52 protein-coding genes (2 of these 52 running past the window's edge) are annotated in these 56,350 nt (G+C 71.2%); 22 read left to right on the top strand and 30 right to left on the bottom strand.

The genetic code is table 11. The features are described from left to right. A protein-coding gene (locus ACZ6IM_RS34655) for a hypothetical protein (RefSeq protein WP_469562227.1) crosses the window boundary here: on the bottom strand, nt 1-759 show its 5' portion. The gene continues 114 nt to the left of window position 1, outside the view; only the first 759 of its 873 coding nucleotides appear in the window; it begins with the start codon at nt 757-759; its stop codon lies off the left edge, out of view. A gap of 282 nt (nt 760-1,041) precedes the next feature. Between ACZ6IM_RS34655 and ACZ6IM_RS34650 the strand changes: the two genes are divergently transcribed. Next, nucleotides 1,042-1,236, top strand: a complete 195-nt coding sequence (locus ACZ6IM_RS34650; protein WP_469562225.1) for a hypothetical protein — start codon at nt 1,042-1,044, stop codon at nt 1,234-1,236. Nucleotides 1,237-1,257: 21 nt separating this feature from the next. On the opposite strand, the gene ACZ6IM_RS34645 is transcribed toward ACZ6IM_RS34650, so the two are convergent. Together ACZ6IM_RS34645 and ACZ6IM_RS34640 are read right to left on the bottom strand one after the other, a co-directional pair. Next, nucleotides 1,258-1,755: an FBP domain-containing protein gene (locus ACZ6IM_RS34645; protein WP_052838531.1), complete on the bottom strand. Its 498-nt coding sequence runs from the start codon at nt 1,753-1,755 to the stop codon at nt 1,258-1,260. 96 nt (nt 1,756-1,851) lie between these two features. Continuing rightward, nucleotides 1,852-3,444, bottom strand: coding sequence for an MFS transporter (locus ACZ6IM_RS34640; protein ID WP_469562223.1), 1,593 nt, complete (start codon nt 3,442-3,444; stop codon nt 1,852-1,854). Nucleotides 3,445-4,254: 810 nt separating this feature from the next. Here ACZ6IM_RS34640 and ACZ6IM_RS34635 point away from each other — a divergent pair. Both ACZ6IM_RS34635 and ACZ6IM_RS34630 read left to right on the top strand, forming a co-directional pair. Beyond that, the gene (locus ACZ6IM_RS34635) at nt 4,255-4,698 is read left to right on the top strand and encodes a VOC family protein (protein WP_052838533.1); all 444 of its coding nucleotides are present in this window, start codon (nt 4,255-4,257) and stop codon (nt 4,696-4,698) included. Between the two features lie 9 nt (nt 4,699-4,707). After that, nucleotides 4,708-5,046, top strand: a complete 339-nt coding sequence (locus ACZ6IM_RS34630; RefSeq protein WP_469562220.1) for a YciI family protein — start codon at nt 4,708-4,710, stop codon at nt 5,044-5,046. A gap of 76 nt (nt 5,047-5,122) precedes the next feature. Here ACZ6IM_RS34630 and ACZ6IM_RS34625 read toward each other — a convergent pair whose 3' ends face one another. Together ACZ6IM_RS34625 and ACZ6IM_RS34620 are read right to left on the bottom strand one after the other, a co-directional pair. Beyond that, a complete protein-coding gene (locus ACZ6IM_RS34625) occupies nt 5,123-5,848 on the bottom strand; it encodes a glycoside hydrolase family 11 protein (protein WP_052838535.1) in 726 nt (241 codons plus the stop codon). 406 nt (nt 5,849-6,254) lie between these two features. Next, a complete protein-coding gene (locus ACZ6IM_RS34620; protein ID WP_469562216.1) occupies nt 6,255-7,073 on the bottom strand; it encodes a DoxX family protein in 819 nt (272 codons plus the stop codon). 267 nt (nt 7,074-7,340) lie between these two features. On the opposite strand from ACZ6IM_RS34620, the gene ACZ6IM_RS34615 reads away from it, so the two are divergent. Next, complete coding sequence (locus ACZ6IM_RS34615; protein WP_469562213.1) at nt 7,341-8,870, top strand: glycoside hydrolase family 43 protein; 1,530 nt, start codon at nt 7,341-7,343, stop codon at nt 8,868-8,870. Nucleotides 8,871-9,011: 141 nt separating this feature from the next. On the opposite strand, the gene ACZ6IM_RS34610 is transcribed toward ACZ6IM_RS34615, so the two are convergent. Both ACZ6IM_RS34610 and ACZ6IM_RS34605 read right to left on the bottom strand, forming a co-directional pair. After that, complete coding sequence (locus ACZ6IM_RS34610; RefSeq protein WP_052838536.1) at nt 9,012-10,370, bottom strand: MFS transporter; 1,359 nt, start codon at nt 10,368-10,370, stop codon at nt 9,012-9,014. Between the two features lie 156 nt (nt 10,371-10,526). Then, nucleotides 10,527-11,192, bottom strand: coding sequence for a TetR/AcrR family transcriptional regulator (locus tag ACZ6IM_RS34605; RefSeq protein ID WP_469562208.1), 666 nt, complete (start codon nt 11,190-11,192; stop codon nt 10,527-10,529). A 174-nt stretch (nt 11,193-11,366) separates the two neighbouring features. Here ACZ6IM_RS34605 and ACZ6IM_RS34600 point away from each other — a divergent pair, with 174 nt between their 5' ends. Both ACZ6IM_RS34600 and ACZ6IM_RS34595 read left to right on the top strand, forming a co-directional pair. Next, entirely contained in the window at nt 11,367-12,245 is an 879-nt protein-coding gene (locus ACZ6IM_RS34600; RefSeq protein WP_469562205.1) for a shikimate dehydrogenase, read from the top strand. Nucleotides 12,246-12,259: 14 nt separating this feature from the next. Further along, nucleotides 12,260-14,074, top strand: a complete 1,815-nt coding sequence (locus tag ACZ6IM_RS34595) for a bifunctional sugar phosphate isomerase/epimerase/4-hydroxyphenylpyruvate dioxygenase family protein (RefSeq protein ID WP_469562203.1) — start codon at nt 12,260-12,262, stop codon at nt 14,072-14,074. Between the two features lie 52 nt (nt 14,075-14,126). On the opposite strand, the gene ACZ6IM_RS34590 is transcribed toward ACZ6IM_RS34595, so the two are convergent. Beyond that, complete coding sequence (locus tag ACZ6IM_RS34590; RefSeq protein WP_469562201.1) at nt 14,127-14,612, bottom strand: hypothetical protein; 486 nt, start codon at nt 14,610-14,612, stop codon at nt 14,127-14,129. A 73-nt stretch (nt 14,613-14,685) separates the two neighbouring features. Next, entirely contained in the window at nt 14,686-15,033 is a 348-nt protein-coding gene (locus ACZ6IM_RS34585) for a hypothetical protein (RefSeq protein WP_052838540.1), read from the bottom strand. A gap of 699 nt (nt 15,034-15,732) precedes the next feature. Between ACZ6IM_RS34585 and ACZ6IM_RS34580 the strand changes: the two genes are divergently transcribed. Next, entirely contained in the window at nt 15,733-16,599 is an 867-nt protein-coding gene (locus tag ACZ6IM_RS34580; RefSeq protein ID WP_469562199.1) for an ANTAR domain-containing protein, read from the top strand. Between the two features lie 58 nt (nt 16,600-16,657). Here the strand turns inward: ACZ6IM_RS34580 and ACZ6IM_RS34575 are convergent, their stop codons facing one another. Next, nucleotides 16,658-17,509 carry a MerR family transcriptional regulator gene (locus ACZ6IM_RS34575; protein ID WP_469562196.1) on the bottom strand — a complete coding sequence of 284 codons (852 nt, stop codon included), beginning with the start codon at nt 17,507-17,509 and terminating at the stop codon, nt 16,658-16,660. Nucleotides 17,510-17,803: 294 nt separating this feature from the next. Here ACZ6IM_RS34575 and ACZ6IM_RS34570 point away from each other — a divergent pair, with 294 nt between their 5' ends. Continuing rightward, complete coding sequence (locus tag ACZ6IM_RS34570) at nt 17,804-18,835, top strand: LLM class flavin-dependent oxidoreductase (protein WP_052838543.1); 1,032 nt, start codon at nt 17,804-17,806, stop codon at nt 18,833-18,835. A gap of 57 nt (nt 18,836-18,892) precedes the next feature. On the opposite strand, the gene ACZ6IM_RS34565 is transcribed toward ACZ6IM_RS34570, so the two are convergent. Both ACZ6IM_RS34565 and ACZ6IM_RS34560 read right to left on the bottom strand, forming a co-directional pair. Further along, nucleotides 18,893-19,798 carry an arginase family protein gene (locus tag ACZ6IM_RS34565; RefSeq protein WP_052838544.1) on the bottom strand — a complete coding sequence of 302 codons (906 nt, stop codon included), beginning with the start codon at nt 19,796-19,798 and terminating at the stop codon, nt 18,893-18,895. Nucleotides 19,799-19,858: 60 nt separating this feature from the next. Continuing rightward, nucleotides 19,859-20,644 (bottom strand): SOS response-associated peptidase, encoded by a 786-nt coding sequence (locus tag ACZ6IM_RS34560; RefSeq protein ID WP_469562192.1) that lies wholly within the window; start codon nt 20,642-20,644, stop codon nt 19,859-19,861. 373 nt (nt 20,645-21,017) lie between these two features. Between ACZ6IM_RS34560 and ACZ6IM_RS34555 the strand changes: the two genes are divergently transcribed. Together ACZ6IM_RS34555 and ACZ6IM_RS34550 are read left to right on the top strand one after the other, a co-directional pair. Further along, nucleotides 21,018-22,190 carry a serine hydrolase domain-containing protein gene (locus ACZ6IM_RS34555; protein ID WP_052838753.1) on the top strand — a complete coding sequence of 391 codons (1,173 nt, stop codon included), beginning with the start codon at nt 21,018-21,020 and terminating at the stop codon, nt 22,188-22,190. Between the two features lie 99 nt (nt 22,191-22,289). Beyond that, on the top strand, nt 22,290-23,300 hold the full coding sequence (locus ACZ6IM_RS34550) for an aldo/keto reductase (protein WP_469562190.1): 1,011 nt from the start codon (nt 22,290-22,292) through the stop codon (nt 23,298-23,300). Nucleotides 23,301-23,304: 4 nt separating this feature from the next. Here the strand turns inward: ACZ6IM_RS34550 and ACZ6IM_RS34545 are convergent, their stop codons facing one another. The 5 genes from ACZ6IM_RS34545 to ACZ6IM_RS34525 form a co-directional block, all read right to left on the bottom strand. Continuing rightward, on the bottom strand, nt 23,305-24,921 hold the full coding sequence (locus ACZ6IM_RS34545) for a dipeptide ABC transporter ATP-binding protein (RefSeq protein ID WP_052838547.1): 1,617 nt from the start codon (nt 24,919-24,921) through the stop codon (nt 23,305-23,307). After that, nucleotides 24,918-25,916 carry an ABC transporter permease gene (locus ACZ6IM_RS34540; protein ID WP_052838754.1) on the bottom strand — a complete coding sequence of 333 codons (999 nt, stop codon included), beginning with the start codon at nt 25,914-25,916 and terminating at the stop codon, nt 24,918-24,920. Before ACZ6IM_RS34540 ends, ACZ6IM_RS34545 begins: the two co-directional genes overlap by 4 nt. 5 nt (nt 25,917-25,921) lie before the next feature. Then, complete coding sequence (locus ACZ6IM_RS34535) at nt 25,922-26,920, bottom strand: ABC transporter permease (protein ID WP_052838548.1); 999 nt, start codon at nt 26,918-26,920, stop codon at nt 25,922-25,924. A gap of 19 nt (nt 26,921-26,939) precedes the next feature. Continuing rightward, entirely contained in the window at nt 26,940-28,664 is a 1,725-nt protein-coding gene (locus tag ACZ6IM_RS34530) for an ABC transporter substrate-binding protein (RefSeq protein ID WP_469562185.1), read from the bottom strand. Between the two features lie 193 nt (nt 28,665-28,857). Further along, nucleotides 28,858-28,950 (bottom strand): Ms4533A family Cys-rich leader peptide, encoded by a 93-nt coding sequence (locus ACZ6IM_RS34525; protein WP_342450755.1) that lies wholly within the window; start codon nt 28,948-28,950, stop codon nt 28,858-28,860. A gap of 363 nt (nt 28,951-29,313) precedes the next feature. Between ACZ6IM_RS34525 and ACZ6IM_RS34520 the strand changes: the two genes are divergently transcribed. Then, complete coding sequence (locus tag ACZ6IM_RS34520; protein WP_052838550.1) at nt 29,314-30,567, top strand: sulfite oxidase; 1,254 nt, start codon at nt 29,314-29,316, stop codon at nt 30,565-30,567. A gap of 130 nt (nt 30,568-30,697) precedes the next feature. Here the strand turns inward: ACZ6IM_RS34520 and ACZ6IM_RS34515 are convergent, their stop codons facing one another. Next, nucleotides 30,698-31,924, bottom strand: coding sequence for a phospholipase D-like domain-containing protein (locus ACZ6IM_RS34515; protein WP_469562182.1), 1,227 nt, complete (start codon nt 31,922-31,924; stop codon nt 30,698-30,700). Between the two features lie 226 nt (nt 31,925-32,150). Between ACZ6IM_RS34515 and ACZ6IM_RS34510 the strand changes: the two genes are divergently transcribed. Further along, entirely contained in the window at nt 32,151-33,482 is a 1,332-nt protein-coding gene (locus ACZ6IM_RS34510) for a right-handed parallel beta-helix repeat-containing protein (RefSeq protein ID WP_469562179.1), read from the top strand. Nucleotides 33,483-33,939: 457 nt separating this feature from the next. Here the strand turns inward: ACZ6IM_RS34510 and tpg are convergent, their stop codons facing one another. Beyond that, on the bottom strand, nt 33,940-34,497 hold the full coding sequence (gene tpg, locus ACZ6IM_RS34505) for a telomere-protecting terminal protein Tpg (RefSeq protein WP_469562176.1): 558 nt from the start codon (nt 34,495-34,497) through the stop codon (nt 33,940-33,942). A gap of 15 nt (nt 34,498-34,512) precedes the next feature. Continuing rightward, the gene (gene tap, locus ACZ6IM_RS34500; RefSeq protein ID WP_469562173.1) at nt 34,513-36,750 is read right to left on the bottom strand and encodes a telomere-associated protein Tap; all 2,238 of its coding nucleotides are present in this window, start codon (nt 36,748-36,750) and stop codon (nt 34,513-34,515) included. A 264-nt stretch (nt 36,751-37,014) separates the two neighbouring features. On the opposite strand from tap, the gene ACZ6IM_RS34495 reads away from it, so the two are divergent. Then, entirely contained in the window at nt 37,015-38,544 is a 1,530-nt protein-coding gene (locus tag ACZ6IM_RS34495) for a WD40 repeat domain-containing protein (protein ID WP_469562169.1), read from the top strand. Between the two features lie 27 nt (nt 38,545-38,571). Here the strand turns inward: ACZ6IM_RS34495 and ACZ6IM_RS34490 are convergent, their stop codons facing one another. Together ACZ6IM_RS34490 and ACZ6IM_RS34485 are read right to left on the bottom strand one after the other, a co-directional pair. Next, nucleotides 38,572-38,994: a VOC family protein gene (locus ACZ6IM_RS34490; RefSeq protein WP_469562166.1), complete on the bottom strand. Its 423-nt coding sequence runs from the start codon at nt 38,992-38,994 to the stop codon at nt 38,572-38,574. Nucleotides 38,995-39,278: 284 nt separating this feature from the next. After that, entirely contained in the window at nt 39,279-40,169 is an 891-nt protein-coding gene (locus tag ACZ6IM_RS34485; protein WP_052838555.1) for an aldo/keto reductase family oxidoreductase, read from the bottom strand. A 132-nt stretch (nt 40,170-40,301) separates the two neighbouring features. On the opposite strand from ACZ6IM_RS34485, the gene ACZ6IM_RS34480 reads away from it, so the two are divergent. The 3 genes from ACZ6IM_RS34480 to ACZ6IM_RS34470 all read left to right on the top strand — a co-directional run bounded on the left by ACZ6IM_RS34480 (nt 40,302) and on the right by ACZ6IM_RS34470 (nt 43,347). Beyond that, nucleotides 40,302-40,730 (top strand): winged helix-turn-helix transcriptional regulator, encoded by a 429-nt coding sequence (locus ACZ6IM_RS34480; RefSeq protein WP_469562161.1) that lies wholly within the window; start codon nt 40,302-40,304, stop codon nt 40,728-40,730. Nucleotides 40,731-40,981: 251 nt separating this feature from the next. Continuing rightward, nucleotides 40,982-41,893, top strand: a complete 912-nt coding sequence (locus tag ACZ6IM_RS34475; protein WP_469562158.1) for an SDR family oxidoreductase — start codon at nt 40,982-40,984, stop codon at nt 41,891-41,893. 323 nt (nt 41,894-42,216) lie between these two features. Next, the gene (locus ACZ6IM_RS34470; RefSeq protein ID WP_469562155.1) at nt 42,217-43,347 is read left to right on the top strand and encodes a methyltransferase; all 1,131 of its coding nucleotides are present in this window, start codon (nt 42,217-42,219) and stop codon (nt 43,345-43,347) included. Between the two features lie 86 nt (nt 43,348-43,433). On the opposite strand, the gene ACZ6IM_RS34465 is transcribed toward ACZ6IM_RS34470, so the two are convergent. Beyond that, the gene (locus ACZ6IM_RS34465) at nt 43,434-43,811 is read right to left on the bottom strand and encodes a hypothetical protein (RefSeq protein ID WP_052838559.1); all 378 of its coding nucleotides are present in this window, start codon (nt 43,809-43,811) and stop codon (nt 43,434-43,436) included. 273 nt (nt 43,812-44,084) lie between these two features. Further along, nucleotides 44,085-44,954, bottom strand: a complete 870-nt coding sequence (locus tag ACZ6IM_RS34460) for a helix-turn-helix domain-containing protein (protein WP_052838560.1) — start codon at nt 44,952-44,954, stop codon at nt 44,085-44,087. A 189-nt stretch (nt 44,955-45,143) separates the two neighbouring features. Here ACZ6IM_RS34460 and ACZ6IM_RS34455 point away from each other — a divergent pair, with 189 nt between their 5' ends. After that, a complete protein-coding gene (locus tag ACZ6IM_RS34455) occupies nt 45,144-45,905 on the top strand; it encodes an SDR family oxidoreductase (RefSeq protein ID WP_469562151.1) in 762 nt (253 codons plus the stop codon). 78 nt (nt 45,906-45,983) lie between these two features. Here the strand turns inward: ACZ6IM_RS34455 and ACZ6IM_RS34450 are convergent, their stop codons facing one another. Beyond that, nucleotides 45,984-46,610 carry a TetR/AcrR family transcriptional regulator gene (locus ACZ6IM_RS34450; protein WP_469562243.1) on the bottom strand — a complete coding sequence of 209 codons (627 nt, stop codon included), beginning with the start codon at nt 46,608-46,610 and terminating at the stop codon, nt 45,984-45,986. A 164-nt stretch (nt 46,611-46,774) separates the two neighbouring features. Here ACZ6IM_RS34450 and ACZ6IM_RS34445 point away from each other — a divergent pair, with 164 nt between their 5' ends. Next, nucleotides 46,775-47,737 carry an alpha/beta fold hydrolase gene (locus tag ACZ6IM_RS34445; RefSeq protein WP_469562148.1) on the top strand — a complete coding sequence of 321 codons (963 nt, stop codon included), beginning with the start codon at nt 46,775-46,777 and terminating at the stop codon, nt 47,735-47,737. A 127-nt stretch (nt 47,738-47,864) separates the two neighbouring features. Here ACZ6IM_RS34445 and ACZ6IM_RS34440 read toward each other — a convergent pair whose 3' ends face one another. From ACZ6IM_RS34440 to ACZ6IM_RS34430, 3 genes are all read right to left on the bottom strand, one after another. Then, entirely contained in the window at nt 47,865-48,788 is a 924-nt protein-coding gene (locus tag ACZ6IM_RS34440) for an LLM class F420-dependent oxidoreductase (protein ID WP_469562145.1), read from the bottom strand. 466 nt (nt 48,789-49,254) lie between these two features. Further along, nucleotides 49,255-50,565 carry a phytase gene (locus ACZ6IM_RS34435; RefSeq protein ID WP_469562142.1) on the bottom strand — a complete coding sequence of 437 codons (1,311 nt, stop codon included), beginning with the start codon at nt 50,563-50,565 and terminating at the stop codon, nt 49,255-49,257. A 352-nt stretch (nt 50,566-50,917) separates the two neighbouring features. Continuing rightward, nucleotides 50,918-51,814 carry a LysR family transcriptional regulator gene (locus tag ACZ6IM_RS34430; protein WP_469562139.1) on the bottom strand — a complete coding sequence of 299 codons (897 nt, stop codon included), beginning with the start codon at nt 51,812-51,814 and terminating at the stop codon, nt 50,918-50,920. Between the two features lie 135 nt (nt 51,815-51,949). Here ACZ6IM_RS34430 and ACZ6IM_RS34425 point away from each other — a divergent pair, with 135 nt between their 5' ends. Beyond that, nucleotides 51,950-52,786, top strand: a complete 837-nt coding sequence (locus tag ACZ6IM_RS34425; protein WP_469562136.1) for an inositol monophosphatase family protein — start codon at nt 51,950-51,952, stop codon at nt 52,784-52,786. 41 nt (nt 52,787-52,827) lie between these two features. Continuing rightward, complete coding sequence (locus ACZ6IM_RS34420) at nt 52,828-53,424, top strand: NADPH-dependent F420 reductase (RefSeq protein WP_469562133.1); 597 nt, start codon at nt 52,828-52,830, stop codon at nt 53,422-53,424. An 81-nt stretch (nt 53,425-53,505) separates the two neighbouring features. Here the strand turns inward: ACZ6IM_RS34420 and ACZ6IM_RS34415 are convergent, their stop codons facing one another. Continuing rightward, on the bottom strand, nt 53,506-53,817 hold the full coding sequence (locus ACZ6IM_RS34415) for a DUF7134 domain-containing protein (RefSeq protein ID WP_469562131.1): 312 nt from the start codon (nt 53,815-53,817) through the stop codon (nt 53,506-53,508). 204 nt (nt 53,818-54,021) lie between these two features. After that, entirely contained in the window at nt 54,022-55,044 is a 1,023-nt protein-coding gene (locus ACZ6IM_RS34410; protein ID WP_052838573.1) for a GlxA family transcriptional regulator, read from the bottom strand. Nucleotides 55,045-55,169: 125 nt separating this feature from the next. Between ACZ6IM_RS34410 and ACZ6IM_RS34405 the strand changes: the two genes are divergently transcribed. Both ACZ6IM_RS34405 and ACZ6IM_RS34400 read left to right on the top strand, forming a co-directional pair. Further along, nucleotides 55,170-56,135, top strand: coding sequence for an NADP-dependent oxidoreductase (locus ACZ6IM_RS34405; protein ID WP_469562127.1), 966 nt, complete (start codon nt 55,170-55,172; stop codon nt 56,133-56,135). A 52-nt stretch (nt 56,136-56,187) separates the two neighbouring features. Beyond that, nucleotides 56,188-56,350, top strand: the beginning of a protein-coding gene (locus ACZ6IM_RS34400; RefSeq protein WP_469562125.1) for a hypothetical protein. The gene runs 566 nt beyond the window's last position; the window shows 163 of its 729 coding nt (coding positions 1-163); its start codon is at nt 56,188-56,190; the stop codon falls past the right edge of the window.

Below are 56,350 nucleotides of genomic sequence, written 5' to 3'. Positions count from 1 at the left end.
GGCGAGAACGGGAACCTCGGCGTTCGCGTTGTTGATCATGTCGAGGGCAGCCATCACCCACGCCAGGGCGGTGGCGAGGATCGGCGGCAGCACCTCGTGGATGTCGGCGGTACGGAACACGTGATTGAGGCTGAGCGCGATCCCGTACAGGGCGAATCCCAGCGACCACGTGCACAGGGCGATGAGGACGACCATGCCGGGAACCCCGATGGCGTCGCGGAAGCCGGTGGTCGCCGGGTCGGGCGCGACGGCGAGGGGGAACGTTGCCATGGAGCCCATCAGGGCCACCACCGCACCGAAGGGCTTCAGGGACCGTCGCAGGTACAGCCGGCGCAGCGCACCCTGCGCGGCGAACGCGAACAGGGCGATCACGAACGGGAAAGCGCACACGAGGAAGAGTGTGCTGATCCAGCTCTGGTCGAACTTGTCGCTCGCGGCGGCGTTGGCACCCTTGGCGGTGTCGACCGGCTTGTACGACATGACCAGTACGAGCCAGGCGGCGGCGCCGAGCCCGGTCCGCCACATCTGGATCTTGCGCACCGTCAGGTCCTCGACCGCGTCCGGGCGCGAGGGGCGGAAGGCCCGCTGGGCGGCGTAGAACGGGTTGTAGAAGCACTTGAGGATCCGCTGCCCGCGCGACAGCGGCGGACGGGGCGGTCGCGGGAACGGCGGCTGCGGGCCACCGCCGTGCGGTTGTGGTGGGTACGGGCCCCAGCCCTGCGGCGGTACGGGGGCGGGCTGTGGCGGGTAGGGCCCCACGCCGGGGTACGGATGGGGCCCGCCCCCGGGGTAAGGCTGGGGACCGGGACGTGCGCCCGGCTGTCTACCGGGGCCGTATCCGGGTCCACCCGTCGGACCCCACTGACCATTGCCGTGCGTACTCATCCCTGCGCCCCCGATTTCTCGCCTGTGCCGTGCGCGGCGTGGCTGGAACCGTCCGCTCGGCGTGCGGCGTGATCCTACCCATCACGGAGGCCGCGAGGCTCACACTTCCGGGGCCGGGCCGGGCCGGGCCGGGCCGGACGGTCCGGCCCCATAGCCGTGCAGGAAAGCGTCGACCGCACGGGGGTCGCAAGGCCGGGCTACTTCGCCTTCGTCAGTCCCGGCCGGGCGAAGCCCGAGGCCCTCGGCCGATTGGTCGATCAGGGAGGACTGCGACCGGTGATCGGCGCCGTGCTGCCCCTGGCCGTCATCGCGGAGGAGCAGACACTGCTGGAAGGCGGGCCGCCCCGATGAGGCGGTCCGCCAAGGGTGGGCTCAGCTCCAGAGCCGGTCCAGGAATGCCGCGAGGTTGGCGCGGGTGCGGTCGATCTGCTGCTCGACGGTGAGGGACTCCTCCATGCGTCCGCCGGGTGCCGGCTTCTTCTTGCCGCGCACGTAGAGCGAACAGTCGAGGTCGGTACAGATGTAGAGGCCGACCGAGTTTCCGTTGCGTCCGGCCGGTCCTGCCTTGCGGGCGCTCATCAGGGCGACGCCGCTGCCGGGGTGGGTCGTGAGGCAGAGCGAGCACATGCTGCGGCGCAGGAAGCCGCGCGTGGTGGTCGACGAGGAGAGGGTCACGCCGACCAGTCCGCCGTCGCGCTCGGTGACGAGGTAGCTGCGGGCGGGCGCGGACAGATCGCACCAGCCCAAGAAGTCCAGGTCGCCCCAGTGGTCGATGTCCGCCAGGTCCTTGGGCAGGGGGAGGCGTTTGGCCTCCCCCTTGGAGCAATTGACGAAGGAGGTGCGGATGTCGTGCTCGGTCAAGGGCTTCATGATGTGGATCCCTTCGGTGTGCGGGATGAGTCGAGGGGTTGCGCAGAGGGGGTTGGAGACAGCGGACGAGAGGTGCGGCACGGGTGATGAGCCGGGCTAGGGCGTCCGCTCGCGCTCAGCGCGCTTCGGTGCCTTGGCGGTGACCGCGCACGCAGCCACCAGCGCTGCGAGCAGCAGGACGCCCGCCGACCACCAGCTCGCCACGGTGAAGCCGTGCACCATGCCTTCGGCGGAGACCAGATCCTTCTGGGCCGGGCTGTGCGGTTGCTCGGTGACGTAGCGGGTTGCGGCGCTCGCGGCGACGGTGTTCAGGAGCACCGTGCCGAGGGAACCGCCCACCTGCTGGAAGGTGGTGACGGTCGCGGACGTGACGCCGGAATCCTTCGGCGCCACTCCGGCGGTCGCCGTCGCGTAGACCGGCATGAACGTCAGGCCCATGCCCAGGCCGAGCACCAACAGCGCGGGCATGACGTGGGTGGTGTACCCGGAGTGCACGGTCAAGCGGGTCAGCACCACCATGCCCGCTGCCGCCAGCACCATGCCCGGCGCCATCAGGGCGCGCGGCGCCGTGCGCGGCAGCAGCCGGGCCGCGATCTGCGTCGCGCCGACGACGATCGCCGCCGACATCGGCAGGAACGCCAGGCCCGTTCGCACGGGCGAGTAGCCGAGGACGACCTGCAAGTAGTAGGTCAGGAAGAGGAACACACCGAACATGCCGACGGTAGCCAGGCCCATTGTCGCGAAGGCCCCCATCCGGTTGCGGTCCTTGAGGATCCGCAGGGGCAGCAGCGGACTCTCCGCGCGGCTCTGCCACACCACGAAACCGACGAGCAGGACGACGCCGCCCGCGAACAGCGCGAGGACCAACGGGCTCGACCATCCTCGGGGTTCGGCCTCGCTGAAGCCGTACACGACCGCGACGAGTCCGCCGCAGCCCAGCAGGGCGCCGAGTACGTCCAGGCGCACCCCCGGAAGGCCCGGACGGTGATCCAGGAAGGCGAGGGCACCGAAGAACGCGACCAGGGCGATCGGCACGTTGACGTACAGGGACCAGCGCCAGTTCAGGTACTCGGTCAGCAGACCACCCACCACGAGGCCGAACGCGCTGCCGCCGCCGGCCAGCGCGCCGTAGATTCCGAACGCCTTGCCGCGTTCCTCGGGATCGGTGAACGTCGTCGTCAGCAGCGACAGCGCCGAGGGTGCCAGGACGGCACCGAACACGCCCTGCAGGGCACGCGCCGCGAACAGCACGCCGGGATCGACCGCCGCGCCGCCCAGCGCCGAGGCCGCTGCGAAGCCGACCAGGCCGATGAGGAAGGTGCGCTTGCGGCCCACCAGGTCGGCGACTCGGCCGCCGAGCAGCAGCAGCCCGCCGAAGGCCAGCGTGTAGGCGGTGATCACCCACTGCCGGCTGGAGTCCGAGATGCCCAGGTCCCGCTGAGCGGAGGGCAGCGCGATGTTCACGATGGTCCCGTCCAGGATCACCATCAGCTGCGCGAGCGAGATGACGACGAGTGCCCACCATCGCTTGGGGTCGGGGGCCGCCGGAGCGGGGGCGTCGGAGGTACGGGCTGCCGCCGGTGGCCGGCTGGGATCCGTGGGCCTGTCGGGGGTGGGAGAGGCGGATGACTCGCTGTCGACAGGTGTCCTGTCTTCGGCGGATGTCCCGTGGTGACGCTGATTGCTCATGGTGATCACATTTCGAGCCGGGGTGCTGTCGAGGCAGCCGGGCAGGGGTCGTTGCGGGGGTCGGGTGGCGGAGCGTCGGACCTGGCCGGCGGGTCGACAGACCAGCACCGGGCCAAGGACGATGACGCGTGCCGAAGGCGTCGATGCCCGTCGGAGCATGCCTACGCGTGTCGTCGCACTTCGGCGGTGAGCTGGTCGCGGTACGCCGACCAGGTGCCTGCCGCTGGGCAGGGGCAGCACTCGGACATGCCGGGGCGACGGGCCGGCCCGTGAGTGGGCTGCTCCCGTGCTGGTCGGTAGTGCTGCTGTTTCACTGGCCGATGAAGAACCTGACGCGTGACCGGCGTCCCCGTGCCGGTGAGGCGACTTCGGAGCAGGCCGACATCACGGCGACCAGTAAGAGGGCCCGTTCACGGGCGCGCGGCCTGTGCCCCGCAAGGCGGAGGGACGCACAGGCGAAGGCAGCTCATGGAGATGCCGGTGGGAAGGGCTTGAGACTTACCGCGCGCCGCAGAGGAACGAAGGCACACGGCCGGGGGCAACTATGGCCGCAACAGCTTCAGAACGGTCCATGTCTCTCGCCTCCTTCCGGTCGGGGCGTGCGGTGCGCGTCGACGGCGGGGAGTCCGCCGCAAGTGATCCCAGGCAGCATACACCGCCCGACAGGGCGAGCGAATAGCATTGCTCCAGCACCCAAGGCCGTCCTGTTCTGGCGGTCGATCATGGGATGGGTCCCCCCGAACGTGCTCGCCAGAAGCGGCGCGCCCCGGCCCGCACATCACGCAGGATCAGGACCCTCGAAAGGATCCGATGACATTCATCAGGCGCTTCGACCACGTCGGCATCACCGTCGCCGACCTCGACGCCGCGACGGCGTTCTTCGTCAGCCTCGGCCTGGAGGCCGACGGGAAGATGGCTGTCGAAGGCGACTTCCTGGACACGGTGATCGGCATGACCGACGCCCGCACCGAGATCGTCATGCTGCGACCGCCCGGCGGAGGGACGACGCTGGAGCTCTCGAGCTTCACGCGACCGGACCACCTCCCGGGTTCGCCTGCCGCGCCGGCCAACGAGCTGGGCCTGCGCAACGTCGCGTTCGAGGTGCACGACCTCCAAGCCGCGGTCGACCATGCCGCGGTCAACGGCTACGGCCTGGTCGGAGGCATCGGCGAATACGAGGGCGTATGGCGGATGGCCTACGTCCGCGGGCCCGAAGGCATCATCGTCTCGTTGGCCGAGCGCATCCAGAAGTAGGGAGACATCATGAGCACGACCGTGACTGACGAACAGATCCGGGCTCTGGCCACGACCGCGAAGCCCTACAGCCTGGCGCTCCTTCAATGGGGCCCGGAGCGGACCATGGACGGCGCGGACGCTGTCGAACTCGAACACCAGCGACGCATGGTGTCGCTGCGCGCGGACGGGGTGATCGCGGTCCTGTGCCCGGCCGCCTCCGACACCGTGGCCGGCGTCGCGATCATGACCGTGCCCGCCGAGGAAGCCGCGGAGATCATGGCCCAGGACCCCTGCGTGCGAGCCGGGATGATGCGCTGCGAGGTTCACCCGTGCCACGGCTTCCCCGGAGACGCTCTCCCCGCGTGAACGATCCCGCGAGTGACCATGGTTGCGGGCTCCGCCACGAAGGCAGGGCCCGCAGCCGTCGTCCACCGGACAGAGGTCAACCGCTGACCGTGATGTTCGAGCTTCCACTGCTCTGATAGCCCTCGGTGGCCATGATCATGTAGTACTTGAACTGGCCCATGTTCATGCCCGCGCGCGCCCAGGCGTCGAAGTGGTTGCCGGTGGTGATGGTGCCGGAGCCGCTGGTCACCTTCGACTGCCGGACACTCCAGTACTGCTGGAAGGTCTTGGTGCCTTCCACGGAGGGGGCGTTGTACCGGGTCGTCTGGTAGATGTCATAGGTGCCGCCGTCGCTGGAGACGGTGCCCTTGTACGTACCGGTGGGCCGGTAGCTGCCCCAGTTGTCGACGATGTAGTACTCCACCAGCGGGTTCGAGGTCCAGCCGTAGAGGCAGCCGTAGCCGTTGCCCGACGGGTTGAAGTAGCCGTTGTAACGGACCGTCCTGCGTCCGCCGGTGCTCCAGCCCTTGCCGGCCACGAAGTTGCCGCAGTTGGTCCACTGGGTGCTGTAGCTGCCGCCGCCGTTGAGCGTCATGGAGACGGAGCCGCCGCCGTCGGTCCAGAACGAGTAGTACATGCCGTCGGTGCCGGTCTGGTTGGTGGTGATGGTGGTGGCGGCGTGGGCGGTGCCGGGCAGCAGCAGCCCGGACGCGGTGGCGAGCGCGAGGGTGCCGGCGCCACCGAGGAAGCCTCGTCGGCTCACTCCGTTGAGGGGGTCGGGGTTCTGCTTGATCCGGTCCTGCTGTGTGCCGTTCTGATGCATGCGTTCTCCCGATGAAGGCTGGTGGGGGGCGAGCGGCATCGGCCACCCGCGGCCTTGCCCGAACCACGGCGGGGGCCGTCCGGTCGGCACGCCGTGACGACCGACCGCCGTACCCGGCCACCTGACGCGGCCGGACCGACGGCCTCCTGCCGTTCAGTGGCCACAGTTTTCGTAGAACGCCATGAGCCTGTCAACAGTTTCGACAGTCTTTCGGAAACCTTCTCTTCACAAGAAGAGGTCTCGATGAACACTAACTCCCAGTTCATCACCCCTTTCAGATGAACCTTCACGCGAGCCGAGAGGAGATGCGGGAAGAGAAGTACGCAATCATGGGATCGCCATTCGAAAGTTTCGAATGAGGCCATCGGCCCTCAGCGGAGCCCGGTTCCGGGCGTCCCTGACGGCATCAGTGCCGAAGCTCGGCATGTGCTGTTGGGGCGTGCTTGCGCTGATGCATCAGCAGCCCGAGGAACCCGGCCAGGAAGCCGCTGATCAGCCCCGACACCGCGTGGTTGGCGGCGTTGGCCCCGGCGCCGGACGGGACACCCACGATCAGGTAGTTGGCCAACGCGCTCATCGCCGCACCGACAGCCCCTCCGATCGCGCCGCTGACGAGCGAGGCACGAGCTGCGGACGGCCGTGTGGCCGCAACTGCGGACGGCCGTGCGGCCGCGGGCAACTGACGGACTTCCGGCGGGGTTTCGATGCCGAGCACGCGGTCCAGCGCGAGTGGCCCCGGCCCGGTCAGCAGTACGACGAGGAACGCGGCCACCATCATCACAGGGAACTCCGCCCCCGCTCCGCCGGCCGATCCCTGCTGCGGCGTCATGAACCCGGTGTCCGCGTTGACCAGCGCAGTCGCCACACACAGATGGGCGGTCAGCAGCAGCGCCGTCAGCCGCGACAGCAGCCCGACGACGAGCAGCAGCCCGCCGAGGGTCTCCCCGATCGCCACAGCCCATCCCGTGGCCGTCGGCGCGGGCACGTTCATACTGCCCAGGAACGCTCCGAACGCCGCCGGGCCGTCGGCCAATTTGTCGATGCCGTGGGCGGACATGACCGCGCCCGCTGCGACGCGTACGACACTCGGCGCGGCAGCCTCAAAACGGCGGGCCGGCGTGACGCCGACGGCCCGCCTCAGTGAGACCGAACGGGGACTGGGCATGGCGGGGCCCTTCTCACAGGTGACGGTGTGCGCGTCGCCGGCCGGCCGGGTGCCGGGCACCGAAGGCACGACGGTGCCCTGACGGACACGACTGGGTGCCATCACGACTCACTGGCCGATGACGTATGCGCCACTGTGCGGTCGACAGGGCCCCGGCGGAATCCCCTGAATCATCGCGAGTGCTGATGCCGCTGATCCATGACACGGATACCAAAGGGTTCCGAGCGCCACACTCCTCACGGAGCAGCGATCGTCATGTTCCTGTGAGTGGGTCGGGTGAACTCGTTACACTCTCGGCACCCGGCGGCTCGAAGGGAAGACGCTTCCGTGCACATATACGACAATCCGGTCATCAGTGGGTTCCATCCCGATCCGAGCGTGTGCCGGGTCGGTGACGACTACTACCTGGTGTGCTCCAGCTTCGAGTACTTCCCCGGGCTGCCGCTCTTCCACAGCAAGGACCTCGTGCACTGGGAGCAGATCGGCAACGTGCTCGACCGGCCCGGCCAACTGCCGCTGCCCCTCCCCGGCGCCAAGGCGTCCGGAGGCCTCTACGCCCCGACCATCCGTCACCACGACGGCCGCTACTGGGTCATCAACACCAACATCGACGGTGGCGGCAACTTCGTCGTCTCGGCCGAGCGGCCCGAAGGGCCCTGGAGCGACCCCGTGTGGATCGACGTGCCCGGGATCGACCCCGACCTGGCATGGGAGGAGGACGGCACCTGCTGGTGTGCCTTCTCCGGCCCCGAAGGGGGCATCAACATGGCCAGGATCGACCCGGTCAAGGGCGAGGTGCTGGAGAAGCCCTTCGCCACGTGGTCGGGCAGCGGGCTCAAGTTCCCCGAGGCGCCGCACCTCTACCGCATCGGCGACTGGTGGTACCTGCTGATCGCGGAAGGCGGCACCGAACGCGGTCACAGCGTGTCCGTGGCCCGCAGCCGCTCGCCGCGCGGCCCCTGGGAAGGCGCACCCGCCAACCCCTTGCTGTCCCACAGCGGCACCGCCCGCTCCATCCAGAACACGGGCCACGCCGACCTGGTGGAGGCGCCCGACGGCACCTGGTGGATGGTGCTGCTCGGTGTCCGCCCCCGCGGCTTCACGCCCGACGTGCACGTGCTCGGCCGCGAGACGTTCCTGACCCCCGTGGAGTGGGACGCGGACGGCTGGCCCGTCGTCGCGCCCGTTCCCGCGAGCCACGCGGCCCCGGGTGGTGCCTGGCACCCCGTACCGGCCCCGCCCGCCCGGGACGACTTCGACGCGCCCGCTCTCGCACCGCACTGGATCTCGCCGTTCGCCCGCCCGGACGGCTCCTGGTCGCTCACCGAGCGCCCCGGCCGGCTGGTCCTCGGCGCCACCGGCCCGTCCCTCGACCGCCCCGGGTACACCTTCGTCGGGCGGCGCCAGCAGCACCACGACTGCCGCGTCACCGCCCTGATCGACCCGGGTACGGGACGCGGCGGTCTCTGCGTGCGCCTCGACGAGGCCCACCACTACGAGGTGGAGGCCGGGGACGGGGAGGTCCGTGTCGTGGCCCGGATCGGGCCGCTGCGCCAGACCGTGGCCCGTCGGCCGGTTCCGGCCGGGCCGCTGCACCTCACCGTGACGATGCGTACGTCAGGCCTCGTTCCCGCGTCGCCCGAACTCACCGACGGCGGGACCACGGGGCCCGACACCATCGCCTTCGGGCTCGGCGGTCCCGACGCCCCGGACACCCGGCCGCTCGCCGAACTGGACGGGCGCTACCTGTCCACCGAGGTCGCCGGCGGCTTCACCGGCCGGGTGATCGGCATGTACGCCACCGAGGGCTCGGTCGCCTTCGACTGGTTCGAGTACGCCCCGGCACCGTCCGTGTGACGCCCATGAACGGCCGTCAGTCTGTGCCGGCTTCGGCGGACCGACGGCGTGGTCGGGCGCGCACGGGCTCCTGTGCCGTACGCCCGGCCACGCCAGACCATCACCACCGTCGAGCGGTACGGCAACCTGGCCGGCCCGGCCTCAAGCCGTCACCGACTCCGGCCGTGCGGCCTCCCGGCGGGCCTGCCCGCCCAGCTCCTCCGTCGGGACCTCGTGGGTCTCGCGGGCCGAGAGCGCGGCGATCACCGGCGGGACGCACAGCGCCGCCGTGAACAGCGCCACCGCGAACCAGTCGTCCCCGTCCGGGCCGGCGATCTGCGCGGCGAAGGTGACCGCGAAGCCGGCCACGGCGAAGCCGATCTGCGTGCCGATCGCCACGCCCGACAGCCGGACCCGGGTGGAGAACATCTCGCCGTAGAAGGCCGGCCACACACCGTTGGCCGCGCTGTAGACGACTCCGAAGGCGACGATGCCCGTCAGGAACGTCAGCGGGTAGGAGCCGGTGGAGATCGCCCACAGGTACAGGAACATCGTCACCGCGCTGCCGACCGCGCCGATCAGGTACACCGGGCGCCGGCCGATCCGGTCGGACAGTGTCGCCCAGAGCGGGATCGCGGCGAGCGCGGCGACGTTGGCCAGGGCACCGACCCACAGCATGGCGGTACGGGACATGCCGACCGAGTCGCTGGTGGCGTAGGCCAGAGCCCACACCGTGAAGATGGTGCTGACCGAGGCGATGAGCGCGCCCGCGACCACTCGCAGGACGTCCGCCCAGTGGTCGCGCGCCAGCACGGCCAGCGGCATCTTCGCGACGCCCTCCGTCGCGGCCTGCTGGGCGAAGGCGGGAGTCTCGTCGAGCTTGCGGCGGATGACGTAACCGACGACGGCGACCACCACGCTCAGCCAGAACGGCACGCGCCACCCCCAGGACAGGAGCTGGTCCTCGGGGAGCGCGGCGACGGGCAGGAAGACCAGGGTGGCGAGCAGTTGGCCGCCCTGGGTGCCGCTGAGGGTGAAGCTGGTGAAGAAGCCGCGTTTGTGCGCCGGCGCGTGTTCCAGGGTCATGGAGTTGGCGCTGGCCTGCTCGCCGGCCGCCGATATGCCCTGAAGGACACGGCACAGCACCAGCAGGGCCGGGGCGAGGGTGCCGACCTGGTCGCGGGTGGGCAGACAGCCGATGAGGAAGGTCGACACACCCATCAGGACCAGGGTGAACACCATGATCTTCTTGCGGCCCACGCGGTCGCCGATGTGGCCGAGGAAGAGGGCGCCGACGGGACGGGCGGCGTACGCGACTCCGAACGTGGCCAGTGACAGCAGCGTCGCCGTGGCCGGGTCGGACTCGTCGAAGAAGACCTCGGGGAAGATCAGCGCGGCCGCGCTGCCGTAGATGAAGAAGTCGTAGTACTCCAGCGCGCTGCCGATCCAGGCGGCGGTGGCGGCCTTCCTCGGCTGGCCGGGTGGGGCGGCGGCCTGGGACGTGGGGGCGGGGACGGACACGGCGTGCTCCTTCGGGGGACTCCACCGTAGGCGGAGAGAGCGGAGGGGTTGCCGCACGCTAATTAACCCACTGGGTAGTTAGTCGCGGTTGGGAAGGGATGTTGCGCGTAGGTTTCCCATGTGTCAAGAGGTCCCGCCGCCCTGCGGCCGTGCCGCTCAGCCCGCCGTACGCTCCGCCGTCAGGTACGCGATCACCATGTCGCCCAGCATGGCCCGGTAGTGCTCCCGCTGCTCCGGGGCGACCAGGTCGCGGCCGAACAGGGCACTGAAGGTGTGCCGGTTGGCGACGCGGAAGAAGCAGAAGGAGCTGATCATGGCGTGCAGGTCGACGGCGTCGACGGCGGCCGTGAACAGGCCGGTGCGCTGCCCCTCGTCCAGGATGCGTCGGATCACGTCGAGCGCCGGGGAGCCGATGCTGGCCAGCATCTCCGAGGATGCGATGTGTTCGGCGTCGTGGATGTTCTCGATGCTGACCAGGCGGATGAAGTCGGGGTGCCGCTCGTGGTGGTCGAAGGTCAGCTCGGCGAGGCGCCGGATCGCGGCCACCGGGTCCAGGTGGTCGACGTCGAGTTCCTGCTCGGCCTCCCGGATCACGCCGTACGCCCGCTCCAGCACGGCCGTGAAGAGCTGTTCCTTGCCGCCGAAGTAGTAGTAGATCATCCGCTTCGTGGTGCGGGTCTGTGCGGCGATCTCGTCGACGCGGGCGCCGTCGTAGCCGGCCCGGGCGAACTCCCGTGTGGCGACGTCGAGGATCTCGGCCCGGGTGCGGGCGGCGTCGCGGGTGCGCACGCCGGATCGTGCCGGTTCGTCGACGCTGGTCATCAGGTTCCTTCGGCTGCGGCGGAGCTTGTGGCGGGGCGTGTCGGTGATTGTAGAAGGCTCCTGTTCTCCACCTGACTTCTTCCCGTCGGGCCCGACCTCCTGCTATGACTAACGTACTGGTTCGTACATTAATCCCTCGGGCGCCGGCCCGAGCAGCTCAGGAGGTCGTCCCCGTTGGCCAAGGACTCGTATCTCGTCGGACTGATCGGTTCCGGCATCGGCCCGTCGCTCAGCCCGGCACTGCACGAGCGGGAAGCCGACCGGCAAGGTCTGCGCTACCTGTACCGGCTGATCGACATCGACACCCTCGGCGTCCCGCCCGAGGCCGTGGGCGACCTGCTGCGTGCCGCCCGGGACCTGGGCTTCGACGGGCTGAACATCACCCACCCCTGCAAGCAGCACGTCATCGGACACCTGGACGCCCTCGCTCCGCAGGCCGAGGCGCTGGGCGCCGTCAACACCGTCGTGTTCGACGACGACGGCCGCGCCATCGGCCACAACACCGACATCACCGGCTTCGCCGCGTCCTTCGCCCGCGGACTGCCCGACGCTCCCCTGCAGCGGATCGTGCAGCTCGGCGCGGGCGGCGCGGGCGCGGCCGTGGCCCACGCCACCCTCAACCTCGGCGCCGGCCGAGTCACCGTCGTCGATGCCATGCCTGACCGTGCCGCCGATCTCGCCGCCTCGCTGAACCGGCGCTTCGGGGACGGCCGTGCCACCCACGCCGCCGCCGACCGGCTGCCCGGGCTATTGGCCGCCGCCGACGGCGTCGTCCATGCCACGCCGACCGGCATGGCCGCACACCCGGGGCTGCCGCTGCCCGCCGGACTGCTCCGCTCCGGGCTGTGGGTCGCCGAGGTCGTCTACCGCCCGCTGGAGACCGAACTGCTGCGCGTCGCACGCGCCCTGGGCTGCACGACGCTCGACGGCGGCGGCATGGCCGTCTTCCAGGCCGCGGACGCGTTCCAGCTGTTCACCGGGCGAGAACCGGATGCGGCTCGGATGCTCGCCGACATCACCGACCTGGCCGGCGCCGTGAGCGCCCCGAAGTAGGAAGAGGTACCGACGTGCGCACGTCCATCGCCACCGTCTCCCTGAGCGGCTCCCTCACCGAAAAGCTCACGGCCGCCTCCCGGGCCGGCTTCGACGGCGTGGAGATCTTCGAGAACGACCTGCTGGCCTCCTCCCTGGCACCCGAGGAGATCCGCGCCCGCTGCGCCGACCTCGGGCTCACCATCGACCTCTACCAGCCCATGCGGGACGTCGAGGCGCTGCCCGAGGAGGAGTTCGCCCGCGCCCTGCGCCGCGCGCGGCACAAGTTCGAGCTGATGGGCAGGCTCGGCGCGGAGACCGTCCTGGTGTGCTCCAGCATCTCCCCGGAGGCCCTGGACGACGACGCCCTCGCCGCCGAGCAGCTCGGCCGGCTGGCCGGCCTGGCCCAGGACCACGGCATCCGTGTCGCCTACGAGGCGCTGGCGTGGGGCCGGCACATCAGCACCTACGACCACGCCTGGCGCGTCGTCGAAGCCGCCGGGCACCCGGCACTCGGCACCTGCCTGGACAGCTTCCACATCCTCTCCCGGTACGGCGACCCGAAGGACCTCGAAGGGATCGAGGACATCCCCGGCGACAAGATCTTCTTCCTCCAGCTCGCCGACGCCCCGCTGCTCGCGATGGACGTCCTCCAGTGGAGCCGCCACTACCGCTGCTTCCCCGGACAGGGCGGCTTCGACCTCGCCGGGCTGCTGCGGCACGTCCTGCGCGCCGGATACACCGGTCCCCTTTCCCTGGAAGTCTTCAACGACGTCTTCCGGCAGTCCGACGCCGGACCCACCGCCGTGGACGCCCGGCGCTCCCTGCTGGTCCTCCAGGAACAGGTTGGCACCGCCGCACTGCCCGCGCTCACCGCGCCCACCGGCGTCGCCTTCGCCGAACTGGTCACGCCCGACGCCGCCCCCGTCTCGGCCGTGCTCGGCGCACTGGGCTTCGCCCGGACCGCACGCCACCGGGGCAAGCCCGTCGACCTGTGGCAGCGCGGCGAGGCCCGCATCCTGGTCAACACCGGACCGGCCGAGCGCCGCGAAGGCACCCGGCTGGCCGCCGTCGGCCTGGAGTCACCCGACCCCGCCGCCGCTGCCCATCGCGCCGAGGCCCTGCTGGCACCGGTACTGCCACGCCACCGGACACCCGGGGACGCCCCGCTGGAAGCGGTCGCCGCACCCGACGGCACGGAGCTGTTCTTCTGCGCCACCGGACACCCCCGACTGCCCGACTTGCGGGCGGACTTCGACGACGTCGAAGGTGCCGGGTCCGCTGCCGGCGACGACACCGGCTGGCGCGTCGACCACCTCTCCCTCACCCAGCCCTGGCACCAGTTCGACGAGGCGGCGCTCTTCCACCGCGCCGTCCTCGGGCTGCGGCCGCAGGAGAGCGTGGACGTCGCCGACCCCTACGGCCTGCTGCGCAGCCGCGCCGTCACCACCGACGACGGCGCTGTCCGCATCGTGCTGACCGTCGGCGCGGCACCCGTCGACGACACCGCGCACGCCCAGCACATCGCCCTGGCCACCGACGACGTGGTCGCCGCGGCCCGCGCCCACCGGGCGGCCGGGGGCGAGCTGCTGCCGATCCCCGACAACTACTACGCCGACCTCGCGGCCCGCTTCGAGTTCCCCGACGGCGAGCTGGAGACGTACCGGGAGCTGGGCATCCTCTACGACCGCGACGAGAACGGCACCTTCCGGCACTGCTACACGCACACCGTCGGCCGGGTCTTCTTCGAACTCGTCCAGCGCGACGGCGCCTACCGCGGCTACGGCGCCCCGAACGCACCGGTCCGCCTGGCGGCGCAGCACGCGGCACGCGGATTCACCGGCGGCTGATGGCGCGCTCACCGGGCGGTGGGCACATCCACCGCGCGCTCCGTACGCCCCGTCAGGTGTGGGCCTGCGGCCCGGCCGTCAGATCGGCGAAGTCCGCGAACATCCGGGCAGTGTGCGGGGGCAGACCGGTGACCAGCCGGAAGGCGCGGGCCGACTGGTTCACCAGGAGGGCGCCATCGTGCATCATCCGGCAGCCGCGGGCGCTGCCCTCCCGCAGGAGCGCGGTGCCGATGGGGCGGTGACAGCGATCGAGGATCCAGAGATCCGGGTGCAGGTCCTCGACGAGTGTCGCTGTCAGGTCCCGCCCGTTCGCGGTGGGGCCAAGGGCGTTGACGAGACCGTCCGCTCCCAGTTGCAGGACACGGCCGAGCGGTCTGTCCGGCAGTCCTCTGGCGAAGGCGGCGGCGCAGCTGTCGACGTCCGTGCTGTGTCCGGCCGTCCGGCCGTCCTCGGTGAACAGGACGAGATCGCTGCTCCGTTCCGGCAGCTCGCCGCGGAGCAGGTCGACGACATGTCCGAAGCTGCGGCCCGCAAGCAACGCAGCCCTCTGTCAGGCCGGCGCGGACGGCACAGGCCCACTCACTCCGGACGCACGCGGGCCCAGCAGGCCCTCAGATGCGAAGAGACAGGTAGTAGTCGCCGACCTTGGACAGGTAGCCGGGGTCGGCCGTCTCGCTGTCCGTGGCGAAACGGGGAGCGGCTTTGATCTCCTCCCGCGTCGGTGCGACCTGCACCTTCTGCGCCTCGGCGTCGATGCCGGTGACGGCGCCGGCCGGGATCAGGACGCTTCTGCCGAACTTCCACACTCCGGTATCGACGACCAGGTGCTGCATGCCGGGCTCGTCCTGCTGGCGGTCCACGTGCCCGATGACGCCGTCTGCGGCCTCCACGGTGAACCCCGCCATCGGCTGCCCCGCCCCATATCCGATCTCCGGCGCGTACATCCACACACTTCCCACCAGTCCTTCTCCTTACCTCGGCCGCCCCCAGTGCGGCGCCCTGCTCGGCTTCTGCGTTCCCCCTTTCCCCGGTAACTGCCGGACAACCAAGGAGAAGAACAGCACAGGCCCGGCCGACGGTCATCGGGGCTCCTCTCGTCCGATCGGCTTTTGAGTGAACGCGCCGTGAGGACAACGACACTGGGCTGCTGCGGAGTTGTCCGAACGGAGGAGATCACTGTGCGAGCCACGCACCGGCACGTCATGCATCCGGCTCTCGTGGCCGTGTCGACCGGATTGGCGGGCTGTTCCGACGGTGCGTCCGGAACGGACGCGGACGCCGGTGCCCCGGGTGCGGCCTCCGGCGCCCAGCCTCCGGCTGCCGCGAAGGCCTAAGCGTTCGACCCTCCGACGAAGTTCGGCGAACAGATCACACTGCCCGTGGACGAGGACATCAAGGACTGGGGTTCGCCCTGCACGGACCCAGGCTGTACCACCGGACCTCCGAGGCCCTGGACGCCTACGACACCCACTCCGCTCGCAAGCTCTGCTATGACTACCCGATGACTCGCATTTGGGGACCGGTTGGGTTGCGCCGGGGAAGCCGGCTCTGGTTAGGGTCGGCTGCGGTGCTTGGGAAGCAGGTGCTGCCCGCAACCGACGTGAAGGAGGCGGTTGCGGTCCTTGGTGTTGCCTGCCGTACCGCATTGGAGCTTTCTCATGGGCCCGCTTCCCCCCTACCCGAGTGGCCAAGCCACCCCGGCGCTGTCGCCCTCCGGCGCCGGGCTCGGCGAGAAGGCGCGCTGGGCACAGGAGCAGTTGGACCGGCGCAACCGGCGACTGGGGCACGCCGGCGTCGCCCGCGCCCAGCACATCCTGGCCGGACGGTACGGCCTCGACTGCACCGGCAAGGCGTTCGAACTGCTCAAGACCACATCGCAGCAGTCCAACATCAAGCTCCACACACTCGCAGACGCAGTGGTCCGCACCCCGGCGCCGGACCAGGACGTGCCGGCGTGGTTTCCCGGCCGGGCCCGTTTCAGCCCGCCCCGGCTGCCCGGACTCCTCCTGGAAGCGGGCTCACGCGCCAACCAGGGAGCCGTACTCAAGGCGGCCCTGCACCGCGTGCTGACGATCACACAGACGCCCATGGGCAATGTTCAGCTGGCGGAGAGCGGCCGGCTCCATCTGGCCCGGCACACCGGCCTGAACAAGTACTTCACCGACTTCTTCGCCTTCGTGGACGCCCCCACCACCTCGTGCGCGCAGGCCGCCGCCGCCCGCCGGCAGATCACTGTGCGGGACGTGGCAACCGCGGCCGTCTTCGACGAGGCGTCCCGCCACGCCGTGCTGCAGGCGGGCAGCAGGGCCGCCCACAGCATCCCCCTGACCAACGCCGAAGGTGCCGTGCTGGGGATGATCTCGTCCCACCACGAACGCCCGCTGGCCGGTTTCACCAGGGCTCAGCTCACCGCGCTCCAGCAGGCGGCGACCGACGTGAGCCGTTGGCTGTCCTGGCACTGGCGCACCGTCGTCCTGGACGCACTGGAACTCCTTCACGCGCAAGCCATCAGCGCCTGTCGCTGACAGCGGAGAGCTCCCGCTCCGAGGGCGTGGCCGGCGGCGTCGGCGGCCACGGTCCTGCTCACTCACCGAGCGCGGCGGCGGCCATGAGCTGGGCCGTGAGTTCCATGCAGCGCGTCCGGGCGGCGGAGAAGCCGTAGGGCATCTTGGACACCGCTTCGACGGCACTCATCCGGGCGTCCTCCTCGCCGATCGCCTCGCCGATCGCCTCGGCGTCGTAGGTCTCGAAGAGCTTTTCCTCGGCCACGTCCAGTCCGGCCGCTTCGATCGCCTGGAGCAGGGCCTTGTGGTGGGCGCAGTGCCGCCTGGCGAGTTCCTCGACCCGCGGGTCGTGGGGATCGACGGTGTCGTCGAGGGCGGCGTCGGCCGCGTCGAGGCGGTCTGCCTCGGCCCTCAGGCCGGGATGGGTGGCCAGGATGATGAACACGCTGGCCTGCACGGCGGCTCCCAGCGGCCCGAAGATCCGTTCCGTGACCAGCAGGGCGTCCAGGTCGGAGGGACGCAGCGCACCGGGAGGCAGGTGGGCGAGCCGGTCCGCGACCAACGGGGAGAGCAGGCCCAGTGGGCTGCCCGCGGCCCGCAGGCGCTGGACTGCCGCCCGCTGACGCTTGATGGCGGCCTCCTGGGCGGCGAGGGTCTCCTCCAGCCGGTCCAGGACGTCCTCCACGTCGCCGGCTCGGTCGAAGGCGGTCCGCATGTCGTCCAGGCTGATGCCGGCCTCGGACATCTTGCGGATCCACAGCAGGCGGATCATGTCGTCGTAGCCGTAGCGGCGGCGTCCGTCTCCGCCTCGCCCGGGTTCCGGCAGCAGACCGATCTGGTGGTAGTGACGAATGGCGCGGGGGGTGGTTCCGGCGAAGGCGGCGGCATCGCCGATCTTGACCTCACGGGGAGGCGTGACGGAGGGATACATCGCAGACAGGCCCTTTCGTGCTGTGGTGCCCTCGACGACACCACATGCCGCCACGGCATGTGCAACTACACATCACCGGGTCCTACGGACTGTCGGCGGTCCCTCCGTTGTCGCGCCCGGCCGGGGCCGGCCCTCCTGGTGGGTCTCCTCGGGACCCGGCCGTCCGGTGTTGCGTTCTCGTGAACAGTCGGGCGCTGTACGGCCCGCAGGGGTCGCCCTGCGGTGACGAGGGGGCATGATCCGTCTGTCGAGAGGTGGCAGGTCCGTGTGGGCGCGGGTGGGCGGGAGTGGTGAATGAGCGGCAGGCGGCTGAAGAGGCTGGGGTTCCTCACGATCGGGCTGTTCGACGAGGCGGAGCCGGGCCGAGGGCACGAGGACACGCTGCGCATGCTGGAGCTGGGGGAAAGACTCGGCTTCGACAGCGCCTGGGTACGTCACCGTCACCTCCAGTACGGGATCGCCTCACCGGTCGCGGTACTCGCGGCGGCCACCCAGCGCACCAGCCGCATCGAGCTGGGCACCGCCGTCACGCCGTTGGGGTGGGAGAACCCGCTGCGCCTCGCCGAGGACTGGGCGACCGTGGACATCCTGTCCGGCGGCCGCTTCAACCCCGGCTTCAGCACCGGACCGCCGATGCACTACGAGCGGGTGAAGGACGCGCTGTACCCGGACACGGCCGAAACCGAGGATCTCGGCTACGCGCGGGTGCGGCGCCTGCTCGCCCACGTCGCGGGTGAGCCGGTCACGGACTTCCGCGGCACGGAGGGCATCGAGAGCTACTCCGACCGCGTACAGCCCCACTCCCCCGGCCTGAGACGACGGATGTGGTACGGGGCCGGCAGCCTGCGCTCGGCCCGCTGGGCCGGAGAGAGCGCGTTGAACCTCCTCACCAGCAGTGTGGTCAAGGCCGAGCAGCCGGACGAAGGCGCCGGTTCCGAGGACTTCGCCGCGATCCAGCTTTCCCACATCCGAGCCTTCCGCGCGGCGCACCCCGACGGGGAGGCCGCGCGGGTCTCCCAGGGGCTCGTGGTGGTTCCCACCGACTCCGCCGACGCCGCTCAGCGCGCCAGGTACGAGGAGTACGCCGCGCAGCGCCTCCCCCGCACCCGGCGCCCGCAGGGGCCCGCCCGTCTGCTGTTCGCCCCGGACCTCGTGGGTCCCTCCGAGTGGATCGCCGAGCGCCTGCGGGCCCACGCGGCGTACCGGGAGGTGGAGGAGGTGGCCTTCGCCCTGCCGTTCACCTTCGCGCCGGAGGACTACGTGCAGATCCTGACCGACATCGCCGGCCGGCTCGGTCCCGCGCTGGGCTGGCGGCCGGCTGCCTGACGGCCACCGCGCCGTGCGGGCGGCGGAGCCGTTCCCGTCATGTCCCGACCGCGCGTCTCAGTCGGTGGCGAAGGCGGCCACCACCAGGTCGGTCAGGAGGGCGCCCGCGGTGCCGTCGGGGTCCAGGTCGGGGTCGTAGATGGTGATGTTGAGCCCCGCGCAGCGCGGGGACCGTACGAGCGGGCGCAGCAGGGCGGTGAGTTCGCCGGGCAGCAGGCCGTCCGGGTCCGGGCTGTCGACCGCGGGCATCACCGAGGGGTCGAGGACGTCGGCGTCCAGGTGGATCCAGAAGCCGTCGAGGGCCGCTGTTTCCAGGTCTTCGGCGGTCGCTGCGCCCAGGTTTGCGGGGTCGGTGCGGCGCAGGTCGGAGACGGTGGTGACGGGGACCTTCAGCCCGCGCAGCTCGGCGACATCCTCGTCGTCCACGAACGCGTCCCGGGTGCCGAAGAGCCGCACATCCTCGTCCCGGAGGTAGGGCCGCAGCCCTTCCAAGTCGGTCAGGTCCTTCTGCCCGCGCCCGGTCGCGAGGGCCAGTTCCTCGCCGCCGGCGGCGCCGATCCGGTCGGAGGTGCCCGGATGACGGAAGTCGGGAGAGGCGTCGACCGACACCAGGCCGTAGCGGCCGAGGCGGCGCAGGGCCAGCGCGGCTCCGAGCTGGATGGAGCAGTCCCCGCCGAGGACCAGGGCGAAGTGGCCGGCGGTCACGTGCGCCTGGATGCGGTCGGCGAGGGTGCGCGTGTAGGCGGCGATGGCGCGTGCGTTGAAGACGCCGCCACCCTCCTGCCAGTCGCCCCGGTCGTAGCGGGGCGGCACGACGACGCCCCCTTCGAGGGCTCCGAGCCTGCGTACGATCCCGTTGTCCCGCAGCGCCCCGGCCAGCTTGTAGCAGCCGGGGACGGTGCCGGGGGCCGGCGGACGCAGGCCCAGGTTGGAGGGGGCGTCCATGACCATGATGCTTCGCATGGCGTCATCCTTGCCATCAGGCCGGTGACGTTCAACCGGTCTCTCGCGAGGCGGCGGTGTTCACCGGCCGAGGGCTCGACCGGGCGGAGTGTCTCCGGGCGCCGGGCCGGTGACCGCCTCGACCAGTTGGGGGCCGTTGTTGCGGACGTTGTTGACCGCCGTGGACACGGGGCGGGCGTCGAGCCGGCCGCCGGCGGGCTGTTCGAGGAGATCGCGCAGCGCGCCGGTGTCCTGGTGGGAGGGGTCGAGCCAGGCGTCGTAGTGGTCTTCGGCGACGGTCAGCGGCATGCGGGGGTGGACGCGTCCGGCGGCGTCCGTGGCCTCGGTGGTGATGACGGTGCAGGTCGTCAGCCGGGCCGACGGGTCCTCGTCGTGCCCGGCGTCCGGGTCACGCCAGTACTCGTACAGGCCCGCCAGGGCCATCACCCGGTCGTCCGCGGCGTGGATGAAGTAGGGCTGCTTCCGGGCCTTTCCGGTCTCCGGGTCCTCGATGCGCTGCCACTCGTAGAAGCCGTCGGCAGGCAGGAGGCAGCGGCGCCGGGCGAACGCGGTGCGGAAGGCCGGCTTCTCGTGGACCGTCTCCACCCGGGCGTTGATCAGCCGGGCGCCGATCTTCGTGTCTCCGGCCCAGGACGGCACCAGGCCCCAGCGCAGCGTCCGCAGGTGCCGTACCGCCGGAGCGTCTGCTGGTGCCTGGCGTGGGGCGCGTTCGAGGACGGCCCACACCTCGTCGGTCGGCGCGACGTTCCAGCTCGGCGCCAGGGGATCGCCGAGGTCCGGGTCGGCGATCCGGAACTGCCGGGCGAGGTCTTCGGGACTGCGGGTGGAAACGTACCGGCCACACATGGATCAACTGTCGCGCATCACCGGTGCTCGCCGCGACCGCACGGATCACCGTGTCGCACGCCGGGGGCGTCTGCGGCCCTTCGCGCACGCCGCTTGGGTGGGGGGGCGCCGCCGCTGCGCCGGTCGGGCGAAGCCGGCCGGGGGTGCTGGTGTGGCGGGGCGCGGCGCGCGTCACCGGCACCGCGGCCGTGGCGGTCCGTCCCGCAACGCGCCCGCCATGGTCGAAGACGCCCCGACAGGGGGGGAACCCGACCGACGACCCGGATGGCTGCCCCATCGCGTCGGCACTTCCTCGACGGGGACCATCGAGGCACAGCGAGGCAGGAGTTGAGCCCTCGCCGCAGCCATGACTTCGACGGTCGAGGGAGTACACGTGATCAAGCATCCGCGTGCGCTGGTGAGCGCACTCGCACTGGTCGTGGCGGTCGGTGCCGCACAGGCGGCACTCCCGGCGAGCGCCGCGACCACCGCCGCAGAGTCCGCCACCTCCGTCGACCACGCCCGTCTGCACGCACTCCTGCACCGGCTGACCACCGTCGACGGCGCGCCCGGAGCCCTCGCCGAGGTGCGGGACCGGCGCGGGAACACCGTGCTGACCAGCGGGGTCGGCAACGTGCGGAGCCAGACACCGGTACACCGCGACAGCAGGTTCCGGATCGGCAGCATGACCAAGATGTTCACGGCCACGGCCCTGCTCCAGCTTGTCGGAGAGCATCGTGTCGGCCTCGACGCCCCGGTCGAGCGCTACCTGCCCGGCGTCGTGCGCGGACACGGCAACGACGGACGCGTGATCACCGTCCGCCAACTGCTCCAGCACACCAGCGGCCTGCCGGATTTCCTCGACTACCTGAAGCCGCAGGACATCGTCAAGGACCCGCTGGCCCAGCACGACCCCCAGGACCTCCTGGACATGGCGCTCCAGCACCCGCCGGTCTTCGAGCCGGGCACCGGCTGGGACTACTCCAATACGGGGTACCTGCTGGTCGGCATGATCATTGAGAGGGTGACCGGTCACACGTACGGCGAGGAGATCCGCAAGCGCATCATCCAACCCCTGCACCTGTGCGAGACGTACGTGCCGCGGGGCACGACGGTTCCCGGCCCGCACCCGCGTGGATACGCGCAGTCGGGCGAGGACGCGCCGCTCGTGGACGTGACGAGGATGAGCCCCTCCGTCGGGGACGCCGCCGGATCCGTCATCTCCAGCGGCACCGACGTCAACCGGTTCCTGGGCGCCCTCCTCCGCGGCGAACTGCTGCGCCCGGCCGAGCTGCGCAACATGATGACGACCCGTCCCACGGGCAACGCGGACGGCCGCGCCTACGGTCTCGGCCTGGAGAGCAGGCCATTGCCCGGCGGCGGTCTCTACTGGGGGCACACGGGGGACTTCCTGGGGTACGAGACCATGGCCGGCGCCACCCTCGACGGCAGGCAGGCGACAGTCATGGTCAACCTCGGTCCGGGGAGTTCGGACGCGCAGAGCGACGACATCAAGGCAGCGGTCCAGACGGCGCTCTCCCAAGGCCGTTCCCCAGCCCGCCAGTAGCGCGCCTGCTCCCGAACGGGGCGCACATACCCCGCGCCCTCGAATTCCGTACCGGGACGCACTTGCGTCAGAGCGCACTCCAACGCCTAGCTTCGAAACGTGCGATACATCAAGCTCGGAACCACCGGACTGGAAGTCTCCGCGATCGCCCTCGGCTGCATGAGCTTCGGGGAGCCTGACCGGGGCGGCGATCCCTGGTCGCTGGGCGCGGACGCCAGCCGGGACATCATCAAGCAGGCCCTCGAGGGCGGCGTCAACTTCCTCGACACGGCCAACGGATACAGCGCCGGAAGCAGCGAGGAGATCGTCGGCCGGGCGGTCAAGGACTTCACCCGGCGCGAGGAGGTCGTTCTCTCCACCAAGGTCTGGATGCGGATGCGCCCCGGCCCGAACGGCGCCGGGCTGTCCCGCAAGGCGATCTTCGACGAGCTCGACGCCTCCCTGAAGCGGCTGGGGACCGACTACATCGACCTGTACCAGATCCACCGCTGGGACTACGGCACTCCGATCGAGGAAACCCTCGAGGCGCTGCACGACGCGGTCAAGTCCGGGAAGGTCCGCTATATCGGAGCCTCTTCCATGCACGCCTGGCAGTTCACCAAGGCCCTGTACATGGCTGACCTGAACGGCTGGACCCGGTTCGTGGCGATGCAGGACCACTACAACCTCATCCACCGGGAAGCAGAGCGGGAGATGCTCCCGCTCTGCGCCGACCAGGGCATCGGCGTGATCCCGTGGAGCCCGCTGGCGCGGGGCAGGCTGACGCGGGGCCGGGACACCGCCACGGCGCGTGCCGAGACCGACGCGGGCGGCAAGATCCTCTACCGCGACGAGGACCAGGCCGTGGCCGAGCGCGTCCACGAGGTCGCGGGCAAGCGGGGTCTGTCCCCGGCGCAGGTCGCCCTGGCCTGGGTCATGCGCAACCCGGTGGTGACCTCGCCCATCGTCGGGGTCACCAAGCCGGCCCAGCTGGCCGACGCGGTCGCCGCGGTGGACGTCGAACTCGACGAGGACGAGGCGGCCTACCTGGAGGAGCCCTACCAGCCGCACGAGGCCGCCTACCTGGAGGAGTCCTTCTACAAGCAGCAGCCCGTGGCGGGCTCCCGGTAGTCCGTCACCGCACCGCCAGGCGCTCCGCACGGCGCAGTGCGGCGAGGTTCGGGTCGAGAGCGGGTACGGCGGCGAGCAGTTGCCGGGTGTACGCCTCCCGTGGCGACTCGTAGACCTCGTGCGCCGGTCCGTACTCCACCACCCGGCCCCGCCGCATCACCGCCAGGCGGTCGCTGACCCGGCGCACGACGGCCAGGTCGTGGGCGATGAACACCAGGGCGAGGCCCAGTTCGCGCCGCAGCTCGTCCAGCAGCTCGACGACCTGGGCCTGCGTGGTCACGTCGAGCGCGGAGACCGGCTCGTCGCAGACGAGGACGCGCGGGTCGGCCGCCAGCGCCCGCGCGATGCCGACGCGTTGTCGCTGGCCTCCGCTGAACTCGTGCGGGTAGCGGTCGTAGTGGGCGGGCTCGAGACCGACCCGTTCCAGCAGCTCGGCGACACGGGTGCGCACCGCCGGGTCCCGTTCGCCGCGGGCGCGCAGCGGGTCGGCCACCGACTCGCCCACGCTGCGCCGGGGGTTGAGGGAGGAGACCGGGTCCTGGAACACCATCTGGACGTCCGGGCGTACGCCGCTGACGGCCACGCCGTCGCGACGTACCTGCCCGGCCGAGGGAGCGAGGAGGCCCACCAGCATCCGGCCGAGCGTGGTCTTGCCGCTGCCGCTCTCGCCGACGACGCCCAGTGCCTCCCCGCGTCGCACCTCCAGCGACACGTCGTCGACCGCGGCGAACGCCCTCGTGCCCCGTCCGAAGACCCGACGCAGTCCGACGGCTTCCAGCACCACCGCCCCGGGCGCCGGCTCCTTCTCGGCGTCGGCCCGGCGCCTGGGGCGCGGCACGTCCACCCGGGGCACCGACTTCAGCAACCGTCGCGTGTACGCCTGGGCCGGGGATCCCAGGACGGTGGATACGGGGCCGTGCTCGACCTCGGCTCCGTTCCGCATGACCAGGACCTCGTCGACGCTCTCGGCGGCGACGCCCACGTCGTGCGTGACCAGCAGCAGTCCCATGCCCGTCTCCTCCCGCAGTGTGTGCAGCAGGTCGAGGATCTGGGCCTGCACGGTCACGTCCAGCGCGGTGGTGGGCTCGTCCGCGACGAGCAGCTCCGGTTCGCAGGCCAGGGCCATCGCGATCAGGGCGCGCTGGCGCATGCCGCCGCTGAACTCGTGCGGGCGCGAGCGCGAACGCCGTACCGCGTCGGGGATGCCCACCCTGTCCAGTACCTGGACGGCACGCGCCCGGGCCGCCCGCCGCGACGCCTTGTGGTGCACGCGGTACACCTCGGCTATCTGGTCGCCGACGGCGTAGTAGGGGTCCAGCGACGACAGCGGGTCCTGGAAGATCATCGCCGCCGTGCCGCCGCGCAGCCGCCGCAGCTGTGCCTCGGAGGCCGTGCCCACGTCGACGCCCGCCACCCGGACCGTGCCGTCCACGACGGCCCCGGTGCCCCGGTGCAGACCCAGGAGGGCGGATGCCACGGTGGACTTGCCGGAGCCGGACTCGCCGACCAGGCCGAGCGCCGCTCCCCTTTCCAGCCGGAAGGACAGCGCGTCGACCGCGCGCACGGGGCCGAACCCGACCGACAGGCCGGTGACTTCGACCAGGCTCTCGGCCGTACTCACGACAGCACCGTCCTTCGGTCGGCCACCGCGTACAGCACGTCCGCGACGGCGTTGGCGAGCACTACGAAGAAGCCGGTCAGCACCACCATGCCGACGACGACCGGCAGGTCGACGACGTTCACGGCATGCACCAGCTCGCGCCCGATCCCGGGCAGCCCGAAGAGCGACTCGGTGAGCACCGCTCCGCCGAAGAGCGAGCCCAGGTCGTTGGCGTTCAGCGCGATCAGCGGCCCGACGGCACCGCGAAGGGCGTGCCGCCCGACGATGGCCCGCTCCCCGACACCGTAGGCGCGGAAGGTGCGTACATGGTCCTCGGCGAGCGTCTCCAGCATGGCCGACCTGGTCAGGCGCGCGTACTTGGCGGCTTCGATCAGGGCCAGCGACAGCCAGGGCAGCAGCAGGTTCCACGCCCACTGCTCCGGATCCTCGGTGAACGGCACGTACTGCGGGAACGGCAGCAGGTGCAGCTGCCCGCAGACCAGGATCATCAGCAGCAGTCCGATGACGAACACCGGCGTGGCCCAGCCGGCCAGTGTGATGCCCGTCAGGATGCGCTCGTCCAGCCGCCCGCGCCGCCACGCGGCGAGCACTCCGGTGCCGACACCGAGCAGCAGCCACAGCACCATGGCGCCGAGCGCGAGGGAGCCGGTGACCGGCAGCTTGGCCAGGATGAGCTGGGTGACCTGCTGGTCGCTCTGGTACGACAGCCCGAGGCACGGCGCGGAGCAGTGCTCCACGGAGGTACCGGTGGAGTAGTCGTGGCCGGCGAAGACACCCTGAAGGAAGTGCAGGTAACGGACGTACAGCGGGTCGTCCAGGCGCAGTTGTTCCGCCACCTGGTGGACCTGCGCGGGCGAGCAGCGCGGACCGCAGGTGATCTGGGCGACGTCGCCGGGAGCGGCGTAGAAGACGACGTACACGATCACCGAGATGGCGAGCAGGGTGATCACCGCGCCGAGTGTGCGGCGCAGGGCGAAGCCGGCGAAGCCGTGCAGGGCGCTCATGCCCGCGCCTCCTTCCGTCGGCCGGTGCCCACGGACAGCCGGGCGGCCGCGCGTGGGTCGAGGGCCCTGCGCACCCCGTCACCGAGGACGGTCAGCGCGAGCACGGTGACGAACAGCAGACCGGCGGGCAGCAGCAGGTACTGCGGTGCCGCCTGGTACCAGACGTTCGCCGAGGTGAGCATCTGCCCCCAGGACGGCGTGGGCGGCTTCACCCCCGCGCCGAGGAAGCTGAGCGCGGCCTCGGCGCTGATGTTCACCGGGAAGAGCAGGGCGGCGTACGTGATGACGGGGGCGGCCAGTGCGGGCAGCAGCTCGCGGCGCGCGATCCGCCACGAGCGCCAGCCGCTGAGCCGGGCCGCCGCGACGTGGTCGAGCTGCTTCAGCGTCAGGGTCTGGGCCCGCACGATCTTGGCGATGGCTCCCCAGCCGATCAGTCCGATGACGCTCGCCACCAGGACGGGACGCGGGAAGCCACTGGGCACGATCGCGAGCAGCGCGAGGGACATCACCATCAGCGGCAGCGCCACCACCACGTCGGTGAACCGGCTCAGCGCCTGATCGACCCAGCGGTTGCCGAGCCCGGCCGCGATCCCCATGACGAGTCCGACACCGACCTCGACCACCGTCGCCGCCAGGGCGACTCCGAGCGAGACCCGGGCGCCGTACACGAGGCGGGCGAACAGGTCGCGACCCGTCTGGGGTTCGACCCCCAGCCAGTGGTCGGCGCTCACCCCGCCGAACGTGCCGACGGGCACACCACCGCGTGCCGAGTCGACGAGGTCGGGGTGGTAGGTCGTCGGGTCCTGCCCCTCCACGGCGGTGAGCAGGGGCGCGGCGAGCGCGAGCAGGACGAGCAGCGCGACGACGAACGCCGCGACGAGGGCGGCTCGCTGCACCCGCAGCCGCCGCCAGAACTGTCGGGCCCCCGAGGCGGGGGCGAGCACCGTGACGGTGCTCGCCTTCGCTCCCTCGGCGGCCACGCGGGCCTCACTCATGGACGTGCTTCACCCGGACCTAGTTGACCGCGACCTGGGACACGTCCAGCACGCCGGTCCAGTCGCTGATCACGACGTTCTTGACGTCCTTGCCGTACAGCCGCTTGTAGACGGGGTGGAAGAGCGGGACCGTCAGTGCCTGCTCGCCGATCCGCTTGTCGAGGGCACCCCAGCGCTTCGCCGCCTCGTCGAGGTCGGTGAGCTTGTTGATGGCGTCGATCTCGTCGTTGACCGACTTGTCGTTCAGCAGGCCGGTGTTGAAGTTGGCGCCGTCCTTCACGATCTGCCGGCCGTCGAAGATCGGTGCCAGGAAGGGGCCGCCGGAGGGCCAGTCGGCGCCCCAGTGCGCCAGGAAGAACCCGGGCTCGGTCTTCACGTCCTGGATCGTGTCCTTGTAGTCGTTGTCCTCCAGGCCCTCCAGCTTCACCGTGATCCCCGCCTTCTTCAGGGCGTCCTGGACGGCGGTGGCGATCTCCGGGCTGGTCTCGAAGTCCTTGGCGTTGGAGTGGGTCAGCGTGACGGTCAGTCCGTTCGCGTAACCCGCCTGCTTCAGCAGTTCCCTGGCCTTCGCCGCGTTGCCGGACGGGCCGGCCGGGAAGTGGTCGTACGCCGTGTGGCCGAAGGACTTCTGGTTCGGCAGGTAGGTGGTCGCGGGCTCCGCCAGGGAGGAGCCGCCGGCCGCGTTGACCACGGAGGTGCGGTCCACCGCGTAGGCGACCGCCTGCCGCACCTTCGGGTTGTCGAAGGGCTTCACCTTCGGGTTGAAGGCGATGTAGTTGGTGTAGCCGAAGTGGCCGGTGCCGACCCGGCTCGCGAGGTCCTTGTCACCGGTGACCTTGGCGAGTTCGGCCGGCCCCAGGTTGGTGTCGGTGGTGACGGCGGCCGCGTCGGCGCCCTGCGAGGCGGACAGCCGCTGGTTGATGACCGAGGAGTCGAGACCGGAACGGACGTCGATGCGGTCCGGGTAGGCCTTGCGCTCCTCGTCGGTCTTCTCCGACCAGTGCTCGTTGCGCTCCAGGATCAGCCGCTCACCGTCGTTCTGGTTCTCGACGACCTTGTACGGCCCCGAGGAGACCGGGTGCTCCTCGTACTTCGTGCCCTTGTCGGCGGACTTGGGCACCGGCGTGAACTGGGTCTGTGTGGCCAGGTAGGGGAACTCGCCCTCGGGCTTGTTCAGGTGGAAGACGATGGTGCGTTCGTCCGGCGTCTCGATCGAGTCGAGCCCCTTGCCCTTGGCCTTGTAGGGGCCCTGGTAGTCGGCGCCGCCGATCAGCCAGTCCCGCAGGTAGGGGGCGCCGCCCGACAGCTCGGCCGCGAAGGACCGCTCGATGCCGTACTTGATGTCGGCGGACGTGATCTTCGTGCCGTCCTCGTACTTGAGCCCTTCCTTGAGGGTGTAGGTCCACACGGTGGCGTCCTTGTTCGGGCGGCCGGTGTCGGTCGCGAGGTCGGGGACGACCTCCGTGCCCTTGGCTCCGTCCTCCCGGTTGCGGGTGGTCAGCGTGCGGAAGACGAGGGACGGGACGTTGCCGCCGCCCGAGGTGTAGAGGCGGGCCGGGTCGAAGTCCTGCTGCGGGTCGGAGTTCAGGACCGTCAGGGTGCCGCCCTTGTGGGGCTCGGCACCGGCGCCACCGGCCTTGGCGTCGTTGTCGTCGGGTCCGCAGGCGGCCGCACCGGCCGTCACGATCAGGCTGACGGTCAACGCGGCGGTGGCGCGGCGCGTTCTGCGGGACGGGTGGCGCATGGGAGGACGACCTCTCGGGTGAGCCGTCTCGGTCGGGAGACGGCTGGGTGGCACGGGGAACGGCTGGCGAGGGGGATCGCCCCGGCGCGGGCACGGCGGCCACCGGACGTCGACTTGCCCCGAGGCACGGCGAACGTGCTCGGGAGAGGGTCGTGAAGGTCGTGGAACGCGACGTACGCGCCGAAGGCGGACGTCAGCGACAGAGAATGTCGGCTACGCAGAGCGGGGTCACGCCGATCAGCGCCAGCTCGATGGCGGCGCGTGCGGTGGCGTGGACGGACGACATGAGAGGAATATGATCGAACTTACGTTGGATGTCAAAACGACGGACGGCAGGGGGCCTGCGGCCGACCCCATCGTCCTTGGCGGGCACGGGATCTGCCTCTTCCCGAGAGCGCGTCGCCTCCGTACGATGGCGCCGTGATCCGCAGCCGACGCCGCCTCACCGCCCTGCGGTCCCGCGCGCTCATGCCGTACGGCTGTTGTTGATCCTCACCGCGTAAGCGCTCTCTCGCGCCGGGCCGGAAGCGTGTCCCCGCATCCACGGCCGGTGCCGCCGCCGTCCTTTCGTTCCGCGGGACGGTCGCCCCTCTCCCTTCCCCGTCCCGCGGGGTACCTCCCCGCGCCCCGCCGCGAAAGGCAGACCCTGATGCAGACCCCCGAATCCGCCTACGACCGACGCAGACTGCGGCAGTGGCTCGCCGGAGAGGCCCGGGCCGACGGTGTCTCCAGGCGCGACATGCTCCGGCTGCTCGCCGCCGCCTCGCTCGCCGGCGCGGCACCCGCCGCGCTGGGCACTCCGGCCGCCGCCACCGCCGCGCCCGGCATCGTCAAACCCCTGCCCGAGGATCTGTTCACCGTGCGCGGCACGAACGCCGAGACACGGTTCGCCGCTCTGGCGGGCACCGGCTACCACACCCCCAACGACCGCTTCTTCGTCCGCAACCACACCGCGACACCCCTCCTCGCGGCAGCCGACTGGAAGCTCACCGTCTGGGGCGACGGCCTCACCCGGCACCGAGCCGTCGACTTCTCCCTCGCCGACCTGAAGAAGCTGCCGTCCGTCACGCACAGCGCGTTCGTGGAGTGCGCGGGCAACGGCCGCAGCTTCTTCACCAGCCAGCAGGGCCAGGAGGTCAGCGGCACCGCCTGGACCCTCGGCGCGGTCGGTGTCGCCCGCTGGCGCGGGGCACGCCTGGGGGACGTCCTGAAGCGCGCGGGTCTCGGCCGACGGGCCGTGGACGTCCTGCCCCGGGGGCTCGACGCCGACTACGTCACCGCCGACGGCACGAACCTCGGCCGGGTCCGCCGTCCGCTGCCGCTGTCCAAGGCACTGGACGACGTACTGCTCGCCTACGAGATGAACGGCGCACCGCTGCCGCCCGACCACGGGCATCCCGTGCGGGTCCTCGTGCCCTCGTGGATCGGCATCGCCTCCGTCAAGTGGGTCGGCGACATCCAGGTGTCCGCCCGACCGCTGTACTCACCGTGGAACACCGACTTCTACCGCCTGTTCGGCGAGGCCCACCCGGACGGGGGCAGTGCTCCCCTGACCCGGCAGACGATCAAGAGCGCCTGGGAGCTGGACGGAGGGGCGAACCTGACGGCGGGCGTCACTCACCGGCTCACCGGACGGTCCTGGTCCGGGGCGGGCGGGGTCGTGCGGGTGGACGTGAGCACCGACGGCGGCACCAGCTGGACGGCCGCCCGGCTCCACGACGCGCCCCGGCGCGACGGCTGGGTACGCTGGTCGACGCCCTGGCGTCCGCCGTCGGCCGGCACCTACACGTTGCTGGCCCGGGCAACCGACACCACGGGGCGGACCCAACCGGACGCCACCGTCCACAACACCCAGGGCTACCTGTTCGACGCGGTCGTGCGGCACACCGTCAACGCCGTGTGACACTCCGGCAAGGCACCGCCCCGGTCCCGTCCGCGGGGACAGCCGGAGGGTCTGCCCCGCCAGCTCGGCGTCGATCCGCAGGGGGCGTTCGCGTGCCGGGGGCACGATGCCGTGTCCGCCGCTCCGCGGCTCACAGGAACCGTCTGACGGGGACGACCGCGGCCTCCCGCAGCCGCTGCACGGCCGCCCGCCGCCTCCAGCGGCCCGGGTCGATGGTCACACTGCGTTCCAGGTCCGCGTCGTAGTCCCGGTCGAGCACGGCGGTGAACGTCTCGTCCAGCACGGCGAGCATGACCTCTTCGTCGTGGTCCATGGAACGGCGGTTGAAGTTGGTCGAGCCGATCAGTGACGCCACCCCGTCCACGGTGATGATCTTCGCGTGCAGCATGGTGGGCTGGTACTGGCGGATGGACACGCCCGCCTCCAGCAGTCGGGTGTAGTGGTGCTGACCGGCCAGCTGGCAGGCACGCTGGTCGGTGTGCGGGCCGGGCAGCAGGATCTCCACCGTGACGCCGCGGCGGGCGGTCGCGCACAGCAGGTCGATGAAGTAGCGGTCCGGGGCGAAGTAGGCGGTGGCCAGCCGGAAGCGCACCTCGGCGGAGGTGAGCATGACGCGGATGAGGGTCTGCATGTCCTGCCAGCCGAAGCTGGCCGAACCCCGCACGACCTGCACGGTCGAGGTCCCGACCTGGTCGTGTCCGGTGAAGCGGTCGCGGTCGTCGAAGAGCTCGTCGTGGCATTCGGCCCAGTTCTGTGCGAACGCGGCGGCGATCCCGTCCACGGCCGGGCCCCGGACCTGCACGTGGGTGTCGCGCCACTCGCCGGGGTTGCGGGCATCACCGCACCACTCCTCGGCGATGCCCACGCCGCCGGTGAAGGCGGTGTGCTCGTCGACGACAAGGGCCTTGCGGTGGCAGCGGTGGTTCTGCTTGAACGGCGACAGCCGCAGCGGTTTGCGGAACCAGGCCACCTGGACGCCGGCGCCCTCCATGGCATCGAGCAGGTGCTGCTCGATCTCCTTGGCGCCGAACCCGTCGAGCAGCAGCCGTACCCGCACCCCCGCCCGGGCACGGTCGGCGAGCGCGGTGGCGAAGTCGCGGGCGATCTGACCACGCCAGTACACGAAGGTCATCATGTCGATGGTGCGCTCGGCGGCGCGCACCGCGTCGAGCATCGCCGGGAAGATCGCATCACCGTTGCGCAAGGGTATGAGCGCGTTGCCTTCGGTGGCCGCAATGCCGATCAGGCGCTCCAGCCGCCGGCGCAGCCGCTGTTTACGGGCCCGCACGTCGGCCTCCCGCGTCCCGCCGGAGTCCTCGGCGGGTTCTGCGTTCTCCGCGTTCTCCAGGATGCTCATACGGCGCCTTCCGACAACTGAGGGTGGGCGAGTGCCTCGCCCACCCGTGAACAGACGACCAGCAGAGTATCGACGTCTGCCCTGCGGAGAGGACGCTGGAGCGGGCGGCGGCAGGCATGTGCGCACCGCACCCGAGTGCCCGCGGACGGGGCGGAGGCTGTACGTCAGCGTTCGGTCAAGTTCACATAGATGACCCACAGACATCTACCTGATTATTGACCTGCCCATGCCAGGCCGTTACGGTTTCCGAGCAGATAGCGCTTTCTATCGCCCCGGGTTGCCTGCCCGCACCGCGCCCGGTTCACGCGTGCCCGAACCGGCCAGTACCCGGCAGCACCGGCCATCGACCCACCCCACACCTGGAGATCGAACGATGGAACTGAGAGCTCTCGCCGCCTCCCTCGGCCTGCTCGCCGGCACTCTGGCCACGGTGGCCTCCGGCACCACCGCGCAGGCCGCGGCACAGGACGCCACCACCGTGTACGTCGCGCCGTCCGGGACCGCGGGCGCCGCCGGCACCCTGGCCGACCCGACGACGCTGGCCTCGGCGATCAGCCGGGTCGCCGCGGGCGGCACGATCTACCTGCGCGGCGGGACGTACGCGTACAGCCAGACCGTCACCGTGCCCCAGGGACAGAACGGCACCGCATCCGCGCGCACCACCATCTCCGCCTACGCGAGCGAGAAGCCGGTACTCGACTTCTCCGCACAGAGCGAGAGTTCGACGAACCGCGGGCTCCAGGTGAACGGCTCGTACTGGCACGTCAAGGGCATCGTCGTCGAGCACGCCGGGGACAACGGCATCTACGTCGGCGGCAGCAACAACGTCATCGAGCGCACCGTCACCCGCTTCAACCGCGACACCGGCCTCCAACTCGGCCGGATCTCCTCCAGCACGCCCGCGAGCCAGTGGCCGGCGAACAACCTGATCGTGAGCGCCGAGTCGCACGACAACGCCGACTCCGACGGAGAGGACGCGGACGGGTTCGCCGCCAAACTCACCACGGGCAAGGGCAACGTCTTCCGCTACGCCGTCTCCCACCACAACATCGACGACGGCTGGGACCTGTACACCAAGACCGACACAGGCGCGATCGGCCCGGTCACCATCGAGGACTCCCTCGCGTACGGCAACGGCACGCTCAGCGACGGCACCGTGAACACCAACGGCGACCGCAACGGCTACAAGCTCGGCGGCGACGACATCGCCGTCGACCACGTCGTGCGCCGCAGCATCGCCTTCGACAACGGCCACCACGGGTTCACGTACAACAGCAATCCGGGCTCCATGGCGATCTCCAACAACCTGAGCATCGACAACGCGGAGCGCAACTACTCGTTCGACAAGGGCACGTCGGTGTTCCGCTCCAACACCTCGTGCCGGTTCTCGGTGTCCGGCTCGAACGACAAGACCGTCGGGAGTGCGGACAGCTCCAACCAGTTCTGGACCGGCACGAACGGCAGCCGCTGCTCCTCCTACAGCGGCGCCCTCGGCTGGTCGTTCGCCACCGACGGCAAGCTCACCGTCACCCTCGGCGGCAAGGCCGTGACGCTGTAACAGCGGCGAGCCGCCGCACCGCGTGCCACTCCGGCCGCCTCGATGCCGCGGCCACTCGCCGAGATCGGCTCAGGTCGCCGGCCCGTCACCCTCGATGGTGACGGGCCGGCGGCCCGAGGGCCACGGACCTACGGTCCGGCCCTCGCTCCCGTCTGCGTCCATGCCTCCCAGGCCGGTTGGAGCCGGAACCGACTGGGGCGCCCAGGCCATCCCGCAGCGAGGACCGACCGGCGCAGGACGTTGCTCATCTCGCGTGTGTCCAACGTCTTGACCCTATGGCGGCGGCCATCGGGCCCCCGCTCGTACGGCCACTCCACCGAGAAGCCGCCACCGCGTCCGTACCCGCGCGACGCCGACAGCTTTTCCCCACCGGCTCAGACTACGGCGGACATCCCTCCGCACCGTCGTACCACCGGCCTGTGCGCAGACCGGGGATCGTCGGTGCAAGGGGCTGCCACTACAGGTCGAACTCGAGGTGCTCGACGTCCGTGAACCGGACTTCTTCCAGGGAGCCGGCGCGGCGGCCGTTGTCCTGGAAGTAGACCTCCTTGAGGGCTTCGGCCGTGATCTCCCGGAGGCGGGCGTCTCCGGCCCCCTGCTCCTGGGCCTCGAAGAGGCGGGCGGCGTACGGCGGGGGCAGGGCGACGGTCAGGTGCCGGACGCGGTCCTGGTCGGTCGAGCCGATCGGTGCCGTGTAGCCCAGGCGGGCGCGGGTGTCGACGACGATGCCGTCGGTGGTCGCCGCCCTCTCCTTGGCCCTGGCGCGGATCTGCGGCTGCCACCGCTTCTTCACCTCGCGCTCCAGTCGCGCGGCGAGGTCCGGGCGGGGCTTTCTGATCTGGTCCTTCACGTAGCGCTCGACGGTGCGCTGGGAGATCCGCAGCAGCTGGGCGACCGCGCGGGTGCCCTTGAGCTGCCTGACCAGGTAGCGCATCTGCGCGGGCGCCGTCTTGGGCGCCGGGCGGGTGAACGCCTTCTGCACCGCGGCGTCCAGGCCCTCTGCGAACATGCTCATCGCCTGCCTGCTCCCCTACTCGCCGTGGTCGACGTCGGTGACGGTGCCGTCCTTGATGTACCGGGCGAGGTTGAGGTCGGGGACGTCGAACCGGTCGCGGACCTCTTCGCCCCACAGGACGCTCTGGGTGCCCTCGTGTTTGACCAGGCCGGGGTTGACGCCGAGCTTGAAGCCGCCGGGCAGCGGCTTGCCGTCGCGGTAGGGCAGGAAGTCCAGCGGAGAGGGGCCGTCGGACGCGTAGACGACGCAGTCGGACAGGACCGCGACCGGGTACTGGCCGGTGAAGGCGGCGTGCTTGACGATCTTGCGGTGGAGGTTGACCCGGGTGCGGGAGATGACCGCCGCGCGGATGTCCGGCCGCCAGGTGGGCCGGGACAGGGCGCGCCACGGCTGGCCGGGCTTCCAGCCCTCGCCGCGCGGGCGTTCGCGCAGCTTGCCCAGGCCGCCCTTGACCGTCGCCTTGACGGCGGAGGCGACGATCGCGAGCTGGGGGTCGCGGTCCCTGTAGCCGTTCATCGCGGTGAGGAAGTCGGCCGGTGACATGTCGGCGGTGACGCCGAGGCCGGCCATCGTGGCGAGGTAGGCGTCGCGCAGCCGCTGGTACCAGCCGTCCAGATAGCGGCCGTTCTCGTGACGGAGGTACGCCTCCAGCGGGCGTACCTCGTAGCCGAGCTCCACCGCGTACGCCACGGTGGGCGTGGCGTACCAGGCCGGGCCCGTGGGCCGGTCGCCCTTCGGCGTGAACGGCGAGGGCAGCAAACTGGCGTCGAGGTCCGTCCAGGTGTCCTTGCCGGTCTTCACCCTCGACAGGTCGACGTGGGAGAGGTCGACCAGCCACGAGCCGGGCAGCTTCGCGTCGAACACCGGCGCCTTCACGTGCGTCGGCGCGCCGAGGCCGACGTTCAAGCCGTTGGCGCCGGCCGCGAAGGCCATGTTCACGTCGATGCCGACCAGGTGGCGCAGGGTGCACTCGGCGTCGGTCATCGGCCGTGCCCAGTCGTATGCCTCCTCGAACAGCTTCTCGCCGGGTCCGCGGACGTGGAACCGCGGCAGGTCGGCCAGGAGCGGGTGGCCGTCGGGGGCCTCGCACGGCGCCGGATCGACGGGGTCCTTGCCCAGGCTGCCGGGATTGTGTTCGGAGTACCGCTTGCCTGCCGCGTCCGGCTCGGAGGCCCGGGTCGGCGGGTGCAGCGCGGTCATCAGCTCCAGCCCGGTCACGGCGGTGGATCCGCGCGGGGTCATCACCCTGGAGGCGTACACGCCCAGCACGCGGGCGAGTTCCGCCGGCGCCAGTTGTCCGGCCTCGCCCCAGTGCCGGGCGTCGAGGGCGTGCCACGACGGGACGCACAGTTGTACGCAGGCCCGCTCCGAGCCCTGGGCGGGTCGGTAGATCCTCGCCCACGGGCCGAAGCCGCGCCGGGTCAGCTTCCACTCCGCGCGGGCCAGCTGCTTGATGACCTTGTGGTTCTCCGGAATCCGCCCGGCGAGCCGCTCCTGCTCCGTGAGCGTCGTCGGCAGGCCGTAGCGCTTCAGGGCGGACTCGGTGAGCACGAGCAGCGGGTCGGCGTCCTTGCCGGGCCCCGACAGCCTCGGCTGCCCGAGCCGCGCCTCGCGCAGCGTCCAGTCCACCAGGGCCGGAAGGCTCTTGGCGGGCACGTCCAGGACCACGCCCGCGGTGCAGTACGCCGACACCTGGCCGTCGGCGTCGGCGTCGACGACCGCCAGCGGACCGTTCGCGAACCGCGGTTCGGCGCCCACCGGCGCGCCGGTCGGCGCCGCCTTCTTCGCGCCGGGAGCATGCGACGTCGACGACGGCCTGGTCGCGCGCGACGGTCGGGGCGCGGCGGCGTAAGGACCGGCGACGAATGCGGGAGCGGAGGGCCGGCTGTTCTCGGCCGGCGGCGTGGCGGCCTCCTCGACGACCGGACCTGCGGCCGGCGCCTCGGTCCGCGCCGGGGCGGGCGCGTCGGTGGGCACGGCGGGCACCGGGACGGCCGGCTCCTCCGGCGCGGGGTAGAGCTCCGCGAGCTGCCTCATCAGCCGGGCGTACGCCTCACGTTCCGGGCCGCGCGGCTCGACCGGCTTCTTCACCGACTCCCAGCCGGACACCGTGGCCCGCCGCACCTTAAGCGCGGCGGCGACCTCGTCCAGCGTCAAACCGTGCGCCGTGCGCAACCGCTTGCGCTCCGCCACCGACGGCAGTGCGGAGCGCGACGCGACGAGGGCGTCGACCGCGTCGAACAGCTCGGACATGGAGCACCTCCTGGGCACGACACTCTAGCGTCAACCGTACGCATCCCGTATGCATCACGTACGGAGCGCGTATGCCCATAGCGTCGGGTCGGCGGGCCGGCCCCACTGCACAGTGGCGCAACTTGTGTGCTCTTCGGACGCAACTGTGGGGATTCGGTGACAAGAGACGGCTTGTCTCGGATCATTGACCGCGTTTGCGTATCACGAGCGCCGTCCGATCCGCGGTGGCGCGGTGGCACAGGGGGACCAGGGGTGGGATCAGCGTTGACGAACACATCGGGAAGAGGCGGCAGACTGACGACGGTGCTGCTGGCGGGTGCGTTGGCCGGATCGGCGCTGATGGCGGTCCCCGGCACCGCCTCCGCGGCGGTCGGGGCCGCCCCGCCGGACACCACCGCGCCTGCCGTGGTGCCGTCGGGTCCGGGCATGGAGCTGTCGGCCGCGTCGTTCACCCAGATGACCGTGGACGACGTCAGCCGGCGCGTGTGGATCGCCGGCGAGCAGGACTATCCGGACGGGTCCCGGGACGGCGAGTTGACCGGCGTGCTCTACGCCGGCGCCGGGCCCGCCGTCGCGAGCGCCCACATGCCCGCCCCCCTGTCCGGCGTCGCGGTGGAGCCGGACGGCTCGAAGGTCTATGCCGGGCAGGCCGACCACATCGCGACCTACTCCCACTCCAGCGGGTTCCTGGATCCCCTCGACCCGATTCCGGCGCCGGCCGACGGCTGTGGACGGGAGCTGGTGCACACCGGCGGGCGGCTGTTCTTCACCAGCCGGCCGGCCGCATCGTCCGGCGGCTGCACCGACGGGCTGGGCAGTGTCGGCGTCGCCGCGACGGGCGAGGGCGACACGGCCGCGGAGGTGATGTACTCGAGCACCCGGATGCACCTCGAGGCAGGGCCCGGGGGTCTGCTGGTGACCGCTCCGGAGCGGTGGTCTGCGACCGACGACCCTGATCTGGGCATCTACCGGGTGACGGACGGAGCGGACGGGAACCTCCTGGAGTTCCTGGGCGAACGCCGGTTCGCCGACGACGGCACGGGAGAGGGCATGGACTTCCGGGACGCCGACTTCTCCGCGGACGGCTCCGTCCTCGCGGTGGCGGACGCGGTCCGGGGAACCGTGCTGCTCGGCGGCCAGGACGCCCGCTTCCTCGAGAACCGCTACACGCCGCTGCCGGAGGGTGTGGCGCCCACAGCCGTGGCCTTCAGTCCCGACGGCAAGTGGTTCGCCCAAGGCGGCGCGGCATCCGGTGACGCAGCCGACCTCACCCTGGCCTTCGCCGACCCGTCCGTCGAACGGCAGCCGCTGCGCATCAGCTTCGAGGACGAGGCCGCGGGCCGGCGCGTCGTCCCCCGGGGCATGGAGTTCTCCGGGGACGGGGAACAGCTCTTCGTCGTGACCTCCAACGAGGAGGGCACGAAATTCTGGCTGCACACGATCCAGACCCGTCAGGCTCTGGCGCCGTCGCGCATCGTGGACGTGACGCACGGCCCGGCCGTCGCCGGCGAGCCGTTCAGGGTGAGCGGACGACTGGACCTGGACGGGCTCGCACCCACCCAGGCGCCGCGGATCACTGTGCAGCGCCTGAACGGGTCCGAGTTCGCCGACCTGCCGCCGGTCCCGGTCGCCGAGGACGGAACGTTCGTCCTGGAGGACGTCCTGCCGGAACAGGCGGGGAACGTCCAGTACGTGCTCGGCTACGCCGGTGACGAGGTCCACTACCTCTCGGAGCACTGGCTTGTGGTGGACACGGTCGAGGCGTCGAGCACGATGTCCCCCGCCGACCGGTAGGGCGTGTTCTGAACTTCGGGGCAGCCGTTAATCAGTGGTTCGTGACGGCGATGCGGTGCGTGGGCGATGGGCTCGAACGTCCACAGGGCGTCCATCGGGATCTTGAGCTGTCATCGTCCACTGCGTGGGCAGTGTCTCGATCTGTCCGACCGGCCACCCGGCAGCCAGGATTCGATCGCGAACCTCGCACAGCTTCCCGTATGTTCCCACGCGCAGCCCCCATCCCGCCTTGCCGAGGGGATCGAGACCGGTGGTGGGGGCGGCAGCGGTTTCGACGATCATCAGGTGGTCATCACCTCCGACGTCGATGACCGCGATCCGAGGATCAGAAGGGGTTGCGGCGCGCTCGAAGGCGAGCGCTGCTCCGAGCAACTCCGTGTAGTACGCCACGAGCCGGTCGAGGTCGGTCGTGGACAGCGTCAGATGGTTGATTCCGAAGAGATCGGGCATGGTGGGGCAACCGTAGTCTTGTATTGCTCACGATCGAAGCCGGGCGTGCGGCCGCCGGTCGAACCACCGCGTGTGCGGGATCTGCCGGCGGCCCAGGTACTCGCGGATCTTTCCAGAGGAGCAGGCACATTCGGTCAGGAGAGAAGACGTCGCGCGCGTGAGGTGGTCCTCGCCACCGGCTGGTGCGGGCAGCACCCCACGATCAGGCCGTGACCGAGATCCGACAGCCCGCTCACGCTGAACAGGTCGGGTCAGGGCCTCTGTTGGGTCACCGCCCTGCTGCGTCACCCGACGTCGGCCCCCGGCCGACCGATGGTGTCCAGTTCGGCCAGATCCTGGCCGGAAAGGGAGAGCCGGGCGCCCGCGATGTTTTCCCGCAGGTGGGCGGTGGACGACGTACCCGGGATGAGCAGGATGTTGGGCGAGCGTTGCATCAGCCAGGCCAGCGCGACCGACATCGGCGTCGTCTCCAGCCGGCGCGCGACCTGTGAGAGCGCCTCGGACTGCAGCGGTGTGAAGCCTCCCAGGGGGAAGAACGGCACATAGGCGATGCCGTCGGCGGCGAGGCGGTCCACGAGGTCGTCGTCGTGTCGGTGGGCGAGGTTGTACATGTTCTGCACACACACGATCGGGGCGATGGCGCGTGCCTCGGCGATCTGCTCCGGGGTCACGTTGCTGACGCCGAGGTGGCGGATCAGCCCCTCTCGCTGGAGGTCGACGAGCGTCTCGAAGGCTTCGGTGATCGAGCCGGGCTGAGGGCCCTCGGCGTCGCCCATGCGCATGTTGACCAGGTCGAGACTGTCGACGCCGAGGGTTTCGAGGTTCTCGTGGACCTGCCTGCGCAGGTCTGTGGGGCGCCGGGCCGTGGGCCAGCCGCCCTGGGCGTCGCGGGTCGCGCCCACCTTGGTGGCGATGAACAGCGTGGCCGGGTAGGGGTGCAGTGCTTCGCGGATCAGTTCGTTCGTGATGCGCGGCCCGTAGGCGCCGCTGGTGTCGATGTGAGTGATCCCGAGGGCAACTGCCTCGCGCAGGACGGCCAGGGCGCCGTCGTGGTCGGCGGGCGGCCCCATGACCCACGGACCGGCGAGTTGCATCGCGCCGTACCCGAACCGGGTGACGGTCGAGTCGCCCAACGTCCAGGTTCCGCCGGGAAGAGATGTGGAGCGCGTGGTCATCGCAGTGCCTTTCGTTTTCCTGCCGGGGGCGGTGCCTCCCAACCCCTTGCACCATTGTTGGAGAGATACTTTCCTATGGGAAGTAGGCACTCTGAAGTGCGTAACCCAACCCGAAGGATGAGAGGCGGATCAGTGACCACGGCGAAGACCGGCAAGACGGCGCAGGCCAAGGCGGAGTACAACGCGTTCCTGGCGGTGTGCCCCAGCCGTCAGCTTCTGGACCGGATCTCGAACAAATGGGTGGTCCTCGTCCTGTGCGCACTGGGTGGTGACGCCGACGACCGGTCCGGTGCGTCGCACGCTCCGAAGGCGATGCGCTACTCCGAGCTCGCCCGGCTGCTGGCCGGAGTCAGCCAGAAGATGCTGACCCAGACCCTGCGCGCCCTCGAACGCGACGGTTTGCTCACCCGCACCGTGACTCCCACGGTCCCCGTCACCGTCACCTACGAGCTGACCGACCTCGGCCTCTCGCTCCACCGCCTGACAAACGGACTCCGGCAGTGGGCGCAGACGAACATGGACGAAGTCCTCGCCAACCGCGAGAAGCACGATTCACCCTGAGCTCGCGCCGAACGAAGTGGCTGCTACGGGACGCTTCGACCAGGCGTGGAGCGCGTTCCACTGTCGCAGCGGGTACGGAGCGGCTCGTCAGGGGCGGGCGCGGATGGCCGGATCAGTGGTCGAGTACGCCGGAGTTCCGCGAGGTGCGCGCCGCTCCTCACGAGGCCGGCGGGCCCGGCCGGGTGTGGGCCGGGCCCCCTTGGGATACCTGACTGCCGACATCGCCCCACGTCGTCAGGAGGCTCACCCCCATGCAGGACAACGGCAGGACCGGAGGCAGCGACCCGCAGACCGGCGCCGAGCCGACACCGCCCTATCCGAAGCAGCGGCAGCAGGCGCCGGGGCTGGAGCGTGACATGCGCCCACGACCGCGCTACGAGGCGCCGCGCTACCGTGCGGCGGACAAGCTCCGCGGCAAGGTCGCGCTCATCACCGGCGGTGACTCGGGCATCGGCCGTGCCGTCGCCCTGCTGTACGCGCGCGAAGGCGCGGACGTGGCCATCGCGTACCTCCCCGAGGAACAGCCGGACGCCGAGGAGACGCGTGACGCGGTACGGGCCGCAGGGCGAAGGTGTCTGCTCCTGCCCGGCGACCTCGCCGACGCCTCCTTCTGCAGGCAGACGGTGGAGCGGACCGTGCGGGAACTGGGCGGCCTCAACATCCTGGTGAACAACGCGGCACACCTCAACAGCCAGACCGACCTCTCGCAGCTCGACTTCGAGGACTGGGACAGGTCGTTCAAGGTCAACGTGTACGCCTACTACCACCTGGTACAGGCCGCGCGCCCGCACCTACGGGACGGCGACGCGATCATCGCCACCGCCTCGGAAGAAGCCCTCAGGGGCAGCGACACCATGCTCGACTACGCGGCGTCCAAGGCGGCGCTCGTCAACTTCACCAAGTCCATCGCCCAGCACCTCGCCAAGGACGGCATCCGCGCGAACGTGGTCGCGCCCGGTCCCACCTGGACGGTCCTGAACGTCGCCGACCCGAACATGCCGCAGGAAGGTCTGGCGCATCTGGGCAGCGAGGGTCCGCTCGGGCGTGTGGCGCAGCCGGAGGAGATCGCGCCCACGTACGTGCACCTGGCTTCCGACGCGGACTCCAGCTTCACCGTCGGCGAGGTCATCGCCGTCACCGGGGGCATCACCACCACCGACTGACCGGCGTGCCGGGCGGGCGCGCACTGCTGCCGGGCGGCGTCGAGTTCCAGGTCGGTCGGCGCGCACCGGCGGGCGAAGCGATGTGGTTTGGTCCTCGGGCCGTACCTGTGCGAGCCTGCTGCCACTCTTCCGGAAGGTAGGACCCCGATGCTCGGCATGGTCGTCTGGGACGTGCGTTCTCGCGCTTCGACGCGAGAGCGGTAGCGCCTCTCCGCTCCCCCGCCCACGTCTGTCAGCGCTGTCGCCCGACAGGCGTCGGCTCGGACTGCTCCTCGTCGAAGTGCTCTTCGTGCCCCCGCACGTTCGACCACGAGGAGTACGTGGTGTCTACCATCCACTGGACCGAAGGCCGCACCCACCGGTCTGCCCGCTGGCATTCCGAGAACGCCAGCCCCCTTCCACGGCGAACCGTCGCCGCCGACGACCGGATGAAGGCCGACGAGGCCCACCGTCTGGTCTGTGAAGGAACGGCCCTGCTGTGGCAGGGCGACTACCACAACGCCCGGCAGCTACTGCGAGCGATCGGCCGCCGCGTCGACCGCACAGCACCCGGACCCGGTGGTTCCCCGAGCGAGTCCTTTCACCTGCACCGGCGTCACACCCGTCACCGCGCCCGAGTGCTGGGCAAGCTCCTGGTGCTGCTGGACGACGACTACACCCTGGCGTTGCGCCGGGCCCCCGATGTCCGCGAGGCGTGTCTGGACGCCTACGGCCCCGCGCCGGGGCCCATGGCGGTCTCCCTCCGGGAGCTGCTGGGTGTGATCGGCGCCCACCAGTGGCGCGTGAAGGGGGTCGACGTGCCTGCGCTCGGCGCCCGGGTCCACCCCCACTACGGCGTCTTCGCCCCGGTCAGGGGTGAGTACGTCGACCTGGTGGCCCGCACACCGCTGCCACCGGCGATCAGGCACCGTTCCTCCACCGGTACGGCATTCGATCTCGGCACCGGAACCGGTGTCCTCGCCGCGGTCCTGGCCCGCCGCGGTATCAACCGGATCGTGGCCACCGACATCAGTCTCCGCGCCTTGGCCTGCGCCAGGGAGAACGCCCGCCGGCTGGCGCCGGGCGACCGCGTCGAGGTGTGGGGGCCCGGCCTGTTCCCCGACGGCCGTGCCGACCTCGTCGTGTGCAACCCGCCCTGGCTTCCCGCCCGGCCGACCGGCCCCATCGAGCAGGGCGTCTACGACCCGGACGGCGCCATGCTCCGCGGCTTCCTCACCGGACTGGCCGCCCATCTGCGACCGGGCGGCGAGGGCTGGCTGATCCTGTCCGACCTGGCGGAGCTCCTCGGGCTTCGAACGCGTCGGCAACTGCTCGACGCCGTCCGAGCGGCAGGCCTCCGTGTGGTGGGCAGGGTCGACACCGAGCCCCGGCACCCACGTGCCGGGGACGCCACCGACCCGCTTCACACCGCGCGCAGGGCCGAGACCACCTCCCTCTGGCGCCTGGCACCATGACCGCGCGGGGCCGACGGACCGGGAACACATCACGGCGGCCCGTCCTCCAGCTTGGCGAGGACGGGCCGCCGCGTCCTGTCCCCCGGTCAGCAGGTCGAGGTGTTCAGGATCCTGATGCCGGTCACCGTGCCCCACGACCTCAGATCGATCGTGTAGTTGGGCAGGATGCACAGCGGGCCGCCACTGGAGCGGCGCAGCAGCACCGCGTCGTCGTTGCGCGTGTTGACGACCTTGGTGGCCCCCCGGCTGCCCTGGAGGTTCTGGTAACCGGAGGTGACGTCCTTGAACTGACCGGTCTTGGTGCTGCCCTTGTAGAAGCAGACGTAGGGCCAGTTGCAGGAGGCCTGGGCGCTGACCTCACTGGCCTGCTGCCGGCCCGCGGCCGAGGCCGCGGGGGCGAGAGCGAGGCCGAGGCCGACGGCTGCGGACGCTACGACGAGGAGGGCGTGCTGGCGAACGCTCACGGTATGGCTGTCCCTTCCTGACGCGGGCCCGGTCCCCCCGTTGGGTCCCCTGTCGGCCCGTGACCCGTACGGCGCCCGTGGTCGGCGGGCGCCTTGTGGTGCGGCACAAAAGCTACGGGCGGAGCCGAGTCGCGTCGTCACACACTGGGTTGAAGCACGCCTCCGCCCACAGCGGTACGCCGATGACTTTGCGACTTCCGCGGTACCGCGCGAGGTTGACGTGCCCGCGGGCGGAGCTGCCTGCCCGTGTCGACCGGTCCGGGCCAGGCGTGTTCAGCCGTCCTGACGGCCTCCGGCGCGGCTTCCCTCGCCCTGCGTACCGGCGGACTCGGTGTGCGAGAGTGCGGCGAGGAGCCTGAGCTTCTCGTCGCTGTCGCTGTCCTTGTCGGGGTAGTACACGACGAGGATGACGTCGTCGACGGGGAGTTTGTCGCGGTGGAGGCGGAGGTCGCCGACGACGGGGTGGTGGACGGTGGTGGTGCCTCCGTCCAGACCGCGGACGTCGTGGCGGGCCCACAGGGTGCGGAACCGCTGACTGGACAGGGCGAGTTCTCCGACGAGCTCGACGAACCGGGGGTTGTCCGTGTCGTCCCCGATGGTGGTGCGCAGGGCGGCGACGAAGTCGGCGGTGGCCTTCGGCCAGTCGTCGTGGAAGGCCTGTTCCTCCGGGTCGAGGAGGAGCGAGCGAAGCCGGTTCTGGCCGGGCCGCAGGCGGGGGGAGAGCGCCACGGCCATGGGGTTGGAGGCCAGGACGTCGAACGCGCGCCCTTCGACGAACGCGGGGATCTCGAGGTGGGCCAGCAGCTCGTGCACCCGCGCCGGCACCTGCTCGGGCCGCTTGCGGCGCGGCGCCCTGGGGCGTGCCGCGGCGAGACTGAGCAGGTACGTCCGCTCGATGTCGTCGAGCTGCAGGACGCGTGCGAGCGATGCGAGGACCTGCGGTGACGGGTTCTTGTCGCGGCCCCGTTCCAGACGCAGGTAGTAGTCGGGACTGATGCCGGCGAGCAGGGCGACTTCCTCACGGCGCAGGCCGGGCACCCGACGGTTGCCCCCGGGCGGGAGCCCTGCCTGTGCCGGGGAGACCAGCCCGCGGCGCGCCCGGAGGTAGCTGCCGAGCCGGTTGCCGGATTCGTCGTCCTTCATACCGACACCGTAATGCGGTGCGTGGGTCTCAGAGGGGGTCCTGGCAGGACCAGGGAAGACGGGGGCCCTGCCACACCTGGCGGATTCCGTCAAGACTTGCGGCGTCGCTGTCCGAAAGGGACAGACGACCTCACTGTCTGCGCCGCGGGCCCGCACGCCGCCGGCGCCCCGCGCTGAAAGGAAGAGCACGTGAATCTCTCCGACCGCACCGTTCTCGTCGTCGGCGGAACCTCCGGCATCGGACGGGAGCTGGCCCGCCGGTTCGCCGCGGCGGGCAGCACCGTCGCCGTCGCGGGCCGCAGTCCCAAGGCCCTCTCCGAACTCGCCGAGGAGGGGTTCGGTACGTTCACCGTCGACGTCACCGACAGTTCCGCCGTGACATCCCTACGTGACGCCGTGCTCGCCCGGTACCCCGGGCTGGACACCGTGGTGACCATGTCGGGCGTCATGCTCCTGGAGGACCTGCGCGACCCCGCGCACTTCGAGGCGACCAGGACGACGATCGACACGAACCTGCTCGGCACCGTCCGGATCGTCGACGCCTTCACCCCGCACCTGGTCCGGCGGGGCACCGGCACCTTCATCACCGTCACCTCCGGCATCGCCTTCCTGCCGTTCCCGCCCATGCCCGGCTACGCCGCTTCGAAGGCCGCGGTGCACGCCTACTCCGAGGCCCTGCGCGCTCAGCTCGACGGCACCGGTGTCGGCGTCGTCGAACTCGTCCCCCCGGCCGTCGCCACGGCCGGCCAGGAGGAGGTGAACCCGCGCGCGCTGCCGCTGGACGACTTCGCCACCGAGGTCATGCATCTGCTCGCGCAGGACCCCACTCCTCGGGAAATCCTCGTGAAGGGCGTCCTGACGCACCGCTGGGCCGAGCGCGACGGCACCTACGACGACCTCGTCGCCCAGCGCTCCCAGGCCCTGTCCATGCTCCCCGGCCGCGCACGCTGACGCTGCCCTCCGGCAGCCTCCGCGAAGGTGCGGGCGGACGCCGGAGGCCGCCGCGCTCCTTGGCGCACGAGGTTCCGCTCAGGCAGACGACGAAGGCGGCTTTGCCGGACAGGGGTCGGACGTGCTCGCGAGAGTCCGCGCAAGCGCGTCGAGGGTCACGTCCACGATGGTGCGGAGCTGCTCCGCGCTCGCCCCTGCCCTGCTCATGACGGCGAGGGACTGGTTCACGGCCGCCAGGTGGGTCGCGGCGGACTCCGCCGCCTCGTCGTGCAGTCGGCCCGCCTTCAGCGCGGCGCGCAGCCGGGAGTGCTGGAAGCCGATCGCCTCCCGTGCCCGCGCCGCGACGCTCGCGCTCAGCCCCGGGGCCGCCATGACGGTCTGGGCCACCAGGCATCCGTCGGGCAGCCCGGGGTCGGCGATGCGTTCCAGGGTGATGTCGAAGAACGCCCGCGCGGCCACCAGGGGCCGTTCGGCCGCGCAGGACAGCGCGGCGTCGTACCTGTCTCCGTAGCGCGTGGTGTAGCGCTCGAGGCAGCGCAGGAAGAGCGTGTCCTTGTCGCCGAGGGAGGAGTAGATGGAGCTGCGGTTGAGTCCGGTCGCCCGGGACAGGTCGTCCACCGACGTGTCCGCGTAGCCGGCCCGCCAGAACTGGATCATCGCGGCCTCGAGCGCCGTGGCGATGTCGAACTGCTTCCTGCCTGCCATGCCGGCGCCTTCTTCCTGCTCCGCCCTCTTGGTGAACGCCATTCTCCCATCTTGAACCATTCAGTTCAAGATGGGTTAGGGTGCGGACGGGCGGCCGTCGCGGAACCAGCCCGCCGACGCCGTCAGCAGACCATCGGCACGCCTCGCACCAGTGGAGAAAAGGCATGAACGACCCCGCAAGCGCCCCCCGCGTCCTCGGCAACCCGGTCAGCGACCTGCCCTTGCCGGACCTGGCCCGTTTCACCCACCGCTGGGTCGACGCGGGCGGCGTCCGGCTTCACGCGGTCGAGGGCGGTCGGGCGGACGGTCCGACCGTCGTGCTGCTCGCCGGGTTCCCGCAGACCTGGTGGGCATGGCGCAAGGTGATGCCGGCCCTGGCCGACCGGTTCCACGTCATCGCGGTCGACCTTCCGGGCCAGGGCCACTCCGAACGGCCGGACATCAGCTACGACACGCACACGGTCGCCGCGCACGTCCACGCCGCGGTCGAGGCGCTCGGCGTCTCGACGTACTGGTTGGCCGCCCACGACATCGGCGCGTGGGTCGCCTTCTCCCTCGCCTCCAAGTACCAGGACCAGTTGCGCGGCCTGGCGCTGCTCGACGCCGGGATTCCGGGCATCACCCTCCCTGGCGCCGTCCCGATCGACCCCGAACAGGCCTGGAAGACCTGGCACTTCGCCTTCCACCTCGTGCCCGATCTGCCCGAGACACTGCTCACCGGCCGGGAACGGGAGTACGTCGGCTGGTTCCTGAAGGTCAAGAGCCTTTCCGCCGGCACCTTCGACGAGGCCGAGATCCAGCACTACGCCGCGGCCGTGGCCGCGGGCGGCGGTCTCCGCGCGTCCCTGGCCTACTACCGGGACGCCGCCGAGTCGGCTCGGAAGAACCACGAAGCGCTGGAGCGCCGGCGCCTGTCGGTCCCGGTTCTCGGGATCTCCGGCAGCCACGGCTCCATCCCCGACATGGCGGCTTCCATCAGGCCGTGGGCCGACCACGCCACCGGGATCGTCGTGCCGGACGCGGGGCACTTCATCCCCGACGAACAGCCCGGTGCCGTCGCTGCCGCGCTGACCGACTTCATGACGCGAGCAGCGGCAGCCCGGCAGAGTGTCCCGGGCCGGGATTGACGCCCGGCCCAGGAAGACTCACCCGACGCGCCACGCACGTCGCCGGAACCGGTCGCCCCCTTCTCCCAGGGCTGCCGGGACAGCCGTGCCCCGCGGCACCCTGCGGCTTCCGTGCGGAGGCGCGGCCTCACCCGGCCAGTTCACCCAGAAGTGTCCAGGTGCGCCGCCGGTCGGCGTCGCCCGCGATCTCCGTGCCGGAGAAGACCACCTCCGTCGCTCCGGCGTCCCGGTAGCGCCGTACTTCGGCCGCGACCGTCTTCTCGTCGCCGATCACCGCCACGTCGGACGCCCGGCGTCCCCCGGACAGCTCGATGACACGCGCGTAGGACGGAATCTGTTCGTAGAACGCCAGTTGCCCGGTGGCCTTCTCCCGCACCGCTTCCACGTCGTCCGTCACGACGCCGTGGACCAGGGCGACGATCCTCGGCGCGGGTCGGCCGGCGGCTTCGGCCGCCGCGGTAAGTGCCGGAACGATGTGCGTCTCCAGTGCGCGCGGGCCCGCCAGGTAGGGCAGGATCCCGTCCGCCAGTTCACCGCTGACCCGCAGGGACTGCGCCCCCATCGCGGCGACCAGCAGGGGGACGCCTGCCTCGGCGCCTGGCACGCGGGCGGGCACCGGCGTGACGGCCGTGAGCAGCTCGCCCCGGAAGTCGGCCGCGCCGGTCTGCGTCAGCTGCCGCACGGCGGTGAGGAACTCGCGCAGCCGGGCGATGGGCCGTTCGAACGGCAGGCCGAAGCCGCCCTCGGTGAGCAGCTTGGTGCCCAGCGCCAGTCCGAGGTGGTAGCGGCCGTGCGTGGCCGCCTGGGCGGTCTGTGCCTGGCTGGAGACGATCAGGGGGTGCCGTCCGAAGACGGGGATCGCGGAGGTGCCCACGTGCAGTCCGGGCACCTCGCGCCCGACGATCGCGGCGAGTTGGGGCGAGTCCGCACCGAAGGTCTGCCCGAACCAGGCGGAGCGCAGGCCCGCCGCCGCGGCCTCACGGGCCAGTTCCACCGTGGCGTCGACCTGGTTCCGCGCGTCGCTCGCGTTGAGTACTACTCCTACTGTCATGCCGGTGAAAACCCCCAGCGTCCGATACCGCATTCCGGGTCCTGTGTGACAGCTTCTTGTCAGTCGTGTGTACGCATCGGCCCCGGGCGCGGGCCGTCCGCGACTCGAGGCCTGTTCATGCCGACGATGGTGCTCCCTCAGGCACGGCTGAGACCAAGGGAGCCGCCGTGGCGTGGCGGCCTGTGACGCGGTCGCGGTTGTCCCCGCGCACCCGATGCGGGCGACGATCTCGTCGGCCACCTGGTCCAGGTCGGCGTCGACGACGAGGCGGACGTGTCCCGGCGGGCCCTTCGCCGCGGCCGGCGCGGGTCCTGGCCCGGAGACCCGCTGTGCGCTGCGGCGGAACGGTCGTCGACGCGGTCGGCGGCCGCGGAATCGCCTGCGTGCGGCTCCGGGGCGTCCGAGGACGTCGGCCGCCCCGGGTCACCGCGTGCGGTGGCACCGGCTCGGGCCGCCACCGGGGTTGTCAGTCGTCGAGCGCCTCCAGGACGTCGGCGAGGTCGACGAACTTGAAGCCCGTGGCCTCCCGGTCGCCGTCCTCCGGAGCCATGTGCCCGTCCTGGACGACGAGCAGCCCGTCCGGGTACCTGCTGCCGAGCGGTTCGGCGAGCACGTCAGCGCCATCGCACTCCTCGGAACCGTCCAGCGACCCGGACGCGGCACTCACCCGGAAGCCGCCCTCGAACTCGTAGTCGTCGGACCTTTCACGGTCGTAGGCGACGAAGGTGTCGTCGCCCTGGCTGGAGGCGAGCAGATAGCCGTCCCCGTCGTCCTGCTTCAACAGGGTCAGGCCCTCGACGTCCGCCGACACCCGGACACCCCCGAAGCCGGGGTCGTCACCCGCCACGCACGCGTCGGACGCCTCGTCGTAGGCGGCCGGCACGCCGTACTCGCGGACCTTGTCCTGCAGGACGGGAGCGCCCTTGAGATCGGCCCGCAGGCGCCAGATGCCCACGTCCTCCTGCCCGGCGAAGAGCATGCCCGTCTCCGGGTCGACGACCATGCCCTCGACCTGCGGGCCCTCACCGGGGTCGCCGCAGGGGGACCACTTCGTGCCGTCGGGCATGGTGAAGGCAGCGGGCAGGTCCAGGGTGCGGACCTTCCGGTAGGACACCTTGCCGTCGCGCGTCGTGGTCAGCTCCAGCAGCGCGATGCGGGTGGTCGCGTTCTGGCTGACGAGCGCGTAGGACTTGCCGGTGGCGGAGTCGGTGTACGTGGCCAGGCCGTAGGCCGTGCTCTCCTCGTTGACCTCCTCCTGGGAGCCGGAGAAGATCCACGGGGCCGAGGCGTCCGTGACATCGGTGAGCGGGGCGTCCGGCCGGTCACCGTCGACGCGGTAGATGCGCAGCTTGTCGCTGCCGCGGTCGCTGACGACCGCCAGGTCCGTGGCGCCGGAGGCCGAGGACGTCCGGTGCACCAGGTCGACGTTGTTGAAGCGGCCGGGGGCGTCGTCCGCTCCGGGCGCCGCGGGTGCGGGGACCGACTGCACCTGCCGGGCGTCGAGGTCGTAGACCCGCAGGCCGCCCTCCTTGGCCGTGGCGATGACGAGACTGGCGTCCGGGTCGTCGGAGTTGCGCCAGATCGCCGGGTCGTCGGCGTTCGCGTTCCCGCCCTCGTCGTCGTCGAACAGCGCGGCGGTCTCGGCCCGGGGAACGACCTCGGGCGGTACGGCGAGCGCCGAGGCCCGCGCCGAGGGTACGGCCGCGACGGCGGCGGTGAACATCAGGGTCGCCGTCGCCGCGACGACACGGGAACGGCATCTTGTGAACGCGTGCACGGACTGTCTCCTTCGTCAGGGAGCGTACGAGGCCGACGCGCATCCGACGTCGGGATCGTGACCGCGCCCACCACTGGGACGACGTCACATGATCCAGAACGCGGGCGGAGGGCGCGCGTCATTCCGGCGACCCACCGACGACGGATACATGGCCGCGGGGTGAATGACACTGCCCCGCCTTCCACTTGACCTGGAAGCGACAGCGACACCGCAGACGGACGAGGTGTTCGCGGTGGCGGTCCCGCACAGTTTCACGAGCAGGAAATCGCCGTGCTCACCCCGGCGCCCCCGGAGCGCCGAAGGGGTGCCTCCCCCGACGGGCCGGGTCCGCCGCACGGCCCATCCCCAGTGGTCAACCTCCGCGCAGTGCGGTCCGTGCCAGGTCACGCAGCCACATGTGCGCGGGGTCGCCTTCGTAGCGCTGATGCCATGACAGGTACACCGGCGCCGGCGGCAGTTCGATCGGCAGTCGCAGGAGGGTCAGGCCGCACGCCGTGGCCGCCGGGCGCATCGTGATGTCAGGGACGGTGAGAAGGACATCGGAGTCGCGCGCGAACGCGAACGCGGCTGCCTCGGTGGGGGCGGCCGCCACCACGTGCCGGGTGAGGCCCAGTTCGGCGAGGGCCTCGTCGAGGGCGTTGCCGAGACGGCCACGCCGCGAGACGGTGATGTGCTCGGCCGCGGCGTACTGCGCGGCGGTGACGCTCCCGGCACGAGTCAGCGGGTGTCCTTGCCGTACGACGATCACCTGCCGGCTCTCCATCACGTGCTCGCTCCGAATGTCCTGCGCTGCCGGGCGGCCCGCGTTGGCCTCCAGGTCGATCTGCGCGCGACGCAACTCGGGGGTGTCCACGCTCGATTCCGCGATGAAGCGCAGCCTCACTCCCGGTGCCTGGCTGCGGACGGCGGACAGGAGCGGGGGCCCGCCGAAGGTGACCAGGGAATCGTGCCAGCGGAGCGTGAAGGTGCGGTCCAAGGAGGCGAGGTCGAGCTCGCGGCTGGGCGCCAGCACGCTCTGGGCCTGGAGCAGCAGGTCGTGCACTTGCTCCCGGATGGCGACCGCGTACGGCGTCGGAGTCATCACGCGGCCCGTGCGCACCAGGATCTGGTCTCCCGTCGTGCGCCGGATCCGGCTGAGGCTCCGGCTCATCGCGGGGGCGGTCACGTGGAGCCGCGCCGCCGCTCCGGCCACGCTGCCTTCCTCGAGGAGCGCGTCGAGAGCTGACAGCAGGTTCAGGTCCAATTGCATGTCAGTCATGTTAGGCGTTACTCACATGCACTTGTTGTTAATCGATGGCGCCCCTACCGTCGAGGGGCGGGGACAGAGCAGCGATGAACGCCCCCCACAGGCCCCACGGCCCCCTTTCCTGGACGGGAGACAGTCATGTCCGAATCGGTACGGAGCGCCTCCGCGGCGGCAGCAGGAGGAAGCACCTCGGTCTACGCCGAGGTGCTGGCACGGACGTCGGAGGCCGTTCGCGCGGCGGGTGCGGTCCTGCGGGAGCGGTTCGACGATGTGGTTCGCCACGAGAGCCGGGAGGAGCTGATGCAGGCTCTCGCCGCCAACGACGACGCGGTGCTCGAAGTGTTGCGGCCCCGCCTCACGCTCCTGCGGCCCGACGCTCGCTGGGTGGAGGACGAACTGCAGGGTGGGGCGCTGCCTCCCGGTGAGTGGTGGCTGGTGGATCCGGCCGAAGGCAACGTGAACCACCTGCACGGCCTGCAGGAGTGGGCGGTCACCGCCACTCTCGTACGCGAGAACCGCCCGGTCCTCACCGCGATTCACCTGCCGTTGACCGGTGAGACCTATACGGCGCTCGCAGGTGCCGGCGCCCGTCTGGACGGCCGGGCTCTGCGGGTGTCGGACACGACGGACCTCGGCCTCGCCCTCGTGGCCACCAGTCAGGCCAGACCGGACGAGGACGCGAGCATCGTGCGGCGGATCGGCTCCTCGGTCACCGCGATGCTTCTCGACTCGCTGGTGGTGCGCACGTCCGTGCCGGCGACCCTGCACCTGGCGTCCGTGGCCGCCGGCCGGGTCGACGCCTTCTGGCAGTTCGCCGGTGCCCGCGCGGACCTGCTTCCCGGGGCACTTCTCGTGTCCGAGGCCGGCGGACGGATCACCGACGCCGAAGGGCGCGCGTGGACTCCCGAGAGCGACAGTTTCCTGGCCGCCGCTCCGGGAGTGCACGCTGCCGCCGTCGCCACTCTGACCCGTTGACCACCGCGAAGCATGACACATACGGAAAGGACCGGATCGGAATGAACCGGATCGCAGTTCTCGGAAACGGCCGTGTCGGCGGCAACCTGGCCGCGGCTCTGGCCCGTGTCGGGCACGAGGTGAGCGTCGTGGGGCGGGCGGGGGGCTCGGCAGCGGACAACGCCCGGAAGGCGCGCATCGTCATCAACGCCATGCCCGGCGACGGCTCGCTGGAGCGGCTGTCCGCCCTGCGCGGGGAGTTGCGGGGCAAGATCCTGGTGGACCTCGCCAACGCCACCGTCGATGGTCCGGACGGGCTGCCCGCCGAGCTGCTCTACCCGGGCTCGAGTCTCGCCGAGCAACTACAGGAAGCGCTGCCCGACACCCACGTGGTCAAGACGCTCAACACGATGCTCTATCCGGTGATGACCGCGCCGGACTCGCTCGCTCAGAAGCCGACGGCCTTCCTCTCCGGCGAGAGCGCGGAGGCCAAGCGAGTCGTCCGCGGGCTCTTGGAAGATCTGGGCTGGCGGCCTGAGTGGGTCACCGACCTCGGCGGGGTCGAGACCGCTCGGGCTGCCGAGGCCGCGGTGCTGTTCGTACCGCATGTGATCCGCTCCGGCGGATTCGCCCCCTTCGCCGTGTCGATCGCCCGCTGACGCGCCCCGTCCAGAGGCGGTGAGCCGGCACAACAGCAGCCGCCGGATCGTCACCACCAGGCCCTCCCCCCTCGACGGCCGCTACGCCGGCCGCAACCCTCGGGACATGGGCCGGGTGATGCCGTACGCGGTCGACATGCTGTCCAGGACGAACTGGGCCAGGGCCAGCGCCAGGACGGCCGCCATGACCGCGCCGGGGAACCGCCTGCGGGCGAGCAGGCATCCCGCCATCAACACGCCCAGAACCAGGTCGTACTCGGCGTCGTAGCGCTCGGCCGCCAGCAGGACGACGAGCGCCAGGGCCACGTCGCAGGCGGGAGCGAGGACGCGCCGGTAACGGCCGGACCAGGACATCCAGGCCGACGGCACCGCGACCGCCTTCTCGCCAGCCAACTGTTGCTCCCTCTCTCCTGCCGCAGACACGCGGACGGCTTGGCCGACAGCGCACAAGTGCCGTGAAGCGGCGGGTACTTCCGCGTGGGGCGGCGCCCTCACGCGGCCCATACTGCCTCATTCCGCGATCTGGAGTCGCGCCTCCTCCACGCCCTCGTCGAGGGCCGCGGCCGGTGCGGTGACCGGCGACGGACGGGCCGGGCGCTACGGGACGACGGTCCGACCGCGGTTCTGATGGCCGAGGACGGCGAGGGACCGCTCCGGCTCCGGTGCGTGGTGGGCACGGCGGTACGTCAGCGGGGACAGGCCCAGGTGCCGGTAGAAGTTCTTGCGCAAGGCGACGGGGTCGCCGAAGCCGCAGGCGGTGGCGATCCGGGAGACGGGCAGATCGGTGGACTCCAGCAGCAGCCGCGCCTGCTCCAGCCGCCGCTGCGCCAGCCACTTCAGCGGGCTGCTGCCCACCTCGCCGCGGAACCGCCGGGTGAAGGTGCGCACGCTCATGTGCGCGTGCCCGGCCATGTCCTCCAGCGTCAGTGGCTCGGCCAGCCGGTCCAGCACCCACTGCCGGGTCGCCGAGGTGGAGCGGTCGGTGTCCTGCGGAACGGGGTGCTCGATGAACTGCGCCTGCCCGCCCTCGCGCCACGGTGCCACCACGCAGCGCCGCGCGGCGGCCGAGGCCACCGCCGCCCCGTGGTCCAGCCGGACCAGGTGCAGGCACAGGTCGATGCCGGCCGCCCCGCCGGCGGACGTCAGGACGCGTCCGTTGTCGACGAACAGCACGTCCGGATCGACCTCGACATCGGGAAACAGCCGCGCCAGCGCCTCGCACAGCGCCCAGTGGGTGGTGGCCCGCCGACCGTCCAGCAGACCGGCCGCCGCGAGCAGGAAGGCCGAGGTGCACAGGCTCACGATGCGGGTCCGCGGCCGTATCCGGTCCAGCGCCGCGGCGACTTCCGCGGGGAGCGCGCCGGTCGTCAGCAGCTGCGGGCCGGGCTCCTGCGTGGCGATCACGACGGTGTCCGCGGTGTCCAGCAGCGACTCGTCGTGGTCGACGACGATCCGGTAGTCCTCGTGCGTGCGGACCGGCCGGCCGCCCAGGGAGCAGGTGCCGACGGAATACAGCCGGGTCCCGTCCGGTGTACAGGCCTCGTTGAACACCCGGGCCGGGATGCCCAGGTCCAGCGGCAGGACCCCGTCGAGGGCGAGTACGGCGACACGATGCGTCATGGCCCGAATGGTACGACGGGTGGCCTTCCGGCCACTCACTCGGCTCGTCGAGAGCGCGCCATCCTTCTTTCGCCGGGACACGGTCCCGGCGAAAGAGCGCAGTGACACGGAATCGAGGACGAGACATGAGCGAGCAGGGCATGAAGGCCGTCATCCTCAGGGAGTTCGGCGGCCAGGAGGTGCTGGCCGCCGAGGAGGTCGCACGCCCGGAGCCGCTGCCGACCGAGGTGCTGGTGCGGGTGCACGCCGCGGGCGTCAATCCGGTGGACTGGAAGACCCGCCAGGGCCAGGGCATGGCGGGCCTGCAGCAGCTCCCGCTGATCCTGGGCTGGGACGTCTCCGGTGTGGTGGAGGAGGTCGGCTTCGGCGTCACCACGCTCAAGCCCGGCGACGAGGTGTACGGCATGCCGTGGTTCCCGCGCGCCGCGAACGGCTACGCCCAGTACGTGACCGCGCCGGCCCGCCAGTGGGCCCGCAAGCCGGCCTCCCTCGGCCATGTGCACGCGGCCGCCGTGCCCCTGGCGGCGCTGACCGCCTGGCAGATCCTGGTCGACACGGTCCACGTGCGGACCGGCCAGCGCGTCCTGATCACGGCCGCGGCCGGCGGGGTGGGCCACTTCGCGGTCCAGTTCGCGCGGCATCTGGGCGCCCATGTGATCGCCACCGCCGGCGCGGCCCGCCACACCTGGCTGAAGGAACTCGGCGCCGAGGAGACCATCGACTACACCACCACCCGATTCGAGGAGGTCGCCGCCGGCGTCGACGTCGTCATCGACCTGGTGGGAGACGGGCAGGACCGGACCAGCACCCGCTCCCTGAGGACCCTGCGCCCCGGCGGCCTGCTGGTGGCCGTCCCGAGCGGTGTCTCCCCCGAGCTGGCCTCGGCCGCCGAGACGGCCGGCGTGCGGGCCGTTCCCTTCCTGGTCGAACCGGACGGCCCCGCGCTGACCGCGATCGCCGCTCTGATCGACGCCGGTGAGGTCGCCGTCGAGGTGGAGGAGACCTTCCCGCTGGAGCAGGCCGCGGCGGCCCATGCCCGCGGCGAGTCCGGCCGCACCCGCGGCAAGCTCGTCCTGACCGTCGCCGGCTGACCCGTCCACGGCCGCGGCCGTCGACGGCGGGGCGGGACGGTACGGTGCTGTCATGTCTCGATCAGCGGAAGCCGGACCGGTAGTGCCTCCCGTCACCGCGGACGACGTCGGCCTCGCCGTGCGGCTCGCCGTGGACCTCCTTCGGGAAGCATCACCGCACGGATGGGCCGGCAGGGCCGGTTCGCTGGACTGGGACTGCTGGGAGACCGTCGAGC

Source organism: Streptomyces sp. NPDC042336 (assembly GCF_055581985.1).
Note: the sequence above shows the minus strand (reverse complement) of the source record. Positions and strands in the feature narration are given on the sequence as shown.

Bases quoted from the DNA above. Each gene is read 5' to 3' on its own strand.
- ACZ6IM_RS34645 (WP_052838531.1), bottom strand. From the start codon at position 1,755: ATGAAGCCCTTGACCGAGCACGACATCCGCACCTCCTTCGTCAATTGC.
- ACZ6IM_RS34640 (WP_469562223.1), bottom strand. From the start codon at position 3,444: ATGAGCAATCAGCGTCACCACGGGACATCCGCCGAAGACAGGACACCT.
- ACZ6IM_RS34635 (WP_052838533.1), top strand. From the start codon at position 4,255: ATGACATTCATCAGGCGCTTCGACCACGTCGGCATCACCGTCGCCGAC.
- ACZ6IM_RS34630 (WP_469562220.1), top strand. From the start codon at position 4,708: ATGAGCACGACCGTGACTGACGAACAGATCCGGGCTCTGGCCACGACC.
- ACZ6IM_RS34625 (WP_052838535.1), bottom strand. From the start codon at position 5,848: ATGCATCAGAACGGCACACAGCAGGACCGGATCAAGCAGAACCCCGAC.
- ACZ6IM_RS34605 (WP_469562208.1), bottom strand. From the start codon at position 11,192: ATGACCAGCGTCGACGAACCGGCACGATCCGGCGTGCGCACCCGCGAC.
- ACZ6IM_RS34580 (WP_469562199.1), top strand. From the start codon at position 15,733: ATGGGCCCGCTTCCCCCCTACCCGAGTGGCCAAGCCACCCCGGCGCTG.
- ACZ6IM_RS34575 (WP_469562196.1), bottom strand. From the start codon at position 17,509: ATGTATCCCTCCGTCACGCCTCCCCGTGAGGTCAAGATCGGCGATGCC.
- ACZ6IM_RS34570 (WP_052838543.1), top strand. From the start codon at position 17,804: ATGAGCGGCAGGCGGCTGAAGAGGCTGGGGTTCCTCACGATCGGGCTG.
- ACZ6IM_RS34565 (WP_052838544.1), bottom strand. From the start codon at position 19,798: ATGCGAAGCATCATGGTCATGGACGCCCCCTCCAACCTGGGCCTGCGT.
- ACZ6IM_RS34560 (WP_469562192.1), bottom strand. From the start codon at position 20,644: ATGTGTGGCCGGTACGTTTCCACCCGCAGTCCCGAAGACCTCGCCCGG.
- ACZ6IM_RS34535 (WP_052838548.1), bottom strand. From the start codon at position 26,920: ATGAGTGAGGCCCGCGTGGCCGCCGAGGGAGCGAAGGCGAGCACCGTC.
- ACZ6IM_RS34530 (WP_469562185.1), bottom strand. From the start codon at position 28,664: ATGCGCCACCCGTCCCGCAGAACGCGCCGCGCCACCGCCGCGTTGACC.
- ACZ6IM_RS34525 (WP_342450755.1), bottom strand. From the start codon at position 28,950: ATGTCGTCCGTCCACGCCACCGCACGCGCCGCCATCGAGCTGGCGCTG.
- ACZ6IM_RS34520 (WP_052838550.1), top strand. From the start codon at position 29,314: ATGCAGACCCCCGAATCCGCCTACGACCGACGCAGACTGCGGCAGTGG.
- ACZ6IM_RS34515 (WP_469562182.1), bottom strand. From the start codon at position 31,924: ATGAGCATCCTGGAGAACGCGGAGAACGCAGAACCCGCCGAGGACTCC.
- ACZ6IM_RS34510 (WP_469562179.1), top strand. From the start codon at position 32,151: ATGCCAGGCCGTTACGGTTTCCGAGCAGATAGCGCTTTCTATCGCCCC.
- tpg (WP_469562176.1), bottom strand. From the start codon at position 34,497: ATGAGCATGTTCGCAGAGGGCCTGGACGCCGCGGTGCAGAAGGCGTTC.
- tap (WP_469562173.1), bottom strand. From the start codon at position 36,750: ATGTCCGAGCTGTTCGACGCGGTCGACGCCCTCGTCGCGTCGCGCTCC.
- ACZ6IM_RS34490 (WP_469562166.1), bottom strand. From the start codon at position 38,994: ATGCCCGATCTCTTCGGAATCAACCATCTGACGCTGTCCACGACCGAC.
- ACZ6IM_RS34485 (WP_052838555.1), bottom strand. From the start codon at position 40,169: ATGACCACGCGCTCCACATCTCTTCCCGGCGGAACCTGGACGTTGGGC.
- ACZ6IM_RS34475 (WP_469562158.1), top strand. From the start codon at position 40,982: ATGCAGGACAACGGCAGGACCGGAGGCAGCGACCCGCAGACCGGCGCC.
- ACZ6IM_RS34460 (WP_052838560.1), bottom strand. From the start codon at position 44,954: ATGAAGGACGACGAATCCGGCAACCGGCTCGGCAGCTACCTCCGGGCG.
- ACZ6IM_RS34450 (WP_469562243.1), bottom strand. From the start codon at position 46,610: ATGGCAGGCAGGAAGCAGTTCGACATCGCCACGGCGCTCGAGGCCGCG.
- ACZ6IM_RS34445 (WP_469562148.1), top strand. From the start codon at position 46,775: ATGAACGACCCCGCAAGCGCCCCCCGCGTCCTCGGCAACCCGGTCAGC.
- ACZ6IM_RS34440 (WP_469562145.1), bottom strand. From the start codon at position 48,788: ATGACAGTAGGAGTAGTACTCAACGCGAGCGACGCGCGGAACCAGGTC.
- ACZ6IM_RS34430 (WP_469562139.1), bottom strand. From the start codon at position 51,814: ATGCAATTGGACCTGAACCTGCTGTCAGCTCTCGACGCGCTCCTCGAG.
- ACZ6IM_RS34425 (WP_469562136.1), top strand. From the start codon at position 51,950: ATGTCCGAATCGGTACGGAGCGCCTCCGCGGCGGCAGCAGGAGGAAGC.
- ACZ6IM_RS34420 (WP_469562133.1), top strand. From the start codon at position 52,828: ATGAACCGGATCGCAGTTCTCGGAAACGGCCGTGTCGGCGGCAACCTG.
- ACZ6IM_RS34410 (WP_052838573.1), bottom strand. From the start codon at position 55,044: ATGACGCATCGTGTCGCCGTACTCGCCCTCGACGGGGTCCTGCCGCTG.
- ACZ6IM_RS34405 (WP_469562127.1), top strand. From the start codon at position 55,170: ATGAGCGAGCAGGGCATGAAGGCCGTCATCCTCAGGGAGTTCGGCGGC.